This window comes from Chitinophaga varians (genome assembly GCF_012641275.1).
Lineage (GTDB): Bacteria > Bacteroidota > Bacteroidia > Chitinophagales > Chitinophagaceae > Chitinophaga > Chitinophaga varians_A.
The window spans coordinates 173,015-230,685 of sequence record NZ_JABAIA010000003.1 but is presented as its reverse complement, the minus strand read 5'-3'; the positions used below and the strand labels follow the sequence as shown (position 1 = coordinate 230,685).

Genomic DNA, 57,671 nt, shown 5'->3' with positions numbered 1-57,671 from the left:
AGATTTATCAGCAATTCTATCTTTTCCTGATATTGGGTCTACATATGTCTCTTTTTGCCCTCCTTTATCTGACCCAGTCGCTGCTTCACCTTGAGACCCTGTACGATTGGGCGCGGCTCCTCCTTTTGCCAAAACAACATTACTTATGTTTATAGCTAAACCCTCTGAAGCTCCTACTGAGACACCATTTGCTAATGCTAATGCGGCGCTTTCACCAGGTAAACCTCCTCCTGGCATTGGAAGAGGGAGGGTGGAGCCAACAGTAGTTGCAGCATTATATTGATCTGCCTGGGACCCAGACAACCCGATGGATTCAGCGGATGTCCTTCCTCCTCCAGCAGCATTCAAGATCCCTGCTGCCGCGACAGCAGTACGCCCTAAAAGTTCGACAACAAAATTTCCAACAGGTCGCAAAATTGCTTTTACATATTCCGCTTGCTTTTGACCAGCTGTCCACATAATAGGGGTCCCGCCTCCTAAAGGCTCATCTCCTAAAAAGTCAAGAAACCTGATCGGGTTATCATAATTAGAGGCATACGGCGACCATGCCTCCATATTATCTATTTTCGGGTCTATCTGGTTCCACCTTCCTATCTGCGGATCAAGATTCCTAAACTGAGCATCATATATATCCAGGTCTAACTCACTCGTAAACTCAATCCCGTTATACTTCTTCCTGTTCTCCGGGTAATTCGCGCTCTTCAACGCATTCGAACTAATCCCCGCCATCGTTAACCCAAATGGATAATAATGCGTCTCCTCTAGAGACGGTACAGGAACTATTTAAGTGGGAAATACCATTTAGAATGTTGAATATCTATATAAAAATTTCCTTTTTCCAGTTCAAATATCTTAAGGGAATAGGGCTGCAAAATGCATTGCCCATCCTTAAGAATATATGTTTTCACCTCATTATTTTGATAATTCTCCCATTTTGCGAATTCTAAATTCCCGTCTAAATTAAAGTCTCCAATACAAATTGGCGCTTGGTAGCTTTCATCATTGTTATTCAAGGTAACCAACCCATAAATCTTAATGTGACTCAAATCAGTAATATCACATAATAAAATATACCACGGCTGTAAACCAGTACCATTAAAATCAGGTCTTTCGAACTGCATTGAGATAAATTTTTTGCTGTTATAGCTCAGTTCATAAATAGCCGACATTTCTAATCTTAGTGGTCTTTCATTAATCGGATTACTAAAGATTGAATCAATAAGATAAGTTTTTCCTTTAAGTTGGATCCTGTCTTTTTCCACAATCCCTTTTTCGTCAAACCAATTCAGAGAATGTTGATATAGTGTTATTTTTAGTGGCGTTTTACTTTCTTTTGATATTCTCAATGTATTGGGAGTATTAGAACCTGGCCTAATTACTTTTGTATTAGTAATAAACTTTGGCAGAACCACTTTTTTAAATGGCAATAATTTTCGTTGTAGTGTGCCATAAGAAAAAAATAACGAATCATTCCCCCTTTTTCCGTTCGCGATGACAGAGTTGGTTGGATAAAAATATGACACTATGATACAGAACACTAGGGCTATAATACTATAATGCACCTTGTGCATCTCTCCATTTTTTCTCATATTTAGTAGGATATTTTTTATTTAAATACTCGCTGGAAAATTTTCGATACACAGAAGTTCTTCCAGCACCAGCATTAAAGCTAGTTATCGTAGAAAACTTCTTCACTCCCATTGATGTTTCACTTTTACGTGCATCAAGATATGATTGCAATCCTTTTGTCGAAGTTGATCTCCATTCTACAGCCCCTTTAGTTGGGTCGGCAGGGTGATACCCCCCAGATAGCAGAGATTTATTTGATGGATCCCTTGTATCAGCATTAATAACCGCAGCTACTGCCGCTTTCTCATTCTTATTAAAGCTTCCAGGATTGCTCCTATCTTGCCCGAATTCCCTTGCTAGTGAGTTATTATTAATGCTCGCAGACGGCGAGAAATACTGTTCTGGCTTAATATCTTTATTTCCATCTGCCATCATAGCATCCATAAACTTATATTCGCCGGGAAAGCTATTAACATTCCGCAGTAAATCTTCCTTATTCTGGATCGTATGAGCAGTTGCCAGGTAAGTTTCCGGACCTCCTTCACCATAAACAAGATTAGCCCTGCCTAACAAGTCGCTGTTCGAAAGTGTAAGTTGCTTCGCATTTGTAAAGCTGTTTCCTGATTTCCCATCAGCGACATATGCCAAACCATCATTAATACCATCATTTCCTAAATATGATCCATCTTTTCCATAATAGTCACCTTCTATCATTCCATCTAAGTCAATAAATCTTATGGGATTATCCAGACCATATCTATATGGACTCCATCTTCTTGCTTGCTCTGTTAGAGGGTCTATTACATGCCACCTCCCTATCTGTGCATCATACATCCTCGCTCCATAGTCATACCACTCCAACCCTGCCCCATCTCCGAACTCTTTACTCTGTAGCTCTTTCCCGTTGTATTTCAGGCGATTTTCAGCGTAGTTGCTTCCCTTCAACGCATTTGAAGATATCCCACTCATTGTCAAACCAAACGGATAATAATGCGTCTCTTCTACAACCGGCCCGCTGGCTTGTGAAACCACTAAGTTATCAAAGAACACTTCCTGCGCACTTTCGTTACTGGTATAAACATACAAAAATCCGCTCTTTTTCATCACCATTTTATCTTGTGAAAGCGTCTGCAACTGGTCTGGCTCTGCCTTCACCTGCTTCACACCACTGTTTTCTTCCACCATTTTAAACTGGTCATCAAATAGAACGTAGTTCAGATAAGCTTTGGGCTTACAATGTTGCTGATCCGGATTTTTTTCTTTCAGCTGACGGTAATCGTTATTATAAAAATTAGCGTTAAATGGCGTACTATTTACAGGCGCTGCGCTACCATGCACAGCATCAGCAGCAGCGGAGCCTCCAAAGGCAGCGATGAGGTCCGCTACCATATTCTCCGCCGGTACAACAGGGCTATACTTGTTAACCGGGCCATTGGATTTGTAAAATGCCTTGCTACTCAACTGGATCGTATCCCCTGCCATGACCCTTAACACCAGCGAAGGCCCTATCTTCTTACCGTTGCCGGTAGCTGTCAGTTTGGCCACAGATTCATTCTTTCCGGCACTTTCATCTGCAGGATAGCCTACCGGTTTGTTGCTCCGGGTATTGTCAATATTACTGAACAGCTGGTTTTCTTTGGCCGCATTGGGCGTCTCCATGGTAGCTGCATACATGGACAGGTTTGTCTGTTCTCTCAGCACCAGCCGAGTGTTACCTAAATGGTCTTTTACAAAATAGTCGTATACAAAATCAGGCGCCTGACCGGCCTGATAAACAGTCCGTATCCTGCCCTCTTCATGTCCGGCAAAACGCAGGCTGTCATTTTCGTATACGAAACCGCCCAGATAGTCTGTCGTGGTGACTTTAGCAACTCCGCTGGTGTTATCGGTAACAACCTTGCGTACCTTCGCACCGGCAGCGTCATATACAAAACGGATATTTCCCTTACCCGTAATCGTTATCAATTCAGGCAGGTTGAGATGATTATAGCTGATGGAGGCAATCTGCTTATTCTCATCGTGAACGAGGTTACCGGCGCCGTCGTAGCTGTAATCAGTACCATCTGCCTGGCTGTCGGTAAAATCTCCGAGGCCCGTTTTGGCCCTTACCGCATCGTATACGGACTGCAGCTGGTTACTATTGGCATTGTAGCGATAGCTCAGCTGGTCCACGTTACCGGGCGCATTGTTCAGCTGGCCTCGCTGATTCATGCTCAACAGGTTACCATTGGCATCATAACTGATGTTTGCTACTGTAAAGTCTACCGTACTGTTTAACCAGTTGCCGCCACTGATCTGGGAGAAAGCCGCTCCTTTTAAACGGTTGACCTGATCATAGGTAAACCCATAAGCCCGTTGGGTGGTATCGTTCCAGCCTTTCCAACGGATGCCGGCGATATTGCCGTTAAACGCCTGGCTGGTGAAGCCATAGTCATAGTTCAGCTCCTGGCCAAAGTGTGCGCCGCCCGTGCCGCTTTGCAGGTATTCCTTGCTGATGCTGCGCAACCAGCCACGAAGGTTATAATCGAAGGTCTGCTTTTCCAACGGAACACCACCACCGGCAATGCCCAGTTCTTTTAGTTCCAGCTGGCCAATGGCATCATAGCTGTTTCTGGCTACCGTGCGAAGTAGGCCGGGATTATCGTTCAACTGTTTATTGATGGCCTTCACCCTTCCCTGCGCATCATAAAACATAGTGGTGAGCACTGTGGTTTGCGGTGTAACACCGCTCCGGGTGTTTGTATGCCGCTGATAAGTGCTGACTACTTTTCCGGTAAAATCATAGCGGGTGGTGATCACGTCCGTACCTCCGGTCGCATTATCCGATAGTATCTGGCTTACCCGCCCTTTGTCGTTATAATAGCTGGTGGTGGTCAGCCAGGTATCCGTGCCCAGTATGCGGATACGCGTGCCCGTTACCAGGCCTTTAGTAAGATTGCCTACGGTTACGGGCTCCACGTACAGATTACCGGAGTCGGACGGTTTACCAAAATCGCTGCTCAGGGATGGTTTAGCTCCCTGGTAGTCGTATTTATCGTAAAAGGTAAAAGTCAATGGTGTCAGCGTACCACTGCTAAAAATGTCCGGTAACGGATTGGAGACGACCATGTTCACCCCACCGTTATTCATAGAAGGGTTAATGTTGATATCGGCATCTGCACCATTACCCGTATCGAAACCGTTTTCCAGCGTCACCGAATTAGTAGCTTCATAGAGGCTACGGTCATGATAAGCTACCGTCAGGTCTGCTATCCCCGGGAAAACATAGCTACTGTTGCCTGTATTGGCAATTGCACCATTCATCTGCGCCTGTAAAGCCTCCCGGGAGATATCCCTGTTGTAAAGCGCTGTCTCCACCGGGCGGTTCAGATCATCATAAAAGGTCACCAACCACTGGTTCAACGCTCGCTGGTTGGCATCCCTGGTAAATACCAATCGGTCACGCACGTCATACACCATTTCTACTACACCCGCACCAGGGACCTTTTTAGTAATCATCCGGTTTCTGCCATCGTAGCTATATTGAAAACACAAGCCATCAGCGATAGCGGCTGTATTCCAGCTACCGATGATCTTCTCCACGCCCAACGGCGGGATCACAAAACGCAGGTTATTCAGGTCGTCATAGATATAATAGGTACACAGCCATCCCATATGGGCCGTACCGGCATTGCCGGCTGCCCGGACTTTTTTAAGTACCACCCGGCCGGATTTGTCTTTATATTCCGCCACCTGGCCACCGTCTTCATCTGTTGTCACTGTTACAGATAACTGTCCGGCAGCATACGCACCCGGACTGACAGGGTTTCCGGCGGCATCTATGTTCCAGATACGCACAGAGTCGGCGACTGTGTTAACGAGGTATTGAAGCGTTACTGGTTTGGTCGCCCAGCTGTTGCCCGGAGCGTAAGTTTTCAGCACCCGGCTCAACGGGGAGGCTTCAAATTCTGTCTGGCTGTAAAATATCCGTTCTCCGGTATACTTACCGGAGTTCCGGTAAAACTGGTCCTGGTCACCAAAGGCCGTCGTTTTGAACTTACCATCAGTGGCGGCTCCCGTGTAGGGCAGATACTTGAACTGTTCCCGCCCAAAGGCATCATATATCACTGGAGTTATCATGTCTCCGCCTTTACCACCCATATCTTTGGCCACCGTCTGCAAAGGCCGCCCAAGTCCGTCAAAGTACTGCGTAGCCTGTCTTACATCGGCTGTCGGATTTGTCTGGGCCATTACTGCAGCGGGGTCTGTCAGTGGTTTGGCTGGCTCCCAGGTCCGGATATAGTTGACCGATGTATTCGTATAGGCTCCGGGGATGTTTACAGGCGTCGCTGCAGGCAATCCACCGCCACCAGGCTGCTGGCCTGAAACTATCTGGCTACCGGATAATATGGCTGTAAACAATAAAAACGCAGAAATTTGGATGATGCTACGTTGAGTTCTTTCTCTCATAGGTATTATTCTTGGGCAACAGTTGAAAACGGGATCTCAGAGGCTAAAAATATAAAATATTATCCAATTAGGGAATCTGAAATATTAATAGCTTTTATGGGTGAATCCCATTCTTTTTAGTTAGACAACTTTCCGGTTTAACAGACCATAGAATAGATTTTAACAGGAAAACCCTGGCGAGGATGATCATCGCCAGGGCTTTTTTTAATAAAAGTAGCCATAAACAGTGACCCCCGCTATTGGCCAACGGACTGCAGATACCGATAATCGAATTGTTTAAGTATTTTACCATTCAAATCTCTGATGAGTTTAAGTCTTCCGAAACCATCATACTCATAGAACGTAACTTTACCAGCAGGATCGGTTTCACTGGTTAACCCCCAAACAGGAGAATAGGTATATGTCGAAACCAACATTTTTTCATTGCCTGGTGCCTTCCTTATTTTGTCGATTTCATTTCTCAACGCTTCATCATTGGCCGGATTGTCCAGCACATTACTATCTACTTTAGATATAATGGTATTATAGTCACCTCCCACTATTTTAGCGACAGGATATTGTCTTTTATATCCCCATAAATAGACTTCATGCACGTCATTACTTTTTGACTGTTCCAATATATTAGCTGTGTTGTCATAGTTGAAAAACGTAAGTCTGTTTTCCACTGGATTATTGAGCGTACGACTGAAAACACTTTCCGGCAAAGGCAGACCTGATGGCCATACACTGTAATTGATCAACACATCTTCCAGGGAGCTATTATTTTTAAGCTTGGACTGCTGTAATAATGTTGCCGCATAGTGTTTGGCTACCAGTAGCGACTTGGCCGCAGCAGCGCTGGCTGACAATCCGTTGATGGAATCCAGTGGATATTTGCTGACGGTGATCAAACTATCTCCTGTACTTTGCAACGCTACCATACGGGTAAGCAGGCCATGCTGCGGATTCTCATAATAATAGCGGACTTCCTTTTGTAAAGAATCATTTCTCTCAGGAAAATAATCTGTTTCTATAGTTCGGGTTTTAACAATCCACGGGCTGACAACGCGGCTTTCAGCGTAGGAATAGTTCTTAATTCCAAACTCATGGCAACCTATTGGATTATTAGGATTCCCCGGATCACAGATATTACAATCCTTCAGACATACCTGAAATGAAAATGGCTGGATGACTTTTACCTCAAAATAGTTGGGTAATCCCTGACCGTAGCGGTCAACGGTGTAGTTGTTGCTTACCGACCTAATAAGCTGACCATTGTTACTATAGTATTTTTCTGTCATCAGATGTCCCCTAAAGACATCCATATCTGTACTGGCTTTATTCGACAGGCCATTTGCCCTGATATTGGGTGTGCCGTCGGGGGCTGTCAAATCAAATGCATACAAAGCAGCACGCGTATTGGGAGCCTCATTTTTAAAAAGCGACACAACCGAGCCATTGCTGGTAGCACCGGATACTTCCTCTTTTACGCAACTATACCCTACAGGAGCCCCCTGGGTAAAACCTAAATAATTGGTGGAGAATGTTGCCCTTTGCAGAAAAGTACAGGCGCCACTGTTTGTTGTTTTGAATTCAGCGAACATGTAAGGGCTGATCAGGTTTCCCGAAGAACGGGCAGTGTCCCCTTCCATGCGGTAGTAAAAGTTCCGGATATTTTCCACAGGAGTAATTCCGTCATTGTTAACAATCCTTTTAATTCTTAAACCTCCACCTTTCACTACCTTGATCGTATCCGGGCCAAGGGCAAAATAATCCACGCGGATGGATGCATTTTGTACCTTCCCGTCTACCCCAGCTGAGATTTCGTAAGTTCCTGTATCGGTAATATCCAATGTCCTGGTAGCGGTGGCGTTTATCATAAACTGTTCATAAAGCACCGTCTTACTTCCGTCCGTGTTGATTCGTTTTACATACACACTGGGACCGTTTTCAACGGGCGTTGCCCCACTGTAGTTGCCACCTATCGTCATGGAAATTCTTTGCACATGATCTATCGTAAAGGTTTTCGCATTATAGGGAGCATTTACGGTGTTAGTCATGGAAGCGGAAGTGTTTGCCATACCGGCTATTTCTGGTCGGTCAGTAATCATTCTGCCCTCCTTATACCCATAGTCATTACTTTCATAAATAAACTGGGTATACCCGCCGGCAGGGTAAGTTATCTTCTTTAGTACACCAGTGATCGCGTAAGCTGCATCAGGTTTTCTATTGGCGCCGGGTTTGCTATATAACGGCCCCCAAAGGCGGGGATCAATTTCCGGCAACAACGTGGTATTCTGCGCTCCATTAAAGTAACCCCAATAGTCCTGAGAAAGAGAGGTTACTGCAGGAACAGCCGTTGGCGCATAATACTCAAATGCATGTACTAAGGTGCCGGTATCATTGACGGCATATTGTGTCAGTCTATCCAGTCTAAGCCTGAAAGAATTGCTATTATTCTCAAAATAGCTATAGGATAATCCAAATTTCATTTTAGATATTCCTTTATAATCGGAAACAACCATTGAATCCACTTTCGATACCCCCTGCAGGTCCAACCGGTTGCCGGTATTATAAAAATGTACATTTTCAAATGGGGTGGTAATATCAGTCAGCACCTTACCATTATAGGTGGTACTTGAAACAGCGCTCGACAGGTCCAGCGGCATGCATGCGCTGTAACTCCCTGCCGCCTGCAGATAATCAACAGAGGAGTATTGTATCACTTCAGGCAAATCATCTGTTGCAGCATAGCTCAAATCAACCGTACCAAAAGGCGTCACAATCTGGGTCAGGTACCAGGCGGACGTGTGGTTGGTAATTAATCCTCCACCGCCATCGACATGCGAAATCTCATTGGTACTAAATATATATCTGATTCCATTTTCGTCTACTATTTCAAATCTGGACAAGGTATTATCGTGTGAGATAGATAGGTCCTGAAAGGGAATGATATGGGCCTTCTTCTCCGGCGTTGCATCTATGATAAATTTGCCGCTCTTCCCACCAAAATTATAGTAAAACATGTCAGGCTCGCTGTCATAAGAACCACCCAGAAACTGTGTAAGGTCATGGTCTCTCAGATCGGCAGGCACCACATTGCCGTAATTCCAATAGCCCAGCGCCGATTCATCCGGCTTCCCATGTACCGTACGCGTGATTACCCCCCGGCATTTAGCGACCATCCCAATCCCACATTACTGGCCCTTTCCTCTACTTTTAAACCACTGGAGTGATAATTGAGGGATATCGGCAAGGAAAATTTTCCCAGTTTCACTGTATAAAGCGGAATGCCTATGTTGGGTATCCCTGTATATAGTCCTACTGGTATATCCCCGTATTTACCCAGTGCAGCCGCATTGGGTGAGGGAGGAATTAATTTGGGCAGGTCTGTCATTTTGGAGTCGGACTGCGCATATAAACGGGAACAGTCTGTATTAAATAGACAACACAACATTGCCAGGCAGATGAGAAAACGTCTCGGGACAGCGAATACAGTGCATAGGAACATAGTAATGACGATAGATATAGTGATCAATTGGTGTAACAGTTTTGAATAATGAAATAAATAGTCTGCATTCCGCTAATAGGTTTATAAGAGTCGAGAATTTAAAATAAACAATCCTTGGGAGTTGAAAGTCTTCAATATAGTCAAAGATAACTTTTAACTAAACAACTATTCAATTTGCCTGGTTCAAATGCTCTATATAGAATAAATATTTTCTTTAGGCACCTGTACCCCACATTCCTCCGTATTCTACAACTCAAAGCATTTTAAATCCACTTCGGTCAATACGCCGTCTTTACTTTTCCTGGACAGGCGTTTTTCCTTCTTCTTCAGCCTTTTCAAGTGATTGACCGCATATTCAATTGCCTCCATTCCTTTTTGATAATGATCGTGAAAGAGCGATATTTCTATCCCAATATGCGCTCTATTATAGCGATATACATCATCATACTTATTAAAAAACTCTCCAGCATATTTTTGATAATAAACCAGCACCTGCTCAAAGTTTGACAACATACTTTCTGGATCCTGATCGTTAATATACAACAACACATCCGGAAAATCTTTTTCTGCATGTTGTTGAATATAGTTATTTATTGATTGAGCAATCGTGTCGTTACGCAGGGAAACCGGTTTGTTAGCCGGAACAATGGCGTAATGTACCTTTCCTATCTGTTTAATTGTTATCTGCGCCGGTGCGTCCAGAAAGGCCATGGCTAAAAATAAAACAAAAATTAGTTTTTCCATATTACCAAGCACTTTTAGGTAAAATTGCCTTAACCCCATTTGTGGAATAGATATACACCTTTTGGCCAGCACTTTTAGACATTCCGAACTGGTAATTTGCGATAGGATTACCTTTCTTATCAGTAGCACCATTTATATCTTGTACCGATGGCCCTTGAACGAAAGAGCTATTTTCTTTTGCGCCACTGGGATGACTATGAAAAAGCGACTTTGTTCTTACATCAATAGTATGTGTGATCGTTACAGCACTATTGTTGGTTGGATCACTTACCGGGGAAGAAGGAGATTGCACAACTTCCGTATTGCCAGTAGGTTTTCCTGCCTCATCTCTTATCTCCCGGATCTGTCCTCCATGCTCCTGATTATTTGCATCGCTTGTGCCACCGGAGCCATCATCCGCATCAACAATACTTGACATTTTACTTCGAACTCCGGCTGACAGCAACTCAACGAAACTATTGTAAACAGAGGCGCTGGCATCAAATTCAGCTGTATTTCCGGAATTTTTTTTCACAAACGCCATAGCAGCCGATCTTTCCCTTGCTGAAATTCCATCTGTCTTTATTTTTTCTGTAGTTCCTGTCTTCGTGTTGTAACCAACAGTTTTATTTTGGCTGGTTTTTATCACATAATCTGTAAAGCCTCCCGCGAGATATCCCTGTTATAAAGCGCCGTCTCCACCGGACGGTTCAGATCATCATAGAAGGTCACCAACCACTGGTTCAACGCTCGCTGGTTGGCATCTCTGGTAAATACCAGCCGGTCACGCACATCATACACCATTTCCACAACGCCCGCACCAGGGCCCTTTTTGGTGATCATTCGCTTTCTCCCATCGTAGCTATACTGAAAACAAAGACCATCTGCGATAGCAGCTGTATTCCAGCTACCGATGATCTTCTCCACGCCCAACGGCGGGATCACAAAACGCAGGTTATTCAGATCGTCATAGATATAATAGGTACACAGCCATCCCATATGGGCCGTACAGGTATTGCCGGCTGCCCGGACTTTTTTAAGTACCACCCGGCCGGATTTGTCTTTATATTCCGCCACCTGGCCACCGTCTTCATCTGTTGTCACTGTTACAGATAACTGTCCGGCAGCATCTATGTTCCAGATACGCACAGAGTCGGCGACTGTGTTAACGAGGTATTGAAGCGTTACTGGTTTAGTGGCCCAGCTGTCGCCCGTAGCATAAGTTTTCAGCACCCGGTTCAACGGCGAAGCCTCAAATTCTGTCTTGCTGTAAAATATCCGTTCTCCGGTATACTTGCCAGAATTCCGGTAAAACTGGTCCTGATCGCCAAACGCCGTCGTTTTGAACTTGCCGTCGGTGGCGGCTCCCGTATAGGGCAGATACTTAAACTGTTCCCGTCCAAAGGCATCGTATACCACCGGGGTTACCATGTCTCCGCCCTTGCCACCTATGTCTTTGGCCACCGTCTGCAAAGGTCGACCAAGGCCATCAAAGTATTGCGTAATCTGTCTTACATCGGCTGTCGGATTTGTCTGGGCCATTACTGCAGTGGGATCTGTCAGCGGTTTGACTGGCTCCCAGGTCCGGATATAGTTGACGGTGGGATTCGTATAGGCGCCAGGGATGTTTTCCGGCGTCGCGGCGGGCAATCCGCCGCCACCGGGCTGCTGGCCGGAGACCAGCTGGCTACCGGATAATATAGCTATAAACAATAAAAACGCAGAAATTTGGGCGAAGCTACGTTGAGTTCTTTCTCTCATAGGTATTATTCTTGGGCAACAATTGAAAACGGAATATTTGATAATAAAAATATCAAATATTATCTAAATAGGGTATCTAAAAATATAAAACTCCTCCTTCACTCTCAATTAAATAGTGTTCTCGTTTTAGCAGGCACAATATGCCGGGCATTGCCAACAAGAGGAAGACAACAAAGCAGGATTAAACACATGTAAACACCGGATATTTCATCCTATTATTTTTTAGTATACTACAAATGCTCCATACAGAATAAATATCTCCCCGGAGTATTCTACGTGCCATGCGTTTTCCATATTTTACAGTTCAAAGCACGTTAAATCATCTACTTACCTCTCCCAATACCAACCTTCCCTTTTCCAATTGTCAAGACTTGATTTTCTTGAATAAAAGAGATCGTAATGGCTTGAGAAAGATATTCAAACCTCAATAAATGCTTATTGTCAACCAGTAATTCATATACTGGTCTATTACATATTAAAGGTTCAAAATCTTTATATTGTTTATAAGTAACAACCACAGGAATGATGTAAAATTTCTCAAAACCGTAACACCCAGTTGTATCAGAGCAAAAAACTTCAAGTGCTTCTTTTTTAATCGCTTGCCTTTTTTCAAAAAAATCAACTCTTAATCCATCTTTCAGCACAGGCTTCACAATTAAACTATCCAACTCATCAAAATTACGATCTGCAGGAAAAAAGAAGTCATGAAAACCCAAAAGCCTGATTTCATTCTGCCTTCCATCATAATCATACATATAATTACTTGCAGATAGAAATAAAAAACCACGCTTTTCCCTCACCACCAAGGTATCTACCTGCGCCGAGCTGGTTATAAAAGCCAGCAAACTGAATAATATAAAAATTATTTTCACTGTCGCTATTTTTGGGCTTCTTAACTACATTACAGTTTTAATGCCCTATCAGAACAATACTTACGAAGTGCATGATAGGAAATATTAGTTGAGTCTTTCGACTCCCTATTGACCGCCACCTGGCCGGACGCCGTCAAACAAGCAAATAAGCATACGGTAACAGAATATATTTTTCTCATCACGTTTCTATTTTTAGAAAAACTACTGCTTGCATTGGAAGATTATAAAAGGAAGATATAAAAATAATCTGATGATATCCGCCTTAAAAACGAAAGGCCTTAGCGATCAACCATCGCCAAGGCCTTCCTGCTTATCTGCCATCTCAACTATTTATACCCCGGATTTTGCTGCAAATTCGGATTCGCATCCAGCTGCGCCTGTGGAATAGGAAACAACTTCCTGAACTCCGCATCTGCCGGGTGGAACTGCCATTCGCCGCTCCATTTGCCGAAACGGATAAGGTCCTGCCGGCGGCAACCTTCCCAGATAAACTCCCGGCCTCTCTCCGCCAGCAAATCGTCGAGCGTCAGGGTCAGCAGCGGCTTGGCCACCGCGAAGTTGCGGGCACGCACTTCGTTCACCAAGGCGAGTGCCGGACCAGCCTGACCGGTACGTAACAGGCATTCTGCTTTCAGCATGAGCGCGTCAGCATAACGGAAAATCACAAGGTCATTGTCCTGATCGGCATAGGGGGTGTTCTTCTCAATTTCATATTTAACGATGCGTACGCCTTCTGTCTGGGTGGCGTTGGCAAGGTCATTGATCTCCGGGGTGAAAGCCAGCGGAGCGCCCTGTTCTGTCTTCAGCGGCGTGCCATCCTGCGCATATTGCTGCCCTACCAGGAACATGGTTTTACGTTTATCGTCATTGTCATAGGATTCATAATGTGCTTTGAGCGTACACCAGCCGTTCCATGGCGAGCTAGGCAGACCGTAAGTATAGCGGTTGTTGTAATGCAGCGTGAGATAGTGCAGCATCATGCCTTTGGCGTTGATGGCGTCATAAGGGACAACGAAGATATTCTCCTTCGATGACTCGTTATGCGTGGAGAAATTGGCGAAATAGTCCGCCTCCAGCTGATAGCCTTGTTTGGTAACGGAATCGCACATACGAATACAGTCATTCCAGCGCGGCGTTCCGGTATATACTTCAGCGTTAGCATACAAACGTGCCAGCAGCATGAAGCCCATGCCTTTGGTCACTTTACCGTAGTTTTTAGTGTTCAGTTCTGCGGGTAACGCCTGGATATTGTCCAGTATCTCTTTTTCAATGAATGTAAAGGCCTGCGCCCTGGGCGTGTTTTTAGGCGGCTCCGCCTGGCTGAAGGAAGTCACGATGGGGATATTGCCGAATGCGTCCATGGCCAGATAATAGTGAAAGGCACGCAGCACTTTCATCTGCGCCTTGATCTGGTCTTTGGTGGGCAACTGGATAGTGGACTGGTCGAGCTTTTGCAGGATGGCGTTGACAGGGTTTACGCCATTCTGGTAGATGCTGTTCCACATATCGTTGATATACTGATGCGTTACCGGAAACTGGTGACTGATCAGCACGCGCCACAGGCCACCTTCGTTCCAGTCGGCGCCGCGGGAAGGCACCGTGGTCTCGTCGGTAGTGACTTCATTCATTTTCCAATAGGCGTCACGGTAGCTGCGCATATTGGCGTAAGCACCGTTGGCGAAGGCGTTGAGCTCATCTTCTGTTTTGAGGAAGTTGTCATCTGTGCCACGGTCGTAGAAGGTTTCGTCCAGCTTGGTACAACTGAAGACGGTACAGGCCATGCCTGCCAGTAAGGTATATTTGAAGATTGTTGTTTTCATGATCATCTTGTTTATTTAAAGTTCACCGTAAAGCCCACTGCGAGAGAGCGTGTTTTCGGATATACGTTCCTGTTATCAATGCCAGGCGCGAGGCCGTCAATAGGCAGTTCAGGGTCCAGACCGGAATAGGCCGTCAGGACAAAGAGGTTCTGTCCGGAGATGTAAACCCTCGGATTGGCGAACCACTTACTGTTGGCCGCTGGGATGTTATAGCCCAGGGTGAAGTTGTCCAAACGCAGGAACGCGCCGTTTTCGATGAAGCGGTCAGACACATACGTGCCTCGGATATTGCTGTTGGCATATTTGGCGATGATGTTCCTTCCGGGCATGCGGCTGAAACGGTCGCTGAGCACCAGTTCTGTAGCATTGAAGATCTGGTAGCCGAACAGGCTTCGTAACAGGAAATTGAGATCGAAATTTTTATAGCGGAATGTGTTGGCAAGACCAGCCTGGTATTTAGGCAGACCGTTACCTGCTACGCGGCTGTCGCTGCGGAAGTCGAAGGAACCGTTGCCGTCCAGGTCTTTGAACTGCTGGTTACCGTTGGCATCTACGCCGTTGAACTGCGGAATGTAAAACGTACCGATGGAATAACCCGGCACCACCTTCACGATCTGTACGGCGGTTAGGCCGCGGGCGCCCACGGTACCGGCGTAAATAGCGTCGCTTTTGAACTGGTCGTTTGCGATAGACAGTATCTCGTTATAGTTACGGGAGATATTGAAAGACACGCCCCAGCTGAAATCTTTCCGCTGGACCACGCCTGCGCTGAGCGACAGTTCTACGCCTTTGTTGCTGATCTGGCCTACGTTGGCCAGGATGGTAGGGAACAGGTACGGCGGTGAAGGCACGTTATAGTTAAACAACAGGTCTTTGGTGCGTTTGTCGTAATATTCGATGGTACCGGTCAGACGCCCTTTGAATATGCTGAAGTCGATGCCGGCATTGAACTGCGCGGTAGATTCCCAGCGGAGATTGGGGTTTTCATTTTGTCCGATGACATAGGACGTCACCCAACGGCCGTTATCCAGCACTTTACCTCCCGGACTGTACGTCAGCGGGGATTTATAGTTTTCGATTTCCTGGTTGCCGGTAACGCCATAGCCTACACGTAGTTTAAGATCTTCCAGCCAGGTGGCGCCGGAGAGGAAGGGTTCCTGTGTCATGCGCCAGGCGAAAGAGGCAGACGGGAAGGTGCCCCATTTTTTGTCTTTACCGAAACGGGTGGAACCGTCACGACGCACTGTACCGGTAAGCAGGTATTTGTCATGGTAGCTGTAGAAAGCGCGGCCAATGAAAGACACCAGAGCATTCTCTCCTGCCCCGGAGCCAACAGTAGGCAGATCGGCCTGTCCGGCACCGAGGTTGTTGTAGCCGAAAATATCGGATACGAACTGCGTATTGCCGGCATTCATGGAGTTGCTGAAGAAATTCTGATAGGAATAACCGGCGGTCACTTTCAGGTTGTGCTGCTTCCATTGTTTGCCATAAGTAAAATAGGTTTCCAGCGTTTTGTTGTCCCAGGTTTTGGATTCCCGGGTGGCGGTGCCGTTGCTACCGGCGCCTTCAATCACCGGAGACTTTTTGGAATAGTACATGCCTCTGTCGGCGGAAGCTCTTTCCAGTCCCAATAACAAATCGTAGGTCAGGTTTTTGGTGATATCATAGGTGATCTTGGCAGATCCGATAAATTTATTGAATGCACGCTGATGTTTGATCTGGTTGGCCAGTGCTACCGGGTTGTAGTTATCGTTGATATCGAGTTTTTCGAAATAGGTGCCATCGGGTTTATAAATGGGAGCGGTAGGATTATAGGCGATGGACTGTTCCCAGAGGCGGTTATCTCCCTGATCGTCGGGGTTCAGGCCCTGGTAGCGGTTCTTCTCTCCTACATAGTTCATGGACAGGCCTATACGCAACCGGTTATCGAAGATACCCTGGTCGAGTGTGATACGGCCGATGATACGTTCCAGTCCGGAGTTAATGATCGCACCTTCGTTGTTGAGGTAGTTCACTGAAGCGCTGTAGCGGGTATTGTCTTTACCGCCGCCCATGGAGAGGTTGTGGTTGTGGCTCACGCCTGTACGGGAAATAGCTTTTTGCCAGTTAGTGCTGGAACCGAGATCAAAACCATTAGGGTCGATATTATTGTCCTTCAGGTATTGACGGTATTGGGAAGCATTGAGCACATCGTAAGTATTGGCGATCTGGTCGAAGCCCACGTAACCGCTATAAGACACCTGGGGAGCGCCTTCTTTACCACGGCGGGTGGTGACAATAATAACGCCGTTGGCCCCACGGGAACCGTATATCGCTGCCGCAGAAGCATCTTTCAGCACATCGATGGACACGATATCGTCCGGCGGCACCACGTTGATGTCGATACCGGGAATACCGTCCACTACAAACAGCGGCTGGCTGCTGGCCGACAGAGAGGAAGCGCCTCTCAGCCGGATGCTGATTTTTCCGTTGGGATTACCACCGGGCTTGCTGATCACCAGACCGGCTACTTTGCCCTGTAGTACCTGTACCGGGTTGCTGATGATGCCTTTGTTAAAATCTTTGGGGGTGACGCTCACCACAGAGCCGGTGAGGTCTTTCTTCTGCGTGGTACCGTAACCTACCACTACCACTTCGGAGAGTGCGCTGGAAGATTTTTTCAGCTGTACCTGCATGCTGCCTTTCACGGGCAGCTCCAACTGGTCGTACCCTACGTAGCGGAATAGCAGTATGCCGCCGGCGGGCGCGTTGAGCTGAAAATTGCCGTTTTCATCCGTCACCGTACCGATGGCAGTACCTTTCACCTGTACCGTTACGCCGGGCAGTGGGCTGCCGTCATCCACGCCGGTCACTTTTCCTTTTACCTGGATGTTTTCCCATCCGGAGTTTTCGGGGATGATGACCACCAGTTTATTTTCCAGTTCTTTATAGGTAAATCCGCTACCGGCCAGCAGTTTGTCCAGCAGCGCCGGCAATGGCTCATCGTCCGCATGCAGACTGACTTTCCGGTGCAGGTCCACTTTGCGGTCGCTGTACAGGAAACGGACGTCTGTCTGCCCGGAGATACGGTCCAGCACCTTTTTGATTTCCGTATCCTTCACCGACAGCGACACCCGGCGCTGGGAGTAGCCGGTGGCGGTCACCTGCAGGCAGGACAATAAAACAATAACAAAAGACAGCTTCATAATGACTAGAGGCTTTAGTACCGCCGTTCTTCGCCGGCGGCAACGCGATTGGTTGACATTTTGCATTACATTTGTGATGATGGGTGAGAAAATAACAATGCCCTGTCCGCCCGGCCAAAGGGGATATGCATTGTTTCTTTACCTGGAATTACAGGAAATGTTAGTAGCATTTCCTGTTTTTTTTCTGTGATGTTCTACTGTTTGTTTTTACTGATTCATAACGGTTTTTGCAGCTTATTTTTTAGTTGACGTGCCAAATATGGTAATTGTATTGCCCTGTACTTCATAGCGGAAATCTTCAATCAACTGCATGGCATCCAATGCCTGGGTGACGGTTTCGCCGGCAAAGGCGCCGCTGAAGATATAGTGCTTTGGTTTTTCATCCCGGAAGGTGATATGTACGCCGTACCAGCGTTGCAGCAGCCGTGCCAGCTCTTCGAAGTCGATCTCGTCAAATTGCAGCCGGTTGTTTACCCAGGCCGTTTCTGTCAGGCTGGTGTCGGCCAGTGGCGCAGCGACGTTGGTTTGTGCGGGTGGGCCGGCGTGTATGGTTTTCAGGTTTATTTTTTTCACCGGCGCCGCGATCGACGCGGTAGCGTCCAGCGATACTTTTTCGTAGGGCCGCAACCGTATCCTGCTGTCGGGGGTTTTGTCGGCATATACTTCCACGGCGCCTTCCAGCAGGGTTGTTTCACAGGATGACTGCCCGTGATAGGCTTTTACGTTAAAAGCCGTTCCCAGCGCGTGTATATTGACCCCGGAAGCGTGTACCACGAAGGGCCTGGCCGGGTCGGGCGCCACTTCAAAATAGGCCTCTCCTTCCAGCCACAGTTCGCGGCGGGAGCCGGTCAGCACACAGCGTAACTGGCTGCCGCCATTAAGGTGTACGGTACTGGCATCTGCCAGGCGGAATGTTTTCCGTTCCCCGTCGGCCGTCCGCACTATCTGCTGATGACTGTCGCCACCAGGCCGGAATAAGAGGAACATGCCCAGCAGGGTCACAGCTGCGGCTCCCCATAATATCCATGACTTCAGCCCCCGGGAGTCTTTTGTTGTAATTTTTCCGGGAGATGAGTGGGCCGGCTCTGCCACGGCCATGATTTGCCGGAAAATGTCTGCGGGCGGCGTGGCCGCTACGGGGACCGCCTCCCAGTACCGTTCCAGTAAGGCAATAGTGGCCTGTTGTTCGGGACATGACCGCAACAGGGATTCCAGCTCAGCCGCTCCATCCGCATCGATGGTGCCGGCCAGCCGGGCAGTGATCAGTTCGTTCAGGCGTTGTTCATCTGTCATCATTCTTCCGGAAAGAAGTGCTCTCCGGATATACAGACACGAAAAAAAACACGATTACGTACAAACGATGAAAAAAATTTTGAAAGCACTAATGGACGGGGAGGGAATGGTACGATTTGCTTAAATGTTCAGTCGGTTGTATAACGTCATTACAGTTGCGTGCTTATCTGCCGTGCCGGATGCTCAATGTACAGCCCGGGAGGCACGCTCTTACCGCACCGGATGCTGCATAGCTTGCAGCACTTCACGCAGCCGGGCCACGGCCCTTGCCAGTTGGGTTTCCACCGTGCGTGGCGACACGTCCAGGATAGCAGCCACCTCCTTGTATTTGAAGCCTTCTTCCCGCACCATGCGGAAAACAGTGCGGCATTGCGGCGATAGCCGGTCCACTGCCGCGTCCAGTTGCTGCTGTAGCTCTTTCCACTCCAGCGAAGGCTGAATGGCCGTTTCCGCCGGCTCAGCGATACTGTCCAGCCCCAGCCACCGGTGCCGCTGATGGTCACGTATATAATTATAGCTGCGGTGACGGACCGCCGTATATAAATAGGTCTTCAGTCGTATAACCCCCACCGTTTGCCGGCGGTTCTTCCATAGCTGCACAAACACATCCGATACAATCTCTTCCGCCGCTTCACGGGTACCCGCCAGATCGGCCGCGAAACAGACCAGCCGGTTGTAGAAGTAATCAAACAACGTACGAAACGCCGACTGATCATCCGCCCCACAAACAGACCGCCACAGGGCGTTTACTTCAGCGTCTCCCATACAATAGTTTTTAATAATGCGTGCACCCGGGTAAACTACTCAAATTTTTATTGTAAAGCGATTTTTTTCTCGAAGAATACAAGAGAGCAAAGAACGCGAAGATGTTCATCCATTACCGGCTTTTACCGGCGATTTCCCGAAAAAAAGGACCATCCGGGATAGGTTCATTTCCTTACGTCCCTGCTCTTCGCTAAAATCCTGACGCACTTTACATGACTGCGTTGCCGTTTTCTGCGAAAAAGCCTAACTTCCTGTTATGAAAAAAACCCTGCTGCTATTGTTACTATGCATAGGCAGTATCCGGGAGCTCACTGCACAAACGACGGAAAAATGCTGTGACAACGCCACCTGCAGAGCTAAAGCGGTATCCTATGCACAAACCATATCTGCGCTCACGAAAACCCTGGGAAAATATCAGCCACAGGACAGCGCCAACGAACAGCTGCTCACCCGGCTGCAACAACAACATCCACAAAGCTACCAGGATTTCATCCGGGTCAGCCGGCAAACCGCCACTTTCATCAACGACACGCTGAACGGCACCTGCTTTGCCGATGCATTGCCCGACGATGAAGCCAACAATGTATTTCAGTGGCTCGTGTATATGAACCGCCAACATATTGCCCATCCGGAGTTTCCTTCCTCTGAGTTTTGCGGCGGACTGGAAAAACGCTTCGAGCTCAGTCAGGGCGCTGCCAATATTTTCAGCAGCCAGGTAGCCTACCTCGGCACGGTGAGGGGTTACCTCAGCTATACTTTCGCCGGCGCCGGACAGTGTGGCGGCCGTTTTCGGGTAATGGCCGGTCCTGCCCTGTTCCTGCGCGGCAATACCTTCTATACCACGCTTAGCACGCGGCTGGCCGTTCGCGTCACTGACATCTCAGTGAAAAAGATACCCGTCGGCGTTGGCAACCTCAACGCCTATACGGAATATAATACCAGCTTCGTACATTTTAACCAGGTGGCACTGGGAGCGGAATTGCAGCTGGGACCATTTGGCCTCAACCTGTCGGTCAACAATGAACTGAAATCCGCACGTATGGGCTTTGCCGTAGGCATCGTCCTGTTCCATCAGCCTTTCAAAAAAAGACCATGAACGTACTCATTACCAGCGGCGGCGGCGCCAAAGGCGCTTTCAGCGTAGGAGCGCTCCGTCAGCTGATGACCACCACCGGCATCCGCTCCTTTGATCTCATCAGCGGCACCAGCACCGGCGCCCTCATCGCGGCCATGGTAGCCGCCGGTAAAATACCGGAGGTGACAGACATATACCTGAGCAACAGCAATGCGGACATCCTCAACAAACAAAACGCTATCGATAACATCATCAACAACAAGCCTTATCTGTACGACACCACTCCGCTGGAAAACCAGATCCGGCAACAGATGACCGATGACGCCTGGAACACCATACGGCAATCCGCTTCTATTTTATGCCTCAATGCCGTCTGCCTGCAAACCGGCCGCCTGAGCATCTTCTCTTCACGTCCTATCCAGGCGAGTATTCACTACGATAGCCTCGTGATCAATTCCTCCGAAATGCTGATCAAATCGCTGCAGAGCAGCAGCAACCAGGCCGTTTTCATGCCGCCTGTCACCATTGGTGACCGCCAGTATGTAGACGGTGGCAACCGGGAGGTAGTCCCTACCCGTGCTGTCGTCACCAATCTTCCATCCGGAGAAGAGCACCGGATCTATATCCTCAGTAACAACCCGGACACACAGCAGCCAGGTAGCGACAACTATACCGGCCTTCTCGATGTGCTGATGCGCGCTGTTACCATCTTCATACAGGAAGTACGGGAAAACGACCTCGAAGTACTGCGCAACTTCCAGCACAATGCCACTGCCCCCGTCAAAGTATTTTATATCAGCCCAGAAGCAGAACTTGACCCCGACTTCCCCACCGGTCTGCGGTTTGACCGGCTGCTGATGCAGGCCTGGATGAAACAGGGACAATTACGCGCCAAGGCAATACTGGAACAGTATCCCGGCGGCAATTGGTAGTAGAAGAGCATCAGCACAATACCGATGCAGTATCCCGGTGGCAATTGGCAGCAGAAGACACATCAGCACAATACTGAAGCAGTACCCCAGTGGCAATTGGCAGCAGAAGACACATCAGCACAATACCGATGCAGGACCCCGGTGGCAATTGGCAGCAAAGGAAATGCATCGCGCAACGCGTGCGAAATCGGACACTTTTGTTCCGAAACCGGACGCACCGTAACTCCCCGCCTCTTGCCCGGCCAGTGTTTCAAACATGGCACCTTCTTGGCGGAGCAGCTACCAGGCAGATTAAAATTCCCGATTATGTTGAAAAACTACTACGCCGCCACCGTCCGGGGGATGGTCAAAAACAGGCTGTTCACCTTTGTCAATATCAGCGGCCTGTCGATAGGGCTCGCGCTGGGCATCATCTTCCTTCTTTTTGTAAAGGGGGAATTACAATATGACCGTTTCCATCCCAATCTTTCTTCGATCTACGGCATCATGCTCAATGATCCCCGGGAGAATGTCATCTATACCGGCTATACGACCACGCCTGCCCTTGCCTCGGCCATCCGTGAGGGCCTGCCCGATGCGGACCATGTGACACGTGTTACCCATGGCGGCGACCAGTTGCTGAACATCGGAGATAAAAGCACCTATGAAAACGGGTACTATGCCGATGCGGATTTCTTCCGTATTTTCCGGTTCCCCGTTATTGCCGGCGATCCGGTAGCGGCGCTCTTCGACCCCGGCTCTATCGTCATTACCTCCGGCACAGCAAGAAAGTTCTTCGGCACCGATGACGCCGTCGGTAAAATATTCCGGCACAACCAGGCCCGCAACCTGAAAGTAGGCGCCGTTATTCAGGACATCCCGGACAACAGTACCCTGCGGTTCGATGTGATGCTGCCTTACCAGCTCATAGAACAGCAAAACCCGGGCATCTCCGATCGGTGGGACTATAATGCCATGCAGACTTTTGTGACCCTCAAACCACATGTTGACCCGAACATTTTCAATGATAAACTGAAAAAACTGATTGGCACCCGTTATGGCAACAGTACCCCTTTTACCTATCCTTTTGCCGACTTTCACCTTTATAACAGGTTCAGGGACGGTAAACCCGCAGGTGGCAAAATACAGGTCATCCAGTTCGTCATTATTGTGGGCATCTTTGTCCTTTTGCTCGCCTGTATCAACTTCATGAACCTGGCCACCGCACGCTCCGCACAACGCGCCAGGGAAGTGGGCGTACGCAAAACCCTGGGCGCCACCCGGCGCCAGATCGTATGGCAGTTCCTCTCCGAATCCATGGCCATGGCCTTGCTGGCGCTGGTCACCGGAGTATTGCTGGCTAAACTGAGCCTTCACGCGATGAACACGCTGCTTCATACCCATCTGACCATGGACCTGGCAGACTGGAAGCTGTGGTTGTTTATGATTGGCCTTGCCATGGTCACCGGCCTTATTGCCGGTAGCTACCCCGCCTTCTTCCTCAGCGCCTTCCGGCCCGTCAAAGTATTAAAGGGCCTGATGCCGGGTAACCGCAACGGCAGCCTTTTCCGCAAAGGCCTGGTCACCTTTCAGTTTATGATCTCTATTTTCCTGATCATTACCACCATCGTCATTTTCCGGCAACAACGGTATGTACAGGAGCTGCCCATCGGTTATGAGACGGAAAACCTGATCGACATTCCCACCCGCGGCAATATGGCCGGCAAATATGACGCTATCCGGGAGGCCTTCCTGCAAATCCCCGGCGTACAAAGCGTTTCCGCCGGCAACGACGACCTGGTACGCTACAACGGCGCCACCAATGACCTGGTATGGCCAGGCAAAACAGCCGACCAGAATTTTATGGTCAATATCAGCCAGGTACAATACGATTGGATCAAAACAGCAGGATTATCTCTCCTGGAAGGACGGGATTTCAACCGCGATTTTGGGGATACCATGGGTTGCATCCTGAATGAAACTGCAGTAAAAAAGATGGGACTGAAACCTCCTGTAGTGGGCACGCTCATTGGTCAGAACATGGTGATCGGCGTGGTCAGGAACTTCTCTTTCAATGATCCGTTCGACGTCACTCCGCCATTAGCGGTCTTCCTGAATACCGGCACCCTCAATCATATTTTTGTGCGCCTCGTCAACGACGGCCAATGGCAGCAACAGGTACAGCAACTGGAAGCCGCCTTCAAAAAGACAGCGCCTGGCTACCCATTCGAGTTCCACTTCACCCAGGATGCGCAGGAACGCAAATTTGAAGGAATCCGTTCCACCTGGCAGATGATCAGCGTGGTGGGCACGCTCGCTATTATTATTTCCTGCCTTGGGCTGCTGGGGTTATCGACCTTCATGGCAGAAAAACGTACCCGCGAAATTGGCATCCGCAAAGTATTTGGCGCCAGCGTTGCCCGCCTGTGGTTCATGCTGTCGGCCGATCTGATGAAACCGATACTGCTGGCCTTCCTGCTGGCTGCTCCGCTGGCAGCATGGGCCATGCAGGTACTGCTGCAACACATGGACCGTCATATCACCCTCTCCTGGTGGATGTTTATGCTCGCCGGTTTGCTGGCTGTGGTCATCGCATTGCTGACAATCAGCTTCCAGGGCATCAGGGCGGCGATGACCAATCCGGTTAACAGCCTGAGGTCAGAATAATAAACAGGACTTACCCCCCAACCTGATCATCTGAAAAACAATCCTACGCTCCCAGCAGGTACAACAGCTGGTCAGCCTCTCCATTTCTCCCGGGAAGGATATGCAAATGCACTTCCAGTCCGGGATTGACCGGATGTTCCGTCTGCCGCAACGGCTTCAGGAGATAAAGGGTATCACCTAAACGGATATACGTTTCATGTGCCGCTTTGCCACGTTGCAACGGGAACAGTACCTCCGTGATCTTACCGATCACAATCACCTTGTCACGGTTATGGTACTGGCTTACCAGCCGTTTATCCGTTTCCGTTAACACCGCCGGCGCTTTCACCGCCAGCGCCTCCGGATAGATCACCTGTAACAACACACCGGTAACACTGATATGTAACTGTACCCGTTCACCTGCCATGCCGGCTGCCCGCTCTATCACGCCCGGATACCAGGAAGACAACTGCCTGCCCAATACAGAAACACCCGGCAATGGCACCGCTACCCGGTACACCTCGCCATTGTCCGCCACATAATCCACTCCCCCCCGGCCATTGGCCTGTAATGCCTTCAACTCCATCTCCACAATCCCTTTGCGGCCATTGTTAATGCTATGCCGGCTACGCCGCCGCATCAGCCACACTCCCCGCCACATAAAATAACAAAGCGAGAACATCAGCAGAAATATCAGCCCTACGCCAATCCTAAAACCGGTCGCATCAGAAGGTATAAACAATAACAACCCAAACACCAGTGTCACAAATGTAAAAAACAACAGCAGCCTCAAACGACGTCCCTTCACCCGCCCCAGGCTTTGCAACAATTGAATATCAGTATCAGTCAGTTGAACTTCTTGTCTCGTCATATCGCGAAGTTACTAAAAGGAAACTGTCAGAACGATGACAACCCCCACCTCCAGAAGACACCACCCCCGGATTCAGTATCTTTGCAAAAAAGAGAATTATGACCGCTGTCTATATTATTCGCGCGACTTTAGAAAATATCACAGCATTACAGCAACTTTCTGTCGCCACTTTCCGGGAAACCTACGAAGCCTATAATACACAGGAAGATATGCAACACCACCTGTCCACACACTTTAACGCCACACAACTGTCAATAGAAATCAACTCCCCGCACATCAGCTACTACATTGCCTTCCGGCAAGATACGCCCATCGGCTATATCAGGCTCAACACCGGACCGGCACAAACCGACCTGAAAGATCAGAACGCGCTGGAAATAGAACGTATCTATGTACTGCAACAGTTTCAGGGGCTCAAAGCAGGACAACTGCTGCTCGACAAAGCCATCGCTGTGGCCCGTGAGAAAAATGCAGACTTCATCTGGCTGGGCGTATGGACAAAAAATGAAAAGGCACAGGGATTCTATCACAAACAGGGGTTTGTTCCCTTCGGGCAACATATCTTCCGGCTCGGCGCCGATGAACAAATGGATATTCTGATGAAACGGGACATTTAAATCGTCCCGGGGCTGAAGCCCCGGGCTAATCCGGCAGCACCGGCAATACTACCGACGAAGGATGCGCTGCATCATGATACACCCGGATATCAGCCTTCTTAAAATCTTTTTCCTGTGCTTCGTAGATATTGATGAACTGCTGCGGATTCCTGTCAGCCAGCGGAAACCAGCTGCTCTGTATCTGTATCATAATACGATGGCCCTTTAAAAAAGTATGTGCTACGTCCGGTAACTCGAAACGCACCTTCTCCACCTTACCGGGCGTAAACGCCTCCGGAAGCGCGAAGCTGTTACGGAAGCGGCCGCGGAAAATATCACCACGCACCAGCATCTGATACCCGCCCATCGGATGCGGGCCGCCGGCATCACGGGTCATATTGGGCTGCGAGGCGCCAGGGTAACTGAAATTATCCGGGAACACATCAATGACCTTCACCACAAAATCGGCATCGGTACCGATAATGCTTACACGGAGATCTGCGGTAACAGCGCCCCCCAGCGTCACCGGCGCAGTAAGCGGCCCGGTTTCAAAAGTCAACACGTCAGAGCGGCGGGAGGCAAACCGCTGATCATCGGTCATATAGTCACGGGTGCGTATATAATGTATGTCACCGGTATAAGGCACCGGATGCGCCGGATCACTGATGTATTCACTGTAAGGCCGCGCAGCGCCGGCAGGACGCGCCCAACCCAATTCTCCGCCAGCCTGTAAGTACATCGGCTTGTACGCCACCTCCGGCGAAGGCCAGGTGGTAAACTGCCGCCAGTGGTTTTCCCCGGTAAAAAAGACAGTAGCTTCAGGCAGATCTGCCAGCGAACCTTTGTCTTTCAAATAATGATTAAAGAATGGTACCTCTATATGCTCCTGGTACCAGGCGGCGGTATTATCGCCGAATTGTACATTGCCCAGCCGGGAGCCGTCTGTGGAAGCCCATTGACCATGATACCACGGGCCCATCACCAGTTTATTGAAATGGGCAGACTGCTTTTTCTTTTCAATAGCCTTGTACAGGTTCCACGCACCGTAACAGTCCTCTGCGTCAAAAAGTCCACCTACCACCAGGATGGCAGGTTCTATCCGTTCCACGTACTGCCGCGGGTCGCGGGCCTTCCACCAGTCGTCGTAATTGGGATGGGATATGATCTCTTTCCAGAACGCCAGGCTGTCGCCCGTCAGCTTCGTAAAATCAGGAATGGTGCCTATCTGCAGGAAGGTCTGGTAGTTATCGGCGCAAGGCAGCTGCAATTGCTGCACCGGCGCAACGGACACCGGCTGCGGATGAGGATACCCGAAACCCTTGGTGTAAAAATTAAAACAGTCCATCAGGAAAAAAGCCCCGTTATGGTGGAAGTCATCACCATGGAACCAGTCCGTCACCGGCGCCTGCGGACTAACGGCCTTCAATGCCGGATGCCCGCTTAAAGCGCCCATGGTACTATAAAAGCCGGGATAGGAAATTCCGAAAATACCGACCCTGCCATTGTTATGCGGCACATGATGCAACAACCATTCAATGGTGTCATAGGTATCGCTGGCCTCATCAATATCAGTTCCTTTCTTATCAGGATTAAACGGCCGGATATTGGTAAACTGCCCCTCGCTCATCCAACGGCCACGCACATCCTGAATAACGATGATATAACCCTCACGGGCATACGTGTTCCAGTATGAATTCCACAGCCTGGGCGACATATCTTTGCCATAAGGGGCACAGGAATAAGGTGTCCGGGTCATGAGCACCGGGTGCTGCTCGCTGCTGTCAACTGGTTGATAGATAGTGGTGAACAGCTGCACGCCATCACGCATACGGATATACTGTTCTTTTTTGATATAGTGGGAACGCACCCATACAGAGTCTGCGGCAGACCGTGCGGCGGCTGTCAGCGACAGCAGCACGCACAATACGCCTGAATAAACTTGTTTCATGGCTTCTCGTTTAACCGCCCCTAATACCCCTTGTTCTGCGGGAAGTTGGCGGGGTCATTATGGATATTGATTTCACTCTGCGGAATGGGGAACAACAGGCGGTCGGCGTTTAACACCGGCGTAGCCAGATTGTACTCCTGCTTCAGGTGAGCCTGCAATACCGCCACGCCGTTGCTGCTGCGGGCCAGGTCAAACCAGCGGTCGTTCTCAAATGCCAGTTCCACTCTCCTTTCACGGAAAACAGCATTGCGGAAACTGGCCTGGTCCGGCAGATCGGCAGGTGTCTTTTCTGCCAGGCCTGCCCTTTTGCGGACAGCGTTCAGGAAACCGAAGGCCGTTCCCGGGCCGGTAGCGCCACTGTATGCCTGCTCATTGAGTGCTTCCGCCTGCAATAAGAGTATATCTGCGTAGCGAAGCACCGGGAAATTGCTGCCGCCATCGTTGGTGGCGCCGGGCACATCGAAGTATTTTTTTACATAGTTGCCCTTGACCACATTGGTTGCGCTGTTATTGTAGATGGTATCCAGCGATACGCCCAGTCGTTTGTCTCCTGGTTCATAATTGGCCACCAGGTCGTGGGTAGGCCGGTTGTTGTTGGAGCCCCCGTATTGCACACCATTATAATAGAAAGACACCGGCACCATATCGGCGAAATAGTTGTTGCCTTCAGAAGGATTGAGGCCTTTTTTGAAACGCACGGCAAACAGTATTTCGGGGTTCACCACGTTGGCCGGCTTGTAGAGGTCAGCATAGTCATTGAGCAGACTGTAGCCGGCGCCTAGGTTTTTCAGGGCTGTCAAGGCATCGGCCCATTTTTTCTCTGTCACCAGCACTTTGCCCAGCAGGCCGAAGGCACTGCCAGCCGTGGCCCGCCCATAGTCGTTGGCGTTAGCATAAACAGCCGGCAGCAAAGATGCGGCGGTTTGCAGATCACTCTCTATCTGCGCATATATTTCCGTAACGGCATTTCTTTTATGGCCCAGCGCCTGCGAGGTAGTCTCCATTTTGGTGACCAGCGGCACCGCTCCGTATAGCCGTACCAGGTTGAAGTAAGACAATGCCCGCAGGAACAACGCCTCCCCTTTGTATTGTTTTTTGGATGCGTCAGGGATCGCGGAGGCATCGATCTGGTCCAACACGGCATTGGCCCGCGTGATGATCACATAAGCGCCGGCATACCCGTCGCTGACAAAAGGATTGGTGGTCACTTCGGTAAAAAAGTCGATCTGGGAAGCTACACCGGCCAACGCGCCACGGTCCCATATATCGGTATTGTCGCTGCGTACTTCCATCAGGTAATAATAGGTTTTGCCGTAGGTCTGCGCGCTTTGCAGGCCGTCGTAAACAGCATTCACCCCCTGCTCAAAATCAGATGCCGTCTTAAAAAAGGTGGAAGTTGTTTGGTTGGACTGCGGCGTAAGGTTGATAAAATCCTTGCTGCAGGCGCTGAAGGTAAGTATGCCTAAAAGCGGTAGTATATATTGACGTTTCATAGAGCCCTGGTTTTAGAATGAAAGATTTATACCGGCGATAAAGGTTTTCGGCAGCGGATAAGTACCGTAGTCCTCTCCCTGTGACAGCGGACTGTCGGGCCGGGCGTTCACTTCGGGGTTGTAACCGGTGTAGTGTGTCCAGGTGTAGATATTCTGGCCGGACACATACAGACGCAGGGCGTTGACATGGTTGCCCAGCAGCTTTTTATTGAAGGTGTAGCCGAGGGTCACATTACGCAAACGCACAAACGAACCGTCTTCCACATGGAAGGAGCTGATCTGGGCGCTGTTGGCGTTGGTGACGCGGTTGGCGCGCATCACGTTGCCATCTCCGGGGTCTTGCGGGGATTTCCAGTAAGACAGGGCATCGGCCATCTGGTTGGCGTTACCTTCCATATTAAAGATAAAGCGGCGTTGCAGGTTCAGGATCTCATTACCATGCACCCCCTGCAGGGATATGGCCAGATCGAAGCCTTTGTACCGGAATTCATTGGTCATCCCCCAGATAAAATCCGGGAAATAGCTGCCAATGGTGGTACGGTCGTTGGCATCGATTTTTTTGTCTCCGTTCACGTCCACAAAACGACGGTCCCCCGGTTTGGCGGTGGCGTAATGAGGATAACTGTTGATCTCGTCCTGGTTAACAAACACTCCTCCGTTCACATAGCCGTAGTAGCTGCCGATAGGCTGGCCCACCGCAGTAATGAACAACTGTGAGATAGTGCCGTTACCACCGTCCGACAGGATCGGGGCGTTACCCGGACCAAGCTGCAGCACTTTATTCTTGTTGGCCGACAGGTTGAAATTGGTGTTCCAGCTGAATGCCCCGGTAAGGTTGCGGGTGGTCAGACCGAATTCCACGCCGCTGTTCTGCACCTTGCCCACATTTTTGAGCGCTGTGGCAAAACCGGAACTAAAGGGCACCGGCACGTTCAGCAGCAGGTCGGAGGTGGTGGTTTTATAATAGTCCGCGCTGAGATAAATACGGTTCTGGAAAAGGCCAAGGTCCAGGCCGGCGTTGAATTGCACCGTCTTCTCCCAGGTCAGGTCCGGATTGGCTGGCTGGGCAAGCCCGGCGCCATTGACCACATTGCCGTTGCCGCTGCCAAGGATATAGTTATTGGAAGCCAGCAGGTCATAGGAAGCGTAGTTGGCGATCTGGAAGTTACCGGAAGTGCCGTAACTCACGCGGGCTTTCAGCTCGGAAATTACAGGCACTTTAAAGAACGCCTCATTGCTGATCAGCCATCCGCCGGAGACAGACGGGAAATAGCCCCATTTGTTGTTGGCCCCGAAGCGGGACGAACCATCGCTGCGCAGACTGGCGCTTACGAAATATTTATCGTCATAGTTGTAGTTGATACGTCCCAGGTACGAGAGCAGCGACCATTGGGAGGTATTAGACGTGCCGCTGGTAATGGTGGCCGCATTAATCGTATGTACGGCATCGTTAGGGAAGCCGGTGCCTACCGTTTCGTTGGCTTTGGTGGTATTTTTCTGCGAAGTGTATCCTGCCAGCACATCGAAGCGGTGTTTTGACGCCTCAAAATGATAGTTGAGCGTGTTTTCCCATAACCAGTTCACCGACTGCGCCGTCTGGGCGGACCCTTTAGGCACGGTGGGCGCTGCCTGCTGGATAGGTTTATAGCTGCCCAGCGTGGAAGGACGGTAATAGTTGCGGTTGAAATAATTGATGTCCGTTCCGAAGAAGGTTTTAAAGGTCAGCCCTTTAATAATCGTGTATTCGCCATAGATATGTCCGAGGTTGCGTACGTGGTCCAGTTTATCTTCGATCTGGGTGGCGAGCGCCACCGGGTTTTCTCCGCCGGAGTAGCCATAGGCCCACACGTTTTGTTTGTTGGTGGCCAGGGAACCGTCAGGGTTGTACACCGGAAAGATGGGTGATGCTTTAAGGGCATTGCTCAGGATACCGTCAAACGTCCAGGGGCCTTCACTGTTGATCAGGTCATAATGATCAAAGGTGGGGTTCAGGGAGAGACCTACTTTCAGCCGGGAGGTGAGGTTGGCCGTAAAATTGGCCCTTACTCCATATCTCTTATACCCCGAACCGATCACGACACCTTTTTGATCGAGATAATTACCGGAGATATAATACTGGAATTTATCATTACCGCCGGAAGCGGAGAGCGTGTGATTTTGTACCGGCGCGGTGCGGAATACCGCATCCTGCCAGTCGGTGTTCACCAGCCCCTTTTCCCCGTTGAGGTACGGCAGTGTTTCCGGAGCTATCTGGAAGTTGGAGTTGCCGCGGGTGGCATTGTCATCGTTGATGCTGCCACCGGGTTTGGCGTCGAGATAAGCGTTGTTCTTGGCGTCAAAAGAGAGTTTCGCCCATTGATAGGCGTCCAGCATTTTGATTTTTTTGCTTACCTGTTGGAAGCCGCCGTAGGCGTTATAACTAAAGGAAGGCGGTCCTTCTTTTTTCCCTTTTTTGGTGGAGATGAGCACCACGCCGTTAGAGGCCCGGGAGCCATAGATAGAGGCCGCGGAAGCATCCTTGAGTATTTCGATGGACTCGATATCGTCGCTGTTGAGGGTGCTGAGCGGGTCCGGTGATTTCTGGAAGGAAGCCTGGCCGGTGATGCCTACTACGTCTGTAGTGCCTTGCAGGTTCTTCAGGTCGTTGGATAACGGGAACCCATCTACGACGTAGAGCGGATCTGTACCGGCCGAAATGGAATTGAGGCCCCTGATGCGGACGCTGAGGCTGCCGCCGGGCGCGCCGGTGTTCTGTATCACCTGCACCCCTGCCACCTTGCCTGCGATAGCCTGGGCAAAGCTGGATACCGGCTGGTCTTTCAGCTCTGCGGCGCGGATGGAAGACACGGCGCCGGTCACTTCACGGCGGCGTTGCACGCCGTAGCCCACTACGACTACCTGGTTGAGCGACGAGGCGGATTCTTTGAGTACGGCGTTGAGCAGCAGCGGCGTTCCTGCCTTGAGGGTATAGCCGGAGAGCTCCTGTGGCTCCAGGCCGATGAAAGTAATACGGAAGGTGTAAGGGCCTCCGGAGGGAAGGTTTGGAAACTGAAACACGCCGGCCGCATTGGTCTGCGTGGAGGAAGTGGTGCCGGTGGCCGTATTGGTGACGGTAACGGAAGCTCCCGGCAGGACCTCGTTGCGGTCGTTACGTACGGTACCGCTTACGCCTGCACGCTGTTGCGCCAGCAAAAACATCGGGGAACCAAGGGCCAGTATCAACAGGAGGATAGCCCATGTCCGCTTACGTGCATTAATGTAAAATAAGTCCATAGGTAACTTTTGGTTTAAACAAATGAGTGTTTTTTACCAGGTGGCCTGGTAAATGGTCGGGTAGTAAAAGCCTGACAATCCTGATTGTTTGATTACTCAATTATGGTATCATTTGGTTATCTGTTTTACTATTCGGGGAAGCCTGCATGGGCATATGTCACACATCCCATAACGCAATAATCAAATAATAAAATAACCAAATTTTTCGATTCCGGTTGCCGCGCTGCTGCCCTTTTGTCAGCAGCATATTGATTGTTCTGTAAGCGCGATAAAAGTACTCACAAGTTTTTAGTCTACCAAATTTATAGACTTTTAACTTTTCTAGTGCGCCGCCACAGCGATATTTTTTAAATTCTTCAGACAGTTATTTCAATTTAAATTAAATTATTATATTCGTGAAAATATATATACACGATGACCGCAATCAGTCATGATAAATTACTGGAGTTGGGTTTCATTTTTCAGCCGGCGAAAAGGTCGTATAAAATCGAAATCGGAGGGTCAGCATTTGGGGTGGTGGAGAGTGGTCCGCGGTGGTTGTTTTCACCCCTACCAATGGAACATGTTTCACTCGTTACGGTTAATTCACTGGAAGAGCTGGGCGATCTCGTTTTTGCGGAAACAGGGATAAGACCAGGTGCCTGAAAAATAACATAACAGGAAATTGCGGCGGCTACTTAAAGTTTTACTTTACTTTAAACAATTCGACTAAATATATTGATAATCTAATAGTTACAATACAGACATTTTATCAGCCAGATATAAAAAAATGCAGGTCTAAAAAACCTGCATTTTTATTAAGTAATACATAAAAACCAGCCTATTTCAGCCATTTTTTAAGGTCATCAAGGAAAGAAACCTGCTGGTCGGCGAATACATTATGCCCTGCTCCTGTCAGATAATCGACCCGGTCACTGCCCAAAATCGCCGTCACCGCCGCTACTTGTTTTTCAGAAAACAGCCCGTCGTCCTTTCCGTAAACTGCATATATCTTTACCTTCCCGGCCACCAGTTTTTTAAGCTCCGGCAGCATATTCAAGGTGGTGTAATGTTCATGCTCCCAATAGCCGGTTGGCGCCAGCCGGGTCATCTGGCCTGCATATCTTTTCACCACGGAATCCTTCCTGGTTTCCTGATAGATAACCTTCGCCTCATCTGAAAAATGTGCCGGCCCGTACAAGCCGTTCATCATCGCGTGCCCCAGCGCATAGGAGTTATATGCCAATCCGGCAGTATCCATTTGCTCAATCATCCCAATATACCGAAGGCTCATACTGTCCTTTTTCTCCTCGTAAATACCTTTTACTTTTGCCAGAATAGTACGGTAAGTTTCCTGTGCATTGAGCAATGCATCTGCCAGCACAATGGCATCTACCGCCCCCGGATTTTTGCCTGCGTATTTAACGGCCAGCACCCCTCCGAAACTATGTCCCAGCAAAACGGCCTTTTTCAGTTTGTAGGTTTTATAGAGCCCATCAATATCAGCCAGCGCCTCCCCGAAAGTAAATTTAGCCGTGGTGTCCGGCGAACGGCCTTCACCCCTGCGGTCGTAAACAATCACAAAAAAACCTTTTTCGGCCAGCCGCGCAGCGGTGCTTACTTCAAAAAAAGCGGCGTTATACCCCGGGCCACCATGCAGGAAAATGACCGGTTTGTCTGTAGGGCTGCCGTAAGTCTTTACATATAAGGTCTGGGAATGCGCCCGGCACAATACCAGGCATAACAGGGCCGTGAGGATTTGTTTCATGAAACGGGAAAGGGATTTTTTTACCGGGCGAAAGTAGTAAAAAAGCACCTTACATTTGCGCTTCAGACATTTATTATGAAAGCTACAATTTGTGTAACCTCCCTGCTGCTGGCAATATTATGCCTGTCTTTCACGACAGGGGCCAGAAAAAAGTATTGCAACGGCCGCTTCCAGTTCTGTATGGAATACCCGGACGATTTTAAAGCCGACGGAGAATCCGGTAACGGCGACGGCCAAACGTTTTCCGCCCCGAAAGGCACGGCCAAAATATACGCCTTCGGCCAGCTGGTCATGGACCCGGCGGATATTGACGATAACGTTCAGCCCGGGACCGACCCTTTGAAGTATAACTTCCAGTCGGCCACCAAAGGACTTAAAGTGGCCTATAAGGTCATCAAACCCGGCTACTACATCTATTCCGGCACCAACAGCAAAGGCGAGATTGTGTACTGTAAAACAGCCAAACGCAAAATCGACTATATGGGCGGTGATTCCGATGTCTTCCAGACCATCATGATCATCTACCCCGCAGCCGAACAGGATAAGTACAAAGATTATTGCACCTACATCGCGGGAAGCCTCAAATAAAAAGAGGCTCCCCTTTCTTCCCCGCCTATTGATCCTACGCGAATTATTACTACCTTCCGGTCTGAACAAAAACAACCAAAGTCAGTAACTGTTACCACGTGAACATGAAACAGGACCTACCAGCCATCCTGTCAATAAACAGCTGAATAATTTTCCGGATGAACAATGAACCAGTAACATTCCGCGACCAGCCCGCTGCGGGCCAACCGCAGACGGATACCGCCAATGCCCGGCTATGGGAGGAAGTGCGCCAGAACAACCAGAAGGCACTGGTAGCCCTGTACGAAAAAATGTATCTGTCGCTGGTCAACTATGGCATCCGCAGCTGTGGCGACGCAGAACTCACCAAAGACGCCATCAACGATGTTTTCCTCGAGATATGGGACAAACGACACCAGTTGAACACCGTCCGGAATGTGAAGTCCTACCTTTTTACTTACCTCCGCCGCAAAATATTTGCCGGCATACGGCAATCACAACAGACCGGCGCAGCTGCCGATGCATTCGCTACGGCCGCCCCCTACGAACTGTCGTATGAAGCCCGCATTGTGGCCGTACAAACCACAGAGGAGCTGCGGGAGAAGGTACGCCGGGCCATTGCTCAGCTCACGCCCCGCCAGAAGGAACTGGTGGAGCTTCGTTATTTCGATGGCCTGCCTATGGAAGAAGTGGCCCGACGCACCGGTATCACGACCAAAACGGCCTACAACACCCTCGGTTCCGCGCTCAAAATACTGTCCGCCGCCTTCTCCCTGCTGATGCTGTTGCATATCAAATCGCTCCGTGCCCTGCCTGCACAGGAAGCCAACCTGTCTATGCACAAAAACGGCCCAGGCATCGGGCCATTGTCTGTCGACCTTTATTTTAATGTGATCAACACACTGAAATAAAGGCCGTTATCTCCCTTTATCTTATATAGAAAAAAATATTTTGGGATTCTTTGGGAATAACCGGGGATTCCCCACACTATATCATAGCAACACGTCATGGAAAACGCTTTTACCACTACTGAAGATTTTTTACAGGACGATTCCTTCCTCCGCTACTGTATGGGCGTGAGCGAGGAAGATACCCGCCGTTGGGAAGACTGGATACGGGAGAACCCCGACCGCCAGGCCCCCTTTGAGCAGGCCAGAAAGATATTTGATGCCATCAACGGGCAACAGGGACAGCTGCATGCTGCGGTCGGCCAATTCAGGTTGTTGCTCCGGGAGCATGTTGCCAATACAACTGCACAGGCGCCTGCTGCCTTAACCCCTCCTGCCCGGGGCCAACAACGCCGGCTCTACTGGTGGGCTGCCGCCGCAGTGCTGGTACTGGTGGCCGCCACCGGATGGTACCAATACAGCCGTTACCGTGAGCAACATCTCGCCACGGCCCGCCCAATTCATGATGTACAGCCCGGCACCACCAAAGCCATGCTCACACTGGCCGACGGCACAGCCGTCCCCCTCGATTCCACCGGCGCCAGCCAGTTTGAAGAAAAAGACGGCACCCGTATTAACAAAGGCCAGGGCTCCCTGGTATACGACCACTCCGGCAACACCACAGAAAAAATACTGTTCAACACCCTCGCCACACCTCGCGGCGGTGAATACCAGATCACCCTCCCCGACGGCAGCAGGGTTTGGCTCAACGCCGCATCATCCCTGCGCTTCCCTACCCGGTTCGCCGGCAACGACCGGACCGTGTACCTTAACGGGGAAGCCTACTTCGAAATCAGCCCCAATGCACAACAACCATTCCACGTACAGCTCAGCGACAACCAGCAAATCACTGTATTAGGCACCAGTTTCAACGTTATGAATTATGCCGATGAAAACAACATCACCACCACACTCGTCACCGGGAAAGTCATGGTGTCCCGGCCCGACGGACAACAGGCCGTTCTGGCCCCCTCCCAGCAGGCGGTCATCACCAAAGGACAAAACCGTATCACGGTATCCGATGCAGACGTCGATAAAACCATCGCCTGGAAGACAGGGATGTTTGAATTTGAAGATGACGACCTTCCTTCCATTATGCGGACGATCGCCCGGTGGTACGATGTAGAAGTGGTCTATAACGGCAATATCCCGGACCAGCACTATTCCGGCTCCATCCGTAAAACGTCTACCCTGTCGCAGGCCTTACGCATCCTGCAAACAGCCGGTATTCAATATTCCATCACCAACAAAACCATCACTATTAAGTCATTTTGATATTTGGTCATTTAATCATTGAAATCAGCCAGATGAGTCAGAACCTACAGTAAGGAAAACCAAAAAATAGTTAAATATCCAAATAACCAAATACCTAAATGAAAAACCGGACATGTCGCCACATGCCCGGTAGAAAGTTCTGGTAAACAAAAAACAATTGTCGTAAAGCCTTATTGCTCACCAAAAACCTAACAAAGTTATGCCATTTAGAAATGCCGTCAAACACCGGTGGTCCCCGGTGTGCGCGCAAATGCTGAAAGTTATGAAGCTAACTGCTTTTCTGCTGCTGGTACTTGCCCTGCAGGTGAGTGCCACCGGTTACTCGCAAAAGCTGACCCTGGACATGCACCGTGTACCACTCACTAAAGTGCTCCGGGAAATCAGAAAACAAACCGGCTATACCTTTTTCTACAACACCGAAATGCTGAAAACGGCCGACAAAGTATCCGTTTCCGCCAGCCAAGCAAGCCTGGAAGATGTCATGACACAGTGCCTTGCAGGTAATAAACTGAACTACAGCGTGGTGGACAATACCATCATCCTGTCGGTGAAAACCAATGGCGCCGATGTAAAACCCGTCGCCAATATTTCGGTATACGGCCGCATCACCGACGCCCTCACCGGCGAACCGCTGACAGGTGCTTCTGTTAAGCTGAAAGGCAGCACCAAAGGCACCAGCACCGACGCCAAAGGCAACTTTGCCCTCGAACTGCCTGATGGCGGCGGCATCCTCGTCATCTCCTTCATCGGATATGAAACCATCGAAAAACATGTCACCAAAGCCGGCCCCCTCGATATCACTCTGCAACAGAAAGCGGTGCAGACCGAAGAACTGGTGGTGGTAGGTTACGGCACCCAGAAAAGGAAAGATGTGACCGGCTCCGTTTCTTCCGTTCGCGTGAACACCATCAGCGCCAATGTCTCTAAAAATATCAGCAGCGCCATCCAGGGCCGCGTTCCTGGTGTGTCCGTGGAATCCGCCAGCGGCGCGCCCGGCTCCGGCCTCAACATCACTATCCGCGGCCTCAGCACCCTGGGCAACAACGCGCCGCTGTTTATCGTGGACGGTGTGTTCGTCAACAGCATTGACGGCGTAAGCCCTAACGACGTGGAGTCCATCGAAGTGCTGAAAGATGCGGCCACCGCCAGCATCTACGGCTCCCGCGCGGCCAACGGCGTAGTGATCGTGACCACCAAAGGCGGCCTGAAAGAAACAGCGCCCAAACTGGAAATCGACAGCTGGTTCGGCGTGCAGTCCGTTCCCAAAAGAATGAGCCTCCTCAATGGCGAACAATGGACAAAGCTGATGCAGGCCAACATGACCGGCATCCCCGACTACAACGGCGTTAACACCAACTGGCAGAACGCCATCTTCCGCCAGGCCACCATCGCCCGCACCAACGTTAACTTCAGCGGCGGCTCCAAAAACTTTACCTACAACCTCTCCGGCGGATACCTCAAAGAAAACGGCACCATGATCAATACCGACTACTCCGCTGCCAACTTCCGCGTGAAAACACAATACGAAAAAGGCAGAATTAAAGTAGGCGAGACCGTTATTATCAAAAGAGGCGTCAGCAACCTCGCTCCCGGCGGCGGCGACCAGACACACAGCCTCGTAGGCAGCGCCCTCGTTATGCCGGCCACCGTACCGGTATACGATCCTACACAAGACCTCGGCGGCTACGGCAGAAGACCGATATACATGAAAAATCTGTCCAACCCCGTTGCCCTGCTGGAAAAAATCAATAAAAGCGCGAAAGACCTGAACCTGCTGGCCAACGCCTTCGTGGAAGTGAAACTGATAGAAGGGCTGCGCTACCGCTTCAACGTGGGCCTGACCGAAACACAGGGTTACACCCGCACCTATACCGGCATCTATAATGACGGCAACGCCGCCAACACCCTGCCCGACCTCCAGGAAGGCAGTTCCGTCGCCAACTCCTGGCTGGTGGAAAATACCCTGAACTATACCAAAAAACTGGGTAAACATAATATCGACGCAGTAGCCGGTTATACCGCCCAGAAAAACACCTACTCTGGCTTCAGCGCTTCCCGCAACGACCTGCCGGACGGCACTTCCGTACTGGGCGCCGGTACCGCCAGCTCCCAGAAAAATGACGGCAGCGCCAGCACCAGCGCTATCCTGTCCACCTTCGGACGGGTGATGTATTCCTACGATTCCAAATACCTGTTCACCGCATCTATCCGCAGGGACGGTTCTTCCCGGTTTGCGACCGACTACCAGTTCGGCTCCTTCCCTTCTTTCTCCGCCGGCTGGAACATCCACAATGAAAATTTCTTCTCCAGCCTGCGTAATGTGGTCAGCAACCTGAAACTGCGCGGCAGCTGGGGCGTACTGGGCAACCAGGAAATCGGCAACTACCTCACACAGTCTGCCATCACCAGCGGGATCAACTACGTACAGGGCAATACGTTATGGCCCGGCGGCACCGCCAGCGCCTACGCTTCTCCCCTCGACCTTTCCTGGGAAGAAACCAAAATCGTCAACGGCGGCATCGATGCAGGCTTCCTCGATAATAAACTGTTCTTCATCTTTGAAGTCTTTCATAAAAAAACCAATGGCGTACTGCTGGGCGTACCCTTCCCCCTGTCTGTGGGTAAAACGGGCACGCCTACACTCAATGCCGGCGTGATCGAAAACAAAGGGTACGAAGCTTCCGTGGAATATGCCAGCCAAACCCGCAACGGCCTTAAATACCGCGTAATGTTCAACGTTTCCCATACCGCCAACGAAATGACCGCTATCACTGTGGGCTCCGGCAGACAGGAATTTGGCGATATCTCCAGAGCTAAAGTGGGCGCGCCTATTGGCTCCTTCTTCCTCATCAAAACCGATGGCATCTTTAATTCCCAGGAAGAAGTCAATGCCTACAAAGGCAAAGACGGCAATCCTATTCAGCCCGATGCCAAACCCGGCGATATCCGCTTCGTAGACTACAACGGTGACGGTAAAATCGATAACCAGGACGTACAGAACGTCGGCAGCCCCTTCCCGAAAATCACCATGGGCCTGGCCGCTAACCTGTCGTATAAAAACTTCGACCTGAACCTCTTCTTTGAAGGCGTGTCTGGCAACAAGATCTATAACGGCAGAAGACAGTGGATGGAAAAGATGACGGAAGTAACCAACCTGTCCACCGCCGTACTGGATGCCTGGACACCGGAACATCACTCTAACTTCCCCCGTTTCACCCTCTCTGATCCTAACAACAATAAAAGAGAAAACAGCGACAGATGGCTGGAAGACGGTTCCTATATCCGTTTCAAACGACTGGAATTAGGTTATAGCATGCCCACCGCTATCACCGGCAGATGGGGTATCGACAAGGTGAGATTTTTTGGCTCCGCTGAAAACCTCTTCACCGCTACCAAATACAAAGGCTACAACCCCGATCTGGGCGGTGGCGCGCTTTCCCGCGGCATGGACAACTCCTGGGACGCCTATCCGCTGTCACGCACCTTCCTGCTGGGCCTGAACCTTTCCTTCTAACCATCCAAAAAAAGTTGTACGCAATGAAAAAATCAATCAAATATATCGGCGCACTGGCACTGACGATGGCGCTGGCCGGCAGTTGCAATGAACGCGACTTCCTGACACAGACAGATCCCAACAGGATCACCGAAACTAATTTCTGGAAAGATGAAAGCAGCTTAAGCATGGCGCTGGCCGCCACTTACAGCCCGCTGCGCCTTCCGCTCTATGGCTACTGGGGCGCCTTCACCGGCGTACAGGACATCAATGCCATGGGCGATGATGTATTTACCATCCCCGGCGAAGAAGCGCCTACCTGGGCCATTGCATCATATACCAATGATGAAAACAACAGCGATGCCGCCGATATCTTCGAAAAAACCTACCAGTGTATCCATCGCGCTAACCTGATCCTGGCGCGTATCGATAAGGTACCTATCGATGCCGCCAAAAAAGATATCTATATCGCAGAAGCCAAATTCCTCCGTGGCCTCTCCTATTTTATCCTCGCCTCCAACTGGGGCGCCGTGCCGCTGCGCACGGAACCGGTGGAAACCACCAACGCCTATGCCGCGCCCTGCGCCAGCAAAGAGCAGGTATGGCAACAGGTGGTCAGCGATCTGTCGGCCGCCAAAGACAAACTGCCGGTAAAACGCGATCCCAAAGAACAAGGCAGGGCCACCAGCGGCGCCGCTATTGGTTTCCTCGGCAAAGCATATCTCTATATGGAGAACTACGCACAGGCTGAAGCCACGCTGACACTGCTCACACAGGCGCCCTACAGCTACGGCCTTGTCGATAATTTTGAGGACAACTTCACCGATGCCAACGAGTTCAACAAAGAATCCATCTTTGAATGGGTATGTGCTCCCCTCGGCGACCCGTATGGCCCGTGGGGCGCTGAAACTGCCAACTCGCCGATGTTTAACTACATCCCGCAGTTTATCGGCCCTCCGGCCGGCGGCGGATGGTTTAAGTATGTGCCGTCCAACTACCTCGTGTCACAGTTTGTAAAAGAACCACGTCCTGCCGGTTCAGACACCAAATTCGACAAACGCATGTACGCCACGCTGATGTGGAAATACTCCACCCTCGGCGAAGCAGACAAAACTTTCTACGATAACAAAACATTCGACGACCTGTGGGGTTCCGCCCGCGCCAAAATCCTGCGCCTCTATCCGGACACCAAACTCGATACCGTTACCAACGGCCGTTTCCTGATCAAAAAATACACCGGCGCCTGGCGTAATGTGGCCAATGCCGACAACTACTGGGGCGCCACACCGTCTACTGCCAACTATCGCGTGATGCGTTTCGCCGAAGTGCTGCTCATGCGCGCAGAAGCAGCCACCCGAAACGGTAATACCGGCCTGGCGCTGGCAGACATCAACCAGATACGCACCCGTGCCGGCCTCGCCCCTAAAACCGCAGCAGACCTGCCTGGCGCCGATCAGCTGATAGCAGAAATAGACCACCAGAAACTGCTGGAAATGTTCTACGAACAAAACAGGATCTATGACCTGCGCCGCTGGAACAAATCGGCCGCTCAACTGGCGTCTGTCCTGACAGCCCGTGAGAAACAAGGCGCCAACACTTTCAAGGCCAAACACTATGTATTGCCTATCCCCGCAAGGGAACTGAATGCCAATCCAAAAGCCACCCAGAACGATCTTTGGAAATAATATCCGGGCGTGGAGAGCAGCCTGCTCTCCACGCATCCCGGTCAACTAACTGCCATGCACACACGCCTGTTATGCCTGCTGCTGTTATGCAGCTGTACCGCCCACACCGTCCGCATCAAAATGGATGTTCCCCCTGCACTGCAGGACCAGTTGAAAGCCACTACCATAGCCGGCGAAAACCTGCCGCAGGAATTTAAAAACGGTTTGCTGCTGCTCAATCAGCGCGATGATCCCGGCATGATTTACCTCGTCAATGCCGAAGGACGTATTGTCTGGTACCACCAGGTAAAAGGCACCGGCTTTAAAACCGCACACCTCACCAGCGAAAAAACGTTCCTCTGCATTCTCGGTGATAAAACTTTTCCAACCAGTTATGGTAATGAAATACTGGAGATCGATTTGCATGGCGATACCCTGCTGCACCTGAAAAAAGGTCAGGAGGATTTTAGCGCAGACGTACACCATGAAGTGTTACGCAAAGGAAAGGATGCCATCGTAGCGCTTACCAGCGTGGAAAAGATAGTAGACCTTTCTCTTCAGGGCGGCAGCGAACAGGACACCGTGAAAAGCGACGGCATCGTGGTATTGGACCGCAAAGGCCACCGCCGCTGGCAATGGAGCATGTTTGACGCTTTGAAGCCAACCACCGATACCGCTATCCTGCGTGAGCGGCATGACTGGATGCATGCCAACAGTTTAAGCTTCGACAAAGACAGCAATTACCTGATTTCCTTCTACAACAACGGGCAGATCTGGAAAATCAATGCACAAAGCGGCAAAGTGATGTGGAAGTTCGGCAAGGGCGGCGATTTCGCTATTCCTGATTCCGCCGCATTCGATATGGGCCACGCCGTGCATATCAACGCCGACAATGACCTGATGCTGTTCGACAACGGTGTGTCGCGCCAGCAATCGCAAACGCTCGCGTTTAAGCTTCATGAAAGTTCCCGGCAGGCCGCGGTGACGCTCCGGTCTGTATTACCATCCTATCTTTTTAATGAAAGGATGGGCAGCGCTTACCTGGTGGGCCATGATCATGTAATACAATGTTGTTCAAAACGCAACACCGTGATACTGACCAGCCGTAATGGCCGTCCGCTGTGGACTTTACGTACCACCTTCATTCCGTACCGGGCCGAGTTCATCACTGCATCACAGTTATTACCCTATGTCATTGCACCATAACGTATAAAGCTTTTGTTTATGACGACAACACAATATATCCGTACCGGTTGTTTCCTGGCAGCAGCTGCAGCTGTGATGGTCTGGTCCTGTAATACCGGCAGCAGCGCCAAAGCACCGTCACCGGCAACCAGCATGCCGGAGCTGCTGAAAGTTGACACCAACAGCATTCCGAAAGACAAGTACGGCGAGATGGTCCGCTATGGCCGTGAGCTGATGCTGAACACAGCCTATTATATCGGTCCGGATGGTGTAAACGGCCATTACCTGGGCAATAAAATGAACTGTACCAACTGTCACCAGGACGGAGGCACCAAAGCTTTCTCCTTCAACCTGATGTTGTCCCATCAGGAATATCCGCAGTACCGTGCCCGCGAAGGCAAGGTGCTAACGCTCGCAGAGCGGATCAACAATTGTGTAACGCGGCCGCATAATGGTAAACCGCTGCCGCTGGACAGCAAGGAGATGGTGGCGTTTCTCGCGTACCTGCGATGGATCAATAGTTTTGTGCCGAAAGACAAACCACATCAGGGCAGCCACAACCTCGCCGTAAAACTGCCTGATACCGCCGCAGACCCGGAGAAAGGAAAAATGTTATACCAGGAACATTGCGCGCGTTGTCATGGCAAAGACGGAGAAGGCCAGCTGGCGGGCGTTTCCTATACCTATCCGCCGTTATGGGGCCCTGATGGGTATCAGCCCGGCTCCAGCATGCACCGTGTGATCAAGCAGGCGCAATGGCTGAAAGCTAATATGCCTTATGACAAAGCCACATGGAACAAACCGTTCCTCACCGATGAAGAGGCCCTCGACATCGCGGCGTTTGTGAACAATGACAGCATTCATGCCCGTCCCGATGTCAAAAACTATGACTATCCGCATGTAGCGGAAAAGGCTATTGATTATGACAAGGGACCTTTCGCAGATACTTTCTCCGCACGGCAACATAAATATGGTCCGTTCCGCCCGGTGATCAGTTACTGGGACCAACACGGCATGAAAGCATCTTACTGACAAGGAATCCTAATCACCAGCTATACTATGCTACCCTGTAAAAGCTTCCCCAAACGGGAAGCTTTTTTTATAACATATATTCTCCGGCGAATGAAAGAGTGCCTGTCACCGGAAAAATAATTTGGTTGTCATGGAATTAATTTCTACCTTAATTGTCGGATTTTTACTACGCTCTTTTTTCCTGGCAGCGCTGTTACAGAACCTCAAAGATTAGTGGATACCCCAAATAAGCCAGGAAGAAGATTTGAGAATAGTATTTCATTTGTTTAAGACGGGAAGTTCAGAATTAGCGTCATTAATTGTTGCTTATGTCATTTCCAGCGGCGACTATCGGTGATCTGCATGTGTGTTCACATGGAGGTGGCCCTGTCCTTGGCCCGGGATGCCCGACTGTATTAATTGGAGGCAAACCTGCGGCTGTAATCGGGGACAGTTGTGTTTGTCCTTTAGCACCTGATGCCATCATTACCGGCTCTGCCACGGTGTTGATTGGAGGTAAGCCGGCAGCACGGATAAGCGATAGTACAGCCCACGGAGGTGCCGTAACAACAGGTGCCGCGAATGTCCTGATTGGCTGATTTCACAGATTATTACAACATTTTTTAAGTTGATCGTTTGCCTTCGGCAGATGATGGACCGGAATGGACTTGTCTTTTCTTAACGTTGGTCTTTTGTCTGATACAAGACTGGAGGCCGATCGGGAGTGGATTGCCTTCCCATGAAGTTTGCTTTTTGTTTTCGGCAGATGACAAATTTCTGCGAGATTTTTTTCCAACGTTATTTTTTTCGGTAGATGACTAACCGCGAGTGGATTGCTTTTTCCAACGTTATTTTTTGCCTTCGGCAGATGATCGATCAACAGTGAATGGCATTTTGGTTGTGTTGTTTTTTTACGTCAGGCGAGTCTCCCGAATGGAATCGGATGTCCTTATTCAGAAGACACGGTTTTATATATAGTTGTTTGCAGCAAAAGGATACAGTTTAAAATATACATATGCTGACCGAAATACTGACCATCATCAGAGATAGTCTGACGCCCCAATTCGGAGGCGGGGACTTCGACCTGGGCAACATTGCCAGTCCGGGCAATGCAGCACCGTCTGTGCTGCTGACACTGGTGAACCTGAAAGAGGAGCCGTCACTTAAAAACACGGCTTACTCCCGGGTAAACAACGCCACGCTGAGAACGGAGTATTTCAATCCCTATGTGTTCCTGAATGCCTACATCATGTTCAGCTCCCGCAAAAGCAACTATAAAGATGCCGTGTCCGACATCGGAAAAATTATCCGTTTCATTCACGGGCAAAACCAGTTCTCCACCAACTACAACGGTACTGACTATCGCGTAGTGCTAAACATGTATTCCCCGTCGTTCGAGGAAATGAACCATCTGTGGGCTATCCTGGGCGGCAAGGTATATCCCAGTATTATGTATGTGATGCGCGTGATAGAACTGCACAACACCAATGTGGTGACCGGCGACGGCGTGATCGAATCCATCACCGGAAAATTCAGTGTTATTGACCCTAAAAAGTGATTGTCTCTGATGGAAAATGTAACCGTGGCATATCAGCATGTGTGTGAAATAGCACTGTCACACCAGTACGTGACAACCACTCAGCCGGCGCTGCCGGTAACGGAGTGGATACAGTGGTATCCCGACACGGCCACGCTGCAGCTGCTGGACGATAAAAAATTAGCTGTCAGGGCTTTCAGCAGCGGCCTGCGGCTGATCACGGCCATCAAAGCCGATAAAGACCCGATTTGTGATCTCAGCAATACCAACATCAGGATAGGGTTTACGTTCATTCCTTCCGTAGCGGCCCATACAAAGCTGGACGCCCACTTTCTTGTAGGCAACCAGGAAGGAAGATATATATTTGGCAACGCCGTGGCCAAAGCCAATGGCAGCACCTATCCTGACATTTCTCTGCAAACAGTCACCGTGGCCGCTCCCACAGACAGCGAAAGGCTTTTCGGCTACATCGAAATCAATATCATCCGCGGGCCCGGCAGCTATGACCTGCTAGACACCGGCGGTAAACTAAAATACCAGAAAGGAACAGCCAACAGCAAATTCTCCCTGATATTTCAACAATAAACTTTTTATCACCATCACTTTTTAAACCCCATCACATGCTCAATTTAACTGCCATCAAAACACCCGGCGTTTATATAGACGAAGTGCCCAGGTTCCCGCCCTCCATTGCAGCGGTGGAAACAGCCATCCCGGCATTTATCGGGTATACGGAAAAAGCAGACATGCTGAGCCCCGGCGACCTGCATAATACACCTACAAAAATCGGCTCCATCGCTGATTACCAGTTGTATTTCGGCGGACCAGCCAAACCCGTTGTTGCCGAAGTGCAGCTGGACCTCAACAACCAGTTCTCCAGCGCCAAAGTAGACTACCAATGGTTCCTCTATGATTCACTACGGCTGTTCTATGCCAACGGCGGAGGTGACTGCTACATCGTGTCTGTTGGCCTCTATACCGCCGGAGCACCGGTACAGGGCGACATTCAAAATGGTATAGACGCACTCGTTAAATACGATGAGCCTACCATCATCCTCTTCCCCGATGCGGCCACCCTCACCGGCACGGCCCTCTATGACCTGCAGGTGTCCACCCTGAGCCAGTGCGACAACCTGAAAGACCGGGTAGGCCTGTTCGACCTGAAAAGGACCGATGCACAGGGCGCGGAATTCCGCGATAAAATAGGCATCAACAACCTTAAATACGGGATGGCCTATACGCCGTGGATACAAGTGGCACTCGACAAAAACATCCTGTACGCCGATATGGTCGGCAAAATCAAAAAAGCAGGCGTGCTCATTCCCTCTCTTAAAAACTTCACGACAGATGCCAACGTCCAGAAAGTGATCGACGACCTCGACAACCTCGCGGCCGACAGTAAAAGAATCAGTACTGAATTCACCACTCTGCTCGGCACCGACAGCCTGGACGGCCTCTTCAACAAAAAGATCAATAAATTTATCCTCAGCGGCACTGCCACTGACCTCCAGGACGTATTCAAATACCTGCTGGACATCGCCAATACCGTCAATACCCTCGATACCACGACCCCGGCGCCAGGCACCCTCAAAAACGCCGATATGATCGTGAACCTCAAAAACACGGTACTGGCACTCAAAGACCGCTACACCAACCTGATCAACTATCAGGCTGATCTGAAAGCATTGGCTACCGCAGGTTACACCACACAAACCTTCGCCGGCACCGCTACGGCCGATTGGGGCGGTGTGTTAGGCGCGGCCGGTACGGCCAACGGCGTGCTCTCCGGCCCTAACGATAAAGCCAAAATGCTCAGCGTGGTGCCCCTTGTGCAAAATGAATTCTACGCCATCCAAAGCACCATACAGGCCGGCATTCTTGATGCGGCCACCATCCTCGAAAAAGCGAAAAACGACGCGCTCTCCGCCGGGTTTCCGCTGTTCAAAAGCATCATCGCAGGCATCAACAACACCAGCATGGCACTGCCGCCCAGCGGCTCCATCGCCGGCGTATATGCGCAGGTGGACAATGCACGCGGTGTATGGAAAGCGCCCGCCAATGTCAGCATACTCGGTACACCGGATATTATCTACTCCAACAGTGAACTAAATCAGCTCAACGTGGACGTGGTATCCGGCAAATCCATCAATGCTATCCGCGCCTTTACCGGCAAAGGCACCCTCGTATACGGCGCACGCACGCTTGCCGGCAACGACAACGAATGGCGCTACGTGAGCGTAAGGCGCTTCTTTAACATGGTGGAAGAAAGCACAAAAAAAGCGACACTGCAGTTTGTGTTCGAACCTAATGACGCCAATACCTGGGTAAGGGTACAGGCGATGATCGAAAATTTCCTGCTCACCCTCTGGCGCCAGGGCGCACTGCAAGGCGCTACGCCCGATAAAGCATTTTACGTGGCCGTCGGCCTCGGCAAAACGATGACGGCACAGGATATCCTCAACGGCTTCATGATCATCGAAATAGGCATGGCTGCCGTAAGGCCCGCAGAATTTATTATCCTGCGTTTCTCCCATATCCTGCCACAGGCTTAAATCATCTTTTCACACATTAAAACCTTACCACAATGGCTGAATATCCAATTCCTAAATTCCATTTTGAAGTCAAATGGGGAGACACCACGATCGGCTTCACAGAAGTCACCGGCCTCGACAGACAAGTAGATGTCATCGAATACCGCGAGGGACAAAGCAAAGACTATAACAAAGTAAAAATGCCGGGCCTGCAGAAAAGCAGCAATATCACCATGAAACGCGGCACCTTCCCCAATAAAACCGAATACTTCGACTGGTTCAAGGAAGTCAATAACCTCGGTAAAATAGAACGGCGCACTATCACCATCAAACTGCTGAACGAAGTGCATCAGCCAGTGTTCACCTGGTCCGTGCTCAACGCCTTCCCGGTGAAAGTACAGGCCAGCGACCTGAAAGCCGATGCCAACGAAGTAGCGGTGGAAACAATAGAAATCGCGCACGAAGGAATCAGCCTGGTCAAATAACCAAATTTCAAAATAAATAAATCAGTAAGCCCCGAAATCAATACATCTCCAAATCAATAAATCCCAAAATTGCTATGGCTGGTTACTACCCGCCGGTAGGATTCCACTTCAAAGTGGAGTTTACCGGTCTCGGCAAAAGTGATAACGACACCCGCTTTCAGGCTGTCACCGGCCTCACGGTGGAATATGAAACAGAGACCGTGAAAGAAGGCGGCGAAAACAGGTTTGAACATACCCTGCCCGTGAGGACCAAGTACCCCGACCTCACCCTGAAAAGAGGCATGCTGCTCACCGATTCGAAAATATTCGACTGGTGCATGAAAGCCTTTCAGGACAGGGAGTTCACACCTTCCGATATCGTAATCACGCTGCTCAACCATGAGCATGAGCCTATCCGTACCTGGAACGTTGCGCAGGCATGGCCTAAAAAATGGTCCATCACCGAACTCAATGCTGAAACCAGTTCTATTGTGATAGAAAGCCTGGACCTCCGGTACCGGTTTTTTACCGTCAGCTAAAAAATACTGCTATGCCCATCCAGATAAGGGAATTACATATCCGGGTGGTGGTCAACGCCGCCGAAAGTCCGCCCGGCAGCACCGCTGCCACCGGTGGCGGCGGCAACCAACAACCGCCGCCCGACAAGGCCGATGCCGATAAAGACCTGATCATCGCTGAATGCGTGGAACAGGTGATGGCCGTGCTGCGCGACAAAATGGAGAAATAATCCCGTATTAAAACAATCACCCCATGAGTGTTGACAAAGGCAAACTGGAGAAAGTAAAGATCATCGCATATAAAAAGCCTGAAATGGACGATGCGTCCAAAACGGGCGACTTTGATGCGTTCATCAACCCCGAAAGCTACCAGTTGAACTATAAGATAGAATACAGTGAAGGACAGGGACAAGGCACCAGCGGCAAACAACAGAAGTTTAAAGCCATCGCGCCGGACGAACTGGCCCTCGAACTGATGTTCGACTCTACCGGCATCGCCGATGACCAGCCACGGGACGATATATGGGACGATATCAAAAAGTTCAAAAAACTGCTGACAGACTATGAAGGCGACGCGCACGAACCACGGCATTTCCGGGTAATATGGGGACCGATGGCATTTGCCGGCAGGCTCACCTCGCTGAACATCACCTTCAAACTGTTTAAGCCCGACGGCCGCCCTATTCGGGCCATCGCCAAGGTGACTTTCAAAAGCAGCATCGATGACAAAAAACGGGTGGCCAAGGAAGACCCGCTGTCTCCCGATCTGACGCATCAACGTACCGTGGCCAATGGCGACCACCTGTCGCTCATGAGCTTCCGGCAATACGAAGATCCGTCTTACTACTTTCAGCTGGCCCGCGCCAACAACCTCACCAATTTCAGGAAACTGATACCAGGTACCGTTATTAACTTTTTACCACTGGAAGATGCCCGATAACCGCGACATACAAACCAATGGAACACCCTCCGTGACCACCGTGACCGTCCTTTCCGGCGGTCAGGAGGTGCCACGCTCCTACCCGATCGCATCGGTGATGGTCAACAAGGAAGTGAACCGCATCCCCGCCGCCACCCTGATCTACCAGGACGGCGAAGCGTCCAAACAAACATTTGCCCTTTCCGATACCGATCTTTTTATTCCCGGTAAAGAGATCGAAATCAAAGTGGGCTATGGTGGCAAGGATGAAACCATCTTCAAAGGCGTAGTGATACGGAACAGCATCAAAGTGCGCAAAAACATATCCCTCTTCACCGTTGAGTGCCGGGATAAAGTATTTGCCGCCTCTATCACGCCACAGGAGAAATACTACAAAGACCAGAAAGACAAGGAAGTCATGGAAGATATTCTGTCCGCCTGGAGCATGCAGAAAGAAGTGGACGCCACCACCTACAAACATCCGGGGCTGGTGCAGTACCACCTGACAGACTGGGACTTTCTCCTGGAAAGGGCCACCGCCAATGGCCTGCTGATAGCCATAGACGACGGCAAAGCCACCATCAAAGCGCCGGACTTAAGTCAGCAGCCCGTGGAAACCGTGCAATACGGCTCCTCACTGCTGGAGCTGGACCTTGAAATGGACGCACGCACACAACCCGCCGGACTGAAAAGCTACCTGTGGGATTATGCCAGCCAGCAGCTCACGCCCGTTGAAGCGAAAGAACCGACCGGCACACTGGGTGGTAATATCAGCGCCAAAGATCTCGCTAACAGCATTAAAACAAAAGATACCGAACTGAAATTCAACAATAAGATCAACAGCGCCGAACTGCAGCCCGCAACAGACAGTATGCTGCAACAGGCACGCCTGTCGAGGATTACAGGTCGCGCCAATTTCCAGGGCACGCCCAAAATAAAACCCGGCAATATCGTGGCGCTGAAAGGTGTCGGCAAACGTTTTGAAGGCAATGCATTCGTTTCCGGCGTCCGTCACCAGATCGTGAAAGGCAACTGGACCACTGATATTCAAATCGGTTTTCAGCAACCCGTTCCTGTAAATCCGCAGGCGCCTGCGTCCCGTATCACCTCGTTGCAGGTAGGCATTGTCACACAACTGGAAAATGACCCCGAAGGAGAAGACCGTATCAAAGTCACCCTGCCGTTCATCAACAGCAAAGAAGACGGTATGTGGGCCCGTATCAGCACCCTTGATGCCGGCAAACAAAGAGGCTCTTTCTTCCGGCCGGAAAAAAACGATGAAGTGCTGGTCAGCTTCATCGATGGCAACCCCAACTACCCTGTCATACTGGGGGGCCTCAACAGCAGCGCGTTGCCCGCTCCCCTCAAGGCCTCTGACAACAACGACGAAAAAGGACTGGTAACACGCAGCCAGATGAAAATGATTTTCAACGACAAGAAAAAAAGCTTTCAACTGGATACGCCCGCCGGTAAAAAATTCACGCTGTCGGAAGATGCGGACATCCTCCAGCTGGAAGATGAACACGGCAATAAAATAACCATGAACAGCAGCGGCATCAGCATCGAAAGCCCCAAAGACATCTCCTTCAAAGCTACCGGCGCCATGACCGTGGAAGGCAAAACAGCAGACGTAAAAGCTTCCATGGGCTTCAAAGCCGATGGCGGCGGTGGCTGTGAACTGGCAGCAGGCAACGGTATGACAAGCGTCAAAGGAGGAATGGTAAAAATAAACTGACACACATGGACAACAACAGCTTTCTGGGCAGAGGCTGGAGCTTCCCGCCCGCCTTCAACAAATACGGCACCGTGGCCATGCTCGAAGATGTGGAAGACATCTACAGCAGCCTGCATATATTACTGACAACCGCCACCGGCGAGCGGATCATGCAGCCCCGCTATGGATGCGATATGCAGGAATTTGTATTTGAACCGATGGACACCGGCCAGAAAACACTGATGCTCGAAAAGGTGGAAACAGCCATCCTCTTCTACGAACCGCGCATCAAACTGGAAAACCTTGAGATTGACGGCAGCAACGAATGGCAGGGTATCGTATACATCAAAATAGATTTTATCGTGAAAACGTCCAATTCACGGTTCAACTATGTCTTCCCCTTCTATATCAAGGAAGGCACCGAGATACCCAACTTCTTATATACCACCCCCAATATCACTGATACTTTGTAAACCACTATTATGTCACAGGATTGCCCGTTGGTATTGGACCCCTTATTTATTCCGGGAAGCGGCACTTCCCAGCAGGACAGGCAGCTGCCTGCGCTTGACCCTGCCTATGCCCCGGTGGACGAACACAGCACCGCCGACCACCTCGTGTTCACACAGAAACTGTCCGCCTTCCTGCTGTTTATCAACAACGACAATAACAGCGATGGCACCACCTGGGAAAGTTTCTTTAACAAAGACATTTCCACGCAGCTGTCGATGATCGTAACGCAGCAGACCAGCGACTTTGCCGATACACTAAAAAAATTCCTGCAACCATTGCAGGAAGGCACGGCCCTCCTGCCCCAGGCCAAGAACTTCTACGGTAAAATATACAGCGCCCTCTTTTCCCTCGCCTGGCAGATAGAGCAAATGCGGGCGCAGCTGCCCGACACCCTGCTGCTGAAAGCCGTGGTGCAATCGCTGATCACCACCCGCCTCAAAGACCAGCTTCATAAACTGCTGGCTTATTACAACAAAGCTGTCACCGACGGGCTGATCAATGCTAACGCCAACATATACACGAATATATTTGGTGCCGCGTCAGAAGATGCCGATGTAGCGGCAGGACACAGCTTTCCGGCCATCTGGAACAGCTCCGTCACCGTAGATCCGGACATCTACAGTCCGGCGACCACCAAAATCAAAAAGCTGTATTTCGCCGCCAACCACAATTTCTTCAAAAGCGCGATCGATGTTTTTATCAAAGCCATCGTGAAAATAACGGCTGCTGCCGCACAGGAGCTGCAAGACACGCTCGGTCAGTGGGACAGCCACGAGCCGCACAACGCCTTGTTCCTCGCCTTCCTGAAACTGCTGCAGTTCTCCCGCACACAGCTCAACGAGCTTACACAGCGGCACCTGGAGCTGTACTACCAGGAGATATTGCGCCTCCGGAAAAAGCAGCCCGTTCCGGATAGGGTGTTCATGACCTTTGCCCTCGCACGCTTCGCAGATGAATACCTGTTGCCTAAAGGCAGTCAGCTGAAAGCCGGGAAATTCCCCGATGGCAGCGATGCCTTCTATGCCACAGATGCCGACCTGGCCATTAATACGGCCATTATCAGCGATATGCGCAGCGTATATGTATGCCCGGTAGAAGATGCGGACGCAGCTGTTTCCAAAGACCGCGTATATGCGTCGCCGTTGCCTGCCAGCAAAGACGGCAACGGCCTGCCTTTTGACAATCCCAATACGCCCTGGCATCCCTTCGCCAACAAAACGCTGGCAGACTATACCCAGGTGCAACAGGTGAACATGCCGGTGGCACATATCGGGTTCGCGTTTGCCTCCCACTACCTTTTCCTGCGGGAAGGCAACCGCACCATCACCCTCAGCGTGGCCACCAGCAGCCCCATCACCAGCCTGAATGCGACCGATTTTACGGCGGCCATCACCACCGCCGCAGGCTGGACAGCGCTCACCATCACCGGCCTTGCCGCCGCTGCCACGGGCAATGGGTTTGTGCTCACCTGCGCTATGGCGGCCACCTTGCCCGGCACAGTGCCGTTCAATAAAGCGGTACACCAGGCAGCCTTCGACACTACCGACCCGGTACTGCGTATCCTGCTCAGCGAAAACACCGGCGCAACTTCCGCATGGGCAAAGCTGAAAGACACCGTCATCACGGGTTATACGCTGGAGGTCAGCGTTGACAAAATCAAAAACATCCATGTGCAGACAGATACCGGCGTCATGGACCCGTCCAAACCATTCCTCCCTTTCAACGCGGTACCGGCCCCCGGCGCCATGTTGTTGCTGGGATGTGATGAGATATTCCAGAAAAACAACGCCCGCGTAACACCCATGTTCATGTGGAAACAAGGCACCGAATATGATTTCGGCGAATCGCCACAGCTTTATATCCTGCGGCATAACGACGGATGGAAGATCATCCGCCACCCGCTCGACATCTTCGATGCCGATATCAACGGACTGCTGCACAACAAACCCAGGGAACATTTTTATATCGACGATAAAACCCAAATAGCACCGGTTTACAGTAACCTGAATACACCTTACTCTCCTGCCAGCACCACGGGGTTTGTGCGGTACAACCTCACCACCGACCTGGGTTACCAGGCCAGCCTCATACAACGCATGGCCTACCTCACCAAGGCCGCCAACGGCCAGGACCTCACCGGCGTACCCACCGGGTTGTTCACCCCGCCCACCCTACAGGAGATGTACCTGCAATATGTGGCAGACACACAAACCGAAGCGGCGTTCTTCCATGTGTATCCTTTCGGCGAAAAACAAACGCCTGTCGGCACCCACCTGCTGCCGCAATTCCTGCACGATGCCACCGCCAACAAGCCCAGTCTGGCAGAATTTTACCTGGGGCTTCAGCAGTTCCAGCCGCCCCGGCAGGTGACATTGCTGTTCCAGATAGATGAAAGCACCGCCAATCCGCTGGTGAGCAAACCGGATAACCAGGTACGGTGGCACTATCTGATGAACGATGAATGGATCGCCTTTGACAACGCTGCCGTGGCCGATGGCACCGATAACCTCATACGCAGCGGCATCATCGCCTTTAACATACCACGGGAAGCAGACTTCAGCCATCACGTGATGCCCGGTCAGCAGTATTGGCTGAAAGCCACCATCGCGGAAGCCGACGAAGCGGTTTGTAAAACAGTGTCTATCGTTTCACAAGCCGTATCCGCCACTTTCGTGCCTGGCGCAGACATCACTCAGATGCTGGCCTCCCCCCTGCCCGCAGGCACCATCGCCAAACTGGCCACCCCTCAGCCGGAGATCAAAACGGTAACACAACCATTTTCCTCTTTCGGCGGTACACCACAGGAATCCAGCCGGCAGTTCTACATCCGTTGCAGCGAGCAACTGCGGCACAAAGGACGCAGCGTCAACAAATGGGATTACGAACACCTCGTGTTACAGCAGTTCCCCAATCTCTACCGCGCCAAATGTATTCCACACACCCGTTTTGAAAACGGTATTTACAATGAAATGGCGCCAGGGCATGTAACGGTGATCACCATCCCCTCCCTGTTGCAACGCAATGGCATCGACCCTTTGCGGCCTTTTACCTACATGAGCGATCTCCAACAGGTGAAAGAATATCTGCAAAAACTTATCTCACCGTTCGTCCACCTCCATGTCTGTAACCCGGATTACGAACAGGTACGGGTGGAAGCCAAAGTATGTTTCTTCCCGCAATATGATGAAACACTGTTCACACATCAGCTGCAGGACGAAATCACCCGCTTCCTCGCGCCCTGGGCTTACACCGACGGAGCGGAACTACGGTTTGAAAACAGGATCACCAATGCGATGATCGTCAACTTCATGGAAAAAAGATACTATGTCGACTATGTGACAGACGTCAAACTTTATCACGCCGGCATACTGGAAGATATCATCACCCCCGACCGGCAATCCGCCATCATTGTACCGGTAAAGGCCACTGACCACGTGATCACGCCCATTCCTGCCAAAGCTGCCGCTGTGGTGGACAACGGACCTGATTGCGGATGCGCATAAAGCTCAAGTCATTGTATTATGGAAAAACAGACAACCATACTTCGCAATATCAAACTGAAACCGCCGGAAGACTTCAACTTCCTGCGGCAACAGGGCATGAACTATATCCAGCAGCTGGGCAGCCGGTTCTGGACAGACTATAATCTTCATGATCCGGGCATCACCACGCTGGAACTGGTATGCTTCGCCATCACCGACCTGGCTTACCGCACCGGTTTCCCGACGGCCGATATCTTTGCGGCGTACATGGATAAAAGCCAGTTAAACAAACAGGCATTTTTCCCGGCCCATGAAATACTGACCATGAACCCGCTCACGGTCAATGACTACCGGAAACTGATGATCGACCAGGAAGGTATCCATAACGCCTGGCTGGCGCCCCGGCATTGCAGCTGCGATGATAACACACCTCCGCAGGCCGAGTCTGAATGTGCAGACACCTGCAACTGCGAAACAGATATCTATGCAGATGAAAAAAATGGTTTGCTGACTTATAAAAGTCATACCCCGGATGGCAAACAGGCTTTCGAAAAGGTAAACATCAAAGGGCTGTATGACGTACAGATTGCGCTGGAAGACGATCCTGTATTCGGCGACATCAACGATGGCAGGGTGTACCAAACCCTGACCTATGGCAACAGCCGTGCTACCATAGAACTGCGCCTGCCTTCCTACGAAACCATCCTTCAAAAATGGAACGACTGGAAAGACCTGACAAACGACAGCATTTCCGTGACAGGCGTAGCGCTGAACAAAATCGTTGACAACAACAATACCGCTGTAACAGACAGTAATCTGTCCAAAGCCATGCAGAGCGCCATATTCATAGACCTGCAGCTGACACTCAGCAACGCGGCGGTCATCACTTTCACCAACGCGGTACTGAACATATACCTTTCCTTTAGTGACGCCAGTATACCCGCAGTAGCAGATATCACCAGCGCCCTGCAACAGGTGCCGGGCATCATCAGCACGTATAAAAACGGGTTGGAAAAAACAGACGCCCTGATCAATGCCACCCGGAGCAATCTCAATGCGCACCGCAACCTCGATGAAGCATTCTGCCATATTTCACTGGTGCCCATGGAAGACGTCAGTATCTGCATGGACGCAGAACTGAAGCCAGACGCGGACATTGAAAAGGTGCAGGCAGAGATCATGGTAAAAATTGAACAGTACCTGAACCCGAATATCCCTATCTATTCCCTGGCGCAACTGCTGAAAGAAAACACCGATATCACGGAGATATTCAACGGTCCGAGGCTGCACAACGGATTTATCAAAAATGAAGACCTCGACCAGGCGGTCATCAAACAGGAAATACATGCTTCAGACATGATCAA

41 protein-coding genes (2 of these 41 running past the window's edge) are annotated in these 57,671 nt (G+C 50.4%); 24 read left to right on the top strand and 17 right to left on the bottom strand.

Annotated features, from left to right (window positions below; all coding sequences use genetic code 11):
* From HGH92_RS34230 to HGH92_RS24470, 12 genes are all read right to left on the bottom strand, one after another.
* Nucleotides 1–783, bottom strand: the 5' portion of a protein-coding gene (locus HGH92_RS34230) for a putative toxin (RefSeq protein WP_317166456.1). It extends 198 nt beyond the left edge of the window; the window shows 783 of its 981 coding nt (coding positions 1–783); the start codon lies at nt 781–783; its stop codon lies beyond the left edge, outside the window.
* Complete coding sequence (locus tag HGH92_RS24520; RefSeq protein WP_168873455.1) at nt 780–1,589, bottom strand: hypothetical protein; 810 nt, start codon at nt 1,587–1,589, stop codon at nt 780–782. The genes HGH92_RS34230 and HGH92_RS24520 overlap by 4 nt, the downstream gene beginning before the upstream one ends.
* Nucleotides 1,552–6,018 carry a DUF6443 domain-containing protein gene (locus HGH92_RS24515; protein ID WP_211092736.1) on the bottom strand — a complete coding sequence of 1,489 codons (4,467 nt, stop codon included), beginning with the start codon at nt 6,016–6,018 and terminating at the stop codon, nt 1,552–1,554. Before HGH92_RS24515 ends, HGH92_RS24520 begins: the two co-directional genes overlap by 38 nt.
* A gap of 236 nt (nt 6,019–6,254) precedes the next feature.
* Entirely contained in the window at nt 6,255–9,182 is a 2,928-nt protein-coding gene (locus HGH92_RS24510) for an RHS repeat domain-containing protein (protein ID WP_168873454.1), read from the bottom strand.
* A gap of 572 nt (nt 9,183–9,754) precedes the next feature.
* Entirely contained in the window at nt 9,755–10,252 is a 498-nt protein-coding gene (locus HGH92_RS24505) for a hypothetical protein (protein ID WP_168873453.1), read from the bottom strand.
* 1 nt (nt 10,253) lies between these two features.
* Nucleotides 10,254–10,880 (bottom strand): hypothetical protein, encoded by a 627-nt coding sequence (locus HGH92_RS24500; RefSeq protein WP_168873452.1) that lies wholly within the window; start codon nt 10,878–10,880, stop codon nt 10,254–10,256.
* Nucleotides 10,877–11,992, bottom strand: coding sequence for a DUF6443 domain-containing protein (locus tag HGH92_RS24495; protein WP_168873451.1), 1,116 nt, complete (start codon nt 11,990–11,992; stop codon nt 10,877–10,879). The genes HGH92_RS24500 and HGH92_RS24495 overlap by 4 nt, the downstream gene beginning before the upstream one ends.
* A gap of 323 nt (nt 11,993–12,315) precedes the next feature.
* The gene (locus HGH92_RS24490) at nt 12,316–12,864 is read right to left on the bottom strand and encodes a hypothetical protein (RefSeq protein ID WP_168873450.1); all 549 of its coding nucleotides are present in this window, start codon (nt 12,862–12,864) and stop codon (nt 12,316–12,318) included.
* Between the two features lie 326 nt (nt 12,865–13,190).
* Nucleotides 13,191–14,684, bottom strand: coding sequence for a RagB/SusD family nutrient uptake outer membrane protein (locus HGH92_RS24485; RefSeq protein ID WP_168873449.1), 1,494 nt, complete (start codon nt 14,682–14,684; stop codon nt 13,191–13,193).
* An 11-nt stretch (nt 14,685–14,695) separates the two neighbouring features.
* Nucleotides 14,696–17,869 (bottom strand): TonB-dependent receptor, encoded by a 3,174-nt coding sequence (locus tag HGH92_RS24480; protein WP_168873448.1) that lies wholly within the window; start codon nt 17,867–17,869, stop codon nt 14,696–14,698.
* 234 nt (nt 17,870–18,103) lie between these two features.
* The gene (locus tag HGH92_RS24475) at nt 18,104–19,165 is read right to left on the bottom strand and encodes a FecR family protein (protein ID WP_168873447.1); all 1,062 of its coding nucleotides are present in this window, start codon (nt 19,163–19,165) and stop codon (nt 18,104–18,106) included.
* A 207-nt stretch (nt 19,166–19,372) separates the two neighbouring features.
* Nucleotides 19,373–19,927 (bottom strand): RNA polymerase sigma-70 factor, encoded by a 555-nt coding sequence (locus tag HGH92_RS24470; RefSeq protein WP_168873446.1) that lies wholly within the window; start codon nt 19,925–19,927, stop codon nt 19,373–19,375.
* Nucleotides 19,928–20,183: 256 nt separating this feature from the next.
* On the opposite strand from HGH92_RS24470, the gene HGH92_RS24465 reads away from it, so the two are divergent.
* The 3 genes from HGH92_RS24465 (at nt 20,184) to HGH92_RS24455 (ending at nt 24,580) form a co-directional block, all read left to right on the top strand.
* Nucleotides 20,184–21,023 carry a hypothetical protein gene (locus HGH92_RS24465; protein ID WP_168873445.1) on the top strand — a complete coding sequence of 280 codons (840 nt, stop codon included), beginning with the start codon at nt 20,184–20,186 and terminating at the stop codon, nt 21,021–21,023.
* Nucleotides 21,020–21,934 (top strand): patatin-like phospholipase family protein, encoded by a 915-nt coding sequence (locus HGH92_RS24460; RefSeq protein ID WP_168873444.1) that lies wholly within the window; start codon nt 21,020–21,022, stop codon nt 21,932–21,934. The genes HGH92_RS24465 and HGH92_RS24460 overlap by 4 nt, the downstream gene beginning before the upstream one ends.
* 306 nt (nt 21,935–22,240) lie before the next feature.
* A complete protein-coding gene (locus tag HGH92_RS24455) occupies nt 22,241–24,580 on the top strand; it encodes an ABC transporter permease (RefSeq protein ID WP_168873443.1) in 2,340 nt (779 codons plus the stop codon).
* A 43-nt stretch (nt 24,581–24,623) separates the two neighbouring features.
* Here the strand turns inward: HGH92_RS24455 and HGH92_RS24450 are convergent, their stop codons facing one another.
* The gene (locus tag HGH92_RS24450; protein WP_168873442.1) at nt 24,624–25,430 is read right to left on the bottom strand and encodes a hypothetical protein; all 807 of its coding nucleotides are present in this window, start codon (nt 25,428–25,430) and stop codon (nt 24,624–24,626) included.
* A gap of 98 nt (nt 25,431–25,528) precedes the next feature.
* Between HGH92_RS24450 and HGH92_RS24445 the strand changes: the two genes are divergently transcribed.
* Entirely contained in the window at nt 25,529–26,047 is a 519-nt protein-coding gene (locus HGH92_RS24445) for a GNAT family N-acetyltransferase (RefSeq protein ID WP_168873441.1), read from the top strand.
* 25 nt (nt 26,048–26,072) lie between these two features.
* Here HGH92_RS24445 and HGH92_RS24440 read toward each other — a convergent pair whose 3' ends face one another.
* Genes HGH92_RS24440 through HGH92_RS24430 form a run of 3 tightly spaced genes read right to left on the bottom strand, consistent with a single transcriptional unit; the run spans nt 26,073 to nt 32,740 of the window.
* Nucleotides 26,073–27,974, bottom strand: coding sequence for a CocE/NonD family hydrolase (locus HGH92_RS24440; RefSeq protein WP_168873440.1), 1,902 nt, complete (start codon nt 27,972–27,974; stop codon nt 26,073–26,075).
* A 20-nt stretch (nt 27,975–27,994) separates the two neighbouring features.
* Nucleotides 27,995–29,467: a RagB/SusD family nutrient uptake outer membrane protein gene (locus HGH92_RS24435; RefSeq protein ID WP_168873439.1), complete on the bottom strand. Its 1,473-nt coding sequence runs from the start codon at nt 29,465–29,467 to the stop codon at nt 27,995–27,997.
* Between the two features lie 12 nt (nt 29,468–29,479).
* A complete protein-coding gene (locus HGH92_RS24430) occupies nt 29,480–32,740 on the bottom strand; it encodes a SusC/RagA family TonB-linked outer membrane protein (protein WP_168873438.1) in 3,261 nt (1,086 codons plus the stop codon).
* Nucleotides 32,741–33,154: 414 nt separating this feature from the next.
* On the opposite strand from HGH92_RS24430, the gene HGH92_RS24425 reads away from it, so the two are divergent.
* On the top strand, nt 33,155–33,385 hold the full coding sequence (locus tag HGH92_RS24425) for a hypothetical protein (protein WP_168873437.1): 231 nt from the start codon (nt 33,155–33,157) through the stop codon (nt 33,383–33,385).
* Between the two features lie 175 nt (nt 33,386–33,560).
* Here HGH92_RS24425 and HGH92_RS24420 read toward each other — a convergent pair whose 3' ends face one another.
* Nucleotides 33,561–34,487 carry an alpha/beta hydrolase gene (locus HGH92_RS24420; protein ID WP_168873436.1) on the bottom strand — a complete coding sequence of 309 codons (927 nt, stop codon included), beginning with the start codon at nt 34,485–34,487 and terminating at the stop codon, nt 33,561–33,563.
* A 75-nt stretch (nt 34,488–34,562) separates the two neighbouring features.
* Here HGH92_RS24420 and HGH92_RS24415 point away from each other — a divergent pair, with 75 nt between their 5' ends.
* From HGH92_RS24415 to HGH92_RS24325, 19 genes are all read left to right on the top strand, one after another.
* Nucleotides 34,563–35,075, top strand: coding sequence for a hypothetical protein (locus tag HGH92_RS24415; protein WP_168873435.1), 513 nt, complete (start codon nt 34,563–34,565; stop codon nt 35,073–35,075).
* A gap of 158 nt (nt 35,076–35,233) precedes the next feature.
* Nucleotides 35,234–35,965 (top strand): RNA polymerase sigma factor, encoded by a 732-nt coding sequence (locus HGH92_RS24410; RefSeq protein ID WP_168873434.1) that lies wholly within the window; start codon nt 35,234–35,236, stop codon nt 35,963–35,965.
* 96 nt (nt 35,966–36,061) lie between these two features.
* Nucleotides 36,062–37,276, top strand: coding sequence for a FecR family protein (locus HGH92_RS24405; protein WP_168873433.1), 1,215 nt, complete (start codon nt 36,062–36,064; stop codon nt 37,274–37,276).
* A 262-nt stretch (nt 37,277–37,538) separates the two neighbouring features.
* Nucleotides 37,539–40,790, top strand: a complete 3,252-nt coding sequence (locus tag HGH92_RS24400) for a TonB-dependent receptor (RefSeq protein WP_168873432.1) — start codon at nt 37,539–37,541, stop codon at nt 40,788–40,790.
* Nucleotides 40,791–40,813: 23 nt separating this feature from the next.
* Nucleotides 40,814–42,454 carry a RagB/SusD family nutrient uptake outer membrane protein gene (locus HGH92_RS24395; RefSeq protein WP_168873431.1) on the top strand — a complete coding sequence of 547 codons (1,641 nt, stop codon included), beginning with the start codon at nt 40,814–40,816 and terminating at the stop codon, nt 42,452–42,454.
* Between the two features lie 9 nt (nt 42,455–42,463).
* Complete coding sequence (locus HGH92_RS24390) at nt 42,464–43,639, top strand: aryl-sulfate sulfotransferase (protein WP_168873430.1); 1,176 nt, start codon at nt 42,464–42,466, stop codon at nt 43,637–43,639.
* An 18-nt stretch (nt 43,640–43,657) separates the two neighbouring features.
* The gene (locus HGH92_RS24385; RefSeq protein WP_211092735.1) at nt 43,658–44,650 is read left to right on the top strand and encodes a c-type cytochrome; all 993 of its coding nucleotides are present in this window, start codon (nt 43,658–43,660) and stop codon (nt 44,648–44,650) included.
* Nucleotides 44,651–44,958: 308 nt separating this feature from the next.
* Nucleotides 44,959–45,228, top strand: coding sequence for a PAAR domain-containing protein (locus tag HGH92_RS24380; RefSeq protein ID WP_168873429.1), 270 nt, complete (start codon nt 44,959–44,961; stop codon nt 45,226–45,228).
* 416 nt (nt 45,229–45,644) lie between these two features.
* Nucleotides 45,645–46,187, top strand: coding sequence for a DUF4255 domain-containing protein (locus HGH92_RS24375; protein ID WP_168873428.1), 543 nt, complete (start codon nt 45,645–45,647; stop codon nt 46,185–46,187).
* Between the two features lie 9 nt (nt 46,188–46,196).
* Entirely contained in the window at nt 46,197–46,751 is a 555-nt protein-coding gene (locus HGH92_RS24370; RefSeq protein ID WP_168873427.1) for a hypothetical protein, read from the top strand.
* A 35-nt stretch (nt 46,752–46,786) separates the two neighbouring features.
* Complete coding sequence (locus HGH92_RS24365) at nt 46,787–48,718, top strand: phage tail sheath C-terminal domain-containing protein (protein WP_168873426.1); 1,932 nt, start codon at nt 46,787–46,789, stop codon at nt 48,716–48,718.
* 32 nt (nt 48,719–48,750) lie between these two features.
* Nucleotides 48,751–49,182 (top strand): phage tail protein, encoded by a 432-nt coding sequence (locus HGH92_RS24360; protein WP_078671504.1) that lies wholly within the window; start codon nt 48,751–48,753, stop codon nt 49,180–49,182.
* 74 nt (nt 49,183–49,256) lie between these two features.
* Entirely contained in the window at nt 49,257–49,700 is a 444-nt protein-coding gene (locus HGH92_RS24355; protein WP_168873425.1) for a phage tail protein, read from the top strand.
* An 11-nt stretch (nt 49,701–49,711) separates the two neighbouring features.
* On the top strand, nt 49,712–49,909 hold the full coding sequence (locus HGH92_RS24350; protein ID WP_168873424.1) for a DUF5908 family protein: 198 nt from the start codon (nt 49,712–49,714) through the stop codon (nt 49,907–49,909).
* A gap of 23 nt (nt 49,910–49,932) precedes the next feature.
* A complete protein-coding gene (locus tag HGH92_RS24345; protein WP_168873423.1) occupies nt 49,933–50,619 on the top strand; it encodes a LysM peptidoglycan-binding domain-containing protein in 687 nt (228 codons plus the stop codon).
* Entirely contained in the window at nt 50,609–52,333 is a 1,725-nt protein-coding gene (vgrG, locus tag HGH92_RS24340) for a type VI secretion system tip protein VgrG (RefSeq protein ID WP_168873422.1), read from the top strand. Before HGH92_RS24345 ends, vgrG begins: the two co-directional genes overlap by 11 nt.
* 5 nt (nt 52,334–52,338) lie before the next feature.
* Nucleotides 52,339–52,785 (top strand): GPW/gp25 family protein, encoded by a 447-nt coding sequence (locus HGH92_RS24335; RefSeq protein WP_168873421.1) that lies wholly within the window; start codon nt 52,339–52,341, stop codon nt 52,783–52,785.
* Between the two features lie 9 nt (nt 52,786–52,794).
* Entirely contained in the window at nt 52,795–56,328 is a 3,534-nt protein-coding gene (locus tag HGH92_RS24330; protein WP_168873420.1) for a baseplate J/gp47 family protein, read from the top strand.
* 18 nt (nt 56,329–56,346) lie between these two features.
* Nucleotides 56,347–57,671, top strand: partial view of a hypothetical protein gene (locus HGH92_RS24325; RefSeq protein WP_168873419.1) — the 5' end (the start) only. 1,939 nt of this gene lie beyond the right edge of the window; the window shows 1,325 of its 3,264 coding nt (coding positions 1–1,325); the start codon lies at nt 56,347–56,349; the stop codon falls past the right edge of the window.

Coding starts and splice junctions, on each gene's coding strand:
- HGH92_RS24520 (WP_168873455.1), bottom strand. CDS start 1,589: ATGAGAAAAAATGGAGAGATGCACAAGGTGCATTATAGTATTATAGCC.
- HGH92_RS24515 (WP_211092736.1), bottom strand. CDS start 6,018: ATGAGAGAAAGAACTCAACGTAGCATCATCCAAATTTCTGCGTTTTTA.
- HGH92_RS24510 (WP_168873454.1), bottom strand. CDS start 9,182: ATGGTCGCTAAATGCCGGGGGGTAATCACGCGTACGGTACATGGGAAG.
- HGH92_RS24505 (WP_168873453.1), bottom strand. CDS start 10,252: ATGGAAAAACTAATTTTTGTTTTATTTTTAGCCATGGCCTTTCTGGAC.
- HGH92_RS24495 (WP_168873451.1), bottom strand. CDS start 11,992: ATGAGAGAAAGAACTCAACGTAGCTTCGCCCAAATTTCTGCGTTTTTA.
- HGH92_RS24485 (WP_168873449.1), bottom strand. CDS start 14,684: ATGAAAACAACAATCTTCAAATATACCTTACTGGCAGGCATGGCCTGT.
- HGH92_RS24480 (WP_168873448.1), bottom strand. CDS start 17,869: ATGAAGCTGTCTTTTGTTATTGTTTTATTGTCCTGCCTGCAGGTGACC.
- HGH92_RS24475 (WP_168873447.1), bottom strand. CDS start 19,165: ATGATGACAGATGAACAACGCCTGAACGAACTGATCACTGCCCGGCTG.
- HGH92_RS24470 (WP_168873446.1), bottom strand. CDS start 19,927: ATGGGAGACGCTGAAGTAAACGCCCTGTGGCGGTCTGTTTGTGGGGCG.
- HGH92_RS24465 (WP_168873445.1), top strand. CDS start 20,184: ATGAAAAAAACCCTGCTGCTATTGTTACTATGCATAGGCAGTATCCGG.
- HGH92_RS24460 (WP_168873444.1), top strand. CDS start 21,020: ATGAACGTACTCATTACCAGCGGCGGCGGCGCCAAAGGCGCTTTCAGC.
- HGH92_RS24455 (WP_168873443.1), top strand. CDS start 22,241: ATGTTGAAAAACTACTACGCCGCCACCGTCCGGGGGATGGTCAAAAAC.
- HGH92_RS24450 (WP_168873442.1), bottom strand. CDS start 25,430: ATGACGAGACAAGAAGTTCAACTGACTGATACTGATATTCAATTGTTG.
- HGH92_RS24445 (WP_168873441.1), top strand. CDS start 25,529: ATGACCGCTGTCTATATTATTCGCGCGACTTTAGAAAATATCACAGCA.
- HGH92_RS24440 (WP_168873440.1), bottom strand. CDS start 27,974: ATGAAACAAGTTTATTCAGGCGTATTGTGCGTGCTGCTGTCGCTGACA.
- HGH92_RS24435 (WP_168873439.1), bottom strand. CDS start 29,467: ATGAAACGTCAATATATACTACCGCTTTTAGGCATACTTACCTTCAGC.
- HGH92_RS24430 (WP_168873438.1), bottom strand. CDS start 32,740: ATGGACTTATTTTACATTAATGCACGTAAGCGGACATGGGCTATCCTC.
- HGH92_RS24425 (WP_168873437.1), top strand. CDS start 33,155: ATGACCGCAATCAGTCATGATAAATTACTGGAGTTGGGTTTCATTTTT.
- HGH92_RS24420 (WP_168873436.1), bottom strand. CDS start 34,487: ATGAAACAAATCCTCACGGCCCTGTTATGCCTGGTATTGTGCCGGGCG.
- HGH92_RS24415 (WP_168873435.1), top strand. CDS start 34,563: ATGAAAGCTACAATTTGTGTAACCTCCCTGCTGCTGGCAATATTATGC.
- HGH92_RS24410 (WP_168873434.1), top strand. CDS start 35,234: ATGAACAATGAACCAGTAACATTCCGCGACCAGCCCGCTGCGGGCCAA.
- HGH92_RS24405 (WP_168873433.1), top strand. CDS start 36,062: ATGGAAAACGCTTTTACCACTACTGAAGATTTTTTACAGGACGATTCC.
- HGH92_RS24400 (WP_168873432.1), top strand. CDS start 37,539: ATGAAGCTAACTGCTTTTCTGCTGCTGGTACTTGCCCTGCAGGTGAGT.
- HGH92_RS24395 (WP_168873431.1), top strand. CDS start 40,814: ATGAAAAAATCAATCAAATATATCGGCGCACTGGCACTGACGATGGCG.
- HGH92_RS24385 (WP_211092735.1), top strand. CDS start 43,658: ATGACGACAACACAATATATCCGTACCGGTTGTTTCCTGGCAGCAGCT.
- HGH92_RS24380 (WP_168873429.1), top strand. CDS start 44,959: ATGTCATTTCCAGCGGCGACTATCGGTGATCTGCATGTGTGTTCACAT.
- HGH92_RS24375 (WP_168873428.1), top strand. CDS start 45,645: ATGCTGACCGAAATACTGACCATCATCAGAGATAGTCTGACGCCCCAA.
- HGH92_RS24370 (WP_168873427.1), top strand. CDS start 46,197: ATGGAAAATGTAACCGTGGCATATCAGCATGTGTGTGAAATAGCACTG.
- HGH92_RS24365 (WP_168873426.1), top strand. CDS start 46,787: ATGCTCAATTTAACTGCCATCAAAACACCCGGCGTTTATATAGACGAA.
- HGH92_RS24360 (WP_078671504.1), top strand. CDS start 48,751: ATGGCTGAATATCCAATTCCTAAATTCCATTTTGAAGTCAAATGGGGA.
- HGH92_RS24355 (WP_168873425.1), top strand. CDS start 49,257: ATGGCTGGTTACTACCCGCCGGTAGGATTCCACTTCAAAGTGGAGTTT.
- HGH92_RS24350 (WP_168873424.1), top strand. CDS start 49,712: ATGCCCATCCAGATAAGGGAATTACATATCCGGGTGGTGGTCAACGCC.
- HGH92_RS24345 (WP_168873423.1), top strand. CDS start 49,933: ATGAGTGTTGACAAAGGCAAACTGGAGAAAGTAAAGATCATCGCATAT.
- vgrG (WP_168873422.1), top strand. CDS start 50,609: ATGCCCGATAACCGCGACATACAAACCAATGGAACACCCTCCGTGACC.
- HGH92_RS24335 (WP_168873421.1), top strand. CDS start 52,339: ATGGACAACAACAGCTTTCTGGGCAGAGGCTGGAGCTTCCCGCCCGCC.
- HGH92_RS24330 (WP_168873420.1), top strand. CDS start 52,795: ATGTCACAGGATTGCCCGTTGGTATTGGACCCCTTATTTATTCCGGGA.